General features: G+C 64.6%; 51 protein-coding genes and 2 pseudogenes (1 of these 53 cut by a window edge). 25 read left to right on the top strand and 28 right to left on the bottom strand.

Going from position 1 to position 56683, the window contains the following annotated elements; all coding sequences use genetic code 11:
• From HCZ97_RS01395 to HCZ97_RS20780, 8 genes are all read left to right on the top strand, one after another.
• Positions 1-298: alpha/beta fold hydrolase (locus HCZ97_RS01395; RefSeq protein ID WP_167686887.1), on the top strand; the 298-nt coding region annotated here is incomplete at its 5' end.
• A 28-nt stretch (positions 299-326) separates the two neighbouring features.
• The gene (locus HCZ97_RS01400; protein ID WP_167686888.1) at positions 327-1493 is read left to right on the top strand and encodes an ABC transporter substrate-binding protein; all 1167 of its coding nucleotides are present in this window, start codon (positions 327-329) and stop codon (positions 1491-1493) included.
• A gap of 68 nt (positions 1494-1561) precedes the next feature.
• Positions 1562-2425, top strand: coding sequence for a branched-chain amino acid ABC transporter permease (locus tag HCZ97_RS01405; RefSeq protein WP_167686889.1), 864 nt, complete (start codon positions 1562-1564; stop codon positions 2423-2425).
• Entirely contained in the window at positions 2422-3390 is a 969-nt protein-coding gene (locus HCZ97_RS01410) for a branched-chain amino acid ABC transporter permease (protein ID WP_254871291.1), read from the top strand. Before HCZ97_RS01405 ends, HCZ97_RS01410 begins: the two co-directional genes overlap by 4 nt.
• The gene (locus tag HCZ97_RS01415; protein ID WP_167686890.1) at positions 3387-4160 is read left to right on the top strand and encodes an ABC transporter ATP-binding protein; all 774 of its coding nucleotides are present in this window, start codon (positions 3387-3389) and stop codon (positions 4158-4160) included. Before HCZ97_RS01410 ends, HCZ97_RS01415 begins: the two co-directional genes overlap by 4 nt.
• A complete protein-coding gene (locus tag HCZ97_RS01420) occupies positions 4150-4863 on the top strand; it encodes an ABC transporter ATP-binding protein (RefSeq protein WP_167686891.1) in 714 nt (237 codons plus the stop codon). The genes HCZ97_RS01415 and HCZ97_RS01420 overlap by 11 nt, the downstream gene beginning before the upstream one ends.
• 13 nt (positions 4864-4876) lie before the next feature.
• Positions 4877-6352, top strand: coding sequence for an aldehyde dehydrogenase (locus HCZ97_RS01425; protein WP_167686892.1), 1476 nt, complete (start codon positions 4877-4879; stop codon positions 6350-6352).
• Positions 6353-6598: 246 nt separating this feature from the next.
• Positions 6599-7324, top strand: a complete 726-nt coding sequence (locus tag HCZ97_RS20780) for an IclR family transcriptional regulator (RefSeq protein ID WP_167686893.1) — start codon at positions 6599-6601, stop codon at positions 7322-7324.
• Between the two features lie 79 nt (positions 7325-7403).
• Here HCZ97_RS20780 and HCZ97_RS20520 read toward each other — a convergent pair.
• From HCZ97_RS20520 to HCZ97_RS01450, 5 genes and pseudogenes are all read right to left on the bottom strand, one after another.
• A pseudogene (locus HCZ97_RS20520) lies at positions 7404-7619 on the bottom strand (IS6 family transposase); the annotation flags it as partial.
• 333 nt (positions 7620-7952) lie between these two features.
• Positions 7953-8471 (bottom strand): annotated as a pseudogene (locus tag HCZ97_RS20785) (IS3 family transposase); the annotation flags it as partial.
• 1146 nt (positions 8472-9617) lie between these two features.
• Positions 9618-10712 carry a Xaa-Pro peptidase family protein gene (locus HCZ97_RS01440; protein WP_167686895.1) on the bottom strand — a complete coding sequence of 365 codons (1095 nt, stop codon included), beginning with the start codon at positions 10710-10712 and terminating at the stop codon, positions 9618-9620.
• Positions 10713-10782: 70 nt separating this feature from the next.
• Complete coding sequence (locus HCZ97_RS01445) at positions 10783-12372, bottom strand: ABC transporter substrate-binding protein (protein WP_167686896.1); 1590 nt, start codon at positions 12370-12372, stop codon at positions 10783-10785.
• Between the two features lie 43 nt (positions 12373-12415).
• A complete protein-coding gene (locus HCZ97_RS01450; protein ID WP_167686897.1) occupies positions 12416-13027 on the bottom strand; it encodes a helix-turn-helix domain-containing protein in 612 nt (203 codons plus the stop codon).
• A 136-nt stretch (positions 13028-13163) separates the two neighbouring features.
• On the opposite strand from HCZ97_RS01450, the gene HCZ97_RS01455 reads away from it, so the two are divergent.
• Genes HCZ97_RS01455 through HCZ97_RS01475 form a run of 5 tightly spaced genes read left to right on the top strand, consistent with a single transcriptional unit; the run spans position 13164 to position 17215 of the window.
• On the top strand, positions 13164-14189 hold the full coding sequence (locus HCZ97_RS01455) for an ABC transporter permease (protein ID WP_167686898.1): 1026 nt from the start codon (positions 13164-13166) through the stop codon (positions 14187-14189).
• Positions 14189-15091, top strand: coding sequence for a nickel transporter permease (nikC, locus tag HCZ97_RS01460; RefSeq protein ID WP_217701710.1), 903 nt, complete (start codon positions 14189-14191; stop codon positions 15089-15091). Before HCZ97_RS01455 ends, nikC begins: the two co-directional genes overlap by 1 nt.
• Positions 15088-15930 carry an ABC transporter ATP-binding protein gene (locus tag HCZ97_RS01465; RefSeq protein WP_167686900.1) on the top strand — a complete coding sequence of 281 codons (843 nt, stop codon included), beginning with the start codon at positions 15088-15090 and terminating at the stop codon, positions 15928-15930. The genes nikC and HCZ97_RS01465 overlap by 4 nt, the downstream gene beginning before the upstream one ends.
• The gene (locus tag HCZ97_RS01470; protein WP_167686901.1) at positions 15927-16718 is read left to right on the top strand and encodes an ABC transporter ATP-binding protein; all 792 of its coding nucleotides are present in this window, start codon (positions 15927-15929) and stop codon (positions 16716-16718) included. Before HCZ97_RS01465 ends, HCZ97_RS01470 begins: the two co-directional genes overlap by 4 nt.
• Entirely contained in the window at positions 16715-17215 is a 501-nt protein-coding gene (locus tag HCZ97_RS01475) for a GAF domain-containing protein (protein ID WP_167686902.1), read from the top strand. The genes HCZ97_RS01470 and HCZ97_RS01475 overlap by 4 nt, the downstream gene beginning before the upstream one ends.
• A 44-nt stretch (positions 17216-17259) precedes the next feature.
• On the opposite strand, the gene HCZ97_RS01480 is transcribed toward HCZ97_RS01475, so the two are convergent.
• The 4 genes from HCZ97_RS01480 to HCZ97_RS01495 all read right to left on the bottom strand — a co-directional run bounded on the left by HCZ97_RS01480 (position 17260) and on the right by HCZ97_RS01495 (position 21195).
• The gene (locus tag HCZ97_RS01480; protein ID WP_217701711.1) at positions 17260-18078 is read right to left on the bottom strand and encodes an aspartyl/asparaginyl beta-hydroxylase domain-containing protein; all 819 of its coding nucleotides are present in this window, start codon (positions 18076-18078) and stop codon (positions 17260-17262) included.
• A 95-nt stretch (positions 18079-18173) separates the two neighbouring features.
• Entirely contained in the window at positions 18174-18875 is a 702-nt protein-coding gene (locus HCZ97_RS01485) for an ABC transporter ATP-binding protein (protein ID WP_167686903.1), read from the bottom strand.
• Complete coding sequence (locus HCZ97_RS01490; RefSeq protein WP_167686904.1) at positions 18872-20005, bottom strand: ABC transporter permease; 1134 nt, start codon at positions 20003-20005, stop codon at positions 18872-18874. Before HCZ97_RS01490 ends, HCZ97_RS01485 begins: the two co-directional genes overlap by 4 nt.
• Positions 20002-21195, bottom strand: coding sequence for an efflux RND transporter periplasmic adaptor subunit (locus HCZ97_RS01495; protein ID WP_167686905.1), 1194 nt, complete (start codon positions 21193-21195; stop codon positions 20002-20004). The genes HCZ97_RS01490 and HCZ97_RS01495 overlap by 4 nt, the downstream gene beginning before the upstream one ends.
• A 400-nt stretch (positions 21196-21595) precedes the next feature.
• Between HCZ97_RS01495 and HCZ97_RS01500 the strand changes: the two genes are divergently transcribed.
• Positions 21596-22621, top strand: coding sequence for an AraC family transcriptional regulator (locus HCZ97_RS01500; RefSeq protein ID WP_167686906.1), 1026 nt, complete (start codon positions 21596-21598; stop codon positions 22619-22621).
• Positions 22622-22745: 124 nt separating this feature from the next.
• Here HCZ97_RS01500 and HCZ97_RS01505 read toward each other — a convergent pair whose 3' ends face one another.
• The 10 genes from HCZ97_RS01505 to HCZ97_RS01550 form a co-directional block, all read right to left on the bottom strand.
• Positions 22746-24737, bottom strand: a complete 1992-nt coding sequence (locus HCZ97_RS01505; protein WP_167686907.1) for an MAC/perforin domain-containing protein — start codon at positions 24735-24737, stop codon at positions 22746-22748.
• A 414-nt stretch (positions 24738-25151) separates the two neighbouring features.
• Positions 25152-25952 (bottom strand): pyrroline-5-carboxylate reductase, encoded by an 801-nt coding sequence (gene proC, locus HCZ97_RS01510; protein WP_167686908.1) that lies wholly within the window; start codon positions 25950-25952, stop codon positions 25152-25154.
• Between the two features lie 12 nt (positions 25953-25964).
• The gene (locus tag HCZ97_RS01515; protein ID WP_167686909.1) at positions 25965-27713 is read right to left on the bottom strand and encodes a chloride channel protein; all 1749 of its coding nucleotides are present in this window, start codon (positions 27711-27713) and stop codon (positions 25965-25967) included.
• A gap of 15 nt (positions 27714-27728) precedes the next feature.
• The gene (locus tag HCZ97_RS01520) at positions 27729-28643 is read right to left on the bottom strand and encodes an aminotransferase class IV (protein WP_167686910.1); all 915 of its coding nucleotides are present in this window, start codon (positions 28641-28643) and stop codon (positions 27729-27731) included.
• A gap of 25 nt (positions 28644-28668) precedes the next feature.
• Complete coding sequence (locus tag HCZ97_RS01525) at positions 28669-29442, bottom strand: amino acid ABC transporter ATP-binding protein (protein ID WP_167686911.1); 774 nt, start codon at positions 29440-29442, stop codon at positions 28669-28671.
• A gap of 17 nt (positions 29443-29459) precedes the next feature.
• The gene (locus HCZ97_RS01530; RefSeq protein ID WP_167686912.1) at positions 29460-30161 is read right to left on the bottom strand and encodes an amino acid ABC transporter permease; all 702 of its coding nucleotides are present in this window, start codon (positions 30159-30161) and stop codon (positions 29460-29462) included.
• Positions 30162-30171: 10 nt separating this feature from the next.
• Complete coding sequence (locus HCZ97_RS01535; protein ID WP_167686913.1) at positions 30172-30837, bottom strand: amino acid ABC transporter permease; 666 nt, start codon at positions 30835-30837, stop codon at positions 30172-30174.
• 66 nt (positions 30838-30903) lie between these two features.
• Positions 30904-31725 (bottom strand): transporter substrate-binding domain-containing protein, encoded by an 822-nt coding sequence (locus HCZ97_RS01540; protein WP_167686914.1) that lies wholly within the window; start codon positions 31723-31725, stop codon positions 30904-30906.
• Positions 31722-32414, bottom strand: a complete 693-nt coding sequence (locus HCZ97_RS01545; protein ID WP_167686915.1) for a GntR family transcriptional regulator — start codon at positions 32412-32414, stop codon at positions 31722-31724. The genes HCZ97_RS01540 and HCZ97_RS01545 overlap by 4 nt, the downstream gene beginning before the upstream one ends.
• A gap of 395 nt (positions 32415-32809) precedes the next feature.
• Positions 32810-33289 carry a MarR family winged helix-turn-helix transcriptional regulator gene (locus HCZ97_RS01550; protein ID WP_167686916.1) on the bottom strand — a complete coding sequence of 160 codons (480 nt, stop codon included), beginning with the start codon at positions 33287-33289 and terminating at the stop codon, positions 32810-32812.
• A 191-nt stretch (positions 33290-33480) separates the two neighbouring features.
• Between HCZ97_RS01550 and HCZ97_RS01555 the strand changes: the two genes are divergently transcribed.
• The 8 genes from HCZ97_RS01555 to HCZ97_RS01590 are packed head-to-tail and all read left to right on the top strand — an operon-like array spanning position 33481 to position 42262.
• Positions 33481-35085, top strand: coding sequence for an AMP-binding protein (locus tag HCZ97_RS01555; RefSeq protein ID WP_368484305.1), 1605 nt, complete (start codon positions 33481-33483; stop codon positions 35083-35085).
• Positions 35082-35897, top strand: coding sequence for an enoyl-CoA hydratase/isomerase family protein (locus tag HCZ97_RS01560; protein ID WP_167686918.1), 816 nt, complete (start codon positions 35082-35084; stop codon positions 35895-35897). Before HCZ97_RS01555 ends, HCZ97_RS01560 begins: the two co-directional genes overlap by 4 nt.
• A gap of 2 nt (positions 35898-35899) precedes the next feature.
• A complete protein-coding gene (locus HCZ97_RS01565; protein ID WP_167686919.1) occupies positions 35900-36793 on the top strand; it encodes an SDR family NAD(P)-dependent oxidoreductase in 894 nt (297 codons plus the stop codon).
• A 28-nt stretch (positions 36794-36821) separates the two neighbouring features.
• Positions 36822-37844, top strand: a complete 1023-nt coding sequence (locus HCZ97_RS01570; protein WP_167686920.1) for a TRAP transporter substrate-binding protein — start codon at positions 36822-36824, stop codon at positions 37842-37844.
• Positions 37845-37900: 56 nt separating this feature from the next.
• Complete coding sequence (locus HCZ97_RS01575; RefSeq protein ID WP_254871293.1) at positions 37901-38419, top strand: TRAP transporter small permease; 519 nt, start codon at positions 37901-37903, stop codon at positions 38417-38419.
• A complete protein-coding gene (locus HCZ97_RS01580) occupies positions 38412-39707 on the top strand; it encodes a TRAP transporter large permease (RefSeq protein ID WP_167686921.1) in 1296 nt (431 codons plus the stop codon). Before HCZ97_RS01575 ends, HCZ97_RS01580 begins: the two co-directional genes overlap by 8 nt.
• 50 nt (positions 39708-39757) lie before the next feature.
• The gene (locus HCZ97_RS01585; RefSeq protein WP_167686922.1) at positions 39758-41320 is read left to right on the top strand and encodes a tannase/feruloyl esterase family alpha/beta hydrolase; all 1563 of its coding nucleotides are present in this window, start codon (positions 39758-39760) and stop codon (positions 41318-41320) included.
• A 57-nt stretch (positions 41321-41377) separates the two neighbouring features.
• On the top strand, positions 41378-42262 hold the full coding sequence (locus HCZ97_RS01590; protein WP_167686923.1) for an amidohydrolase family protein: 885 nt from the start codon (positions 41378-41380) through the stop codon (positions 42260-42262).
• Positions 42263-42361: 99 nt separating this feature from the next.
• On the opposite strand, the gene HCZ97_RS01595 is transcribed toward HCZ97_RS01590, so the two are convergent.
• The 9 genes from HCZ97_RS01595 to HCZ97_RS01635 form a co-directional block, all read right to left on the bottom strand.
• A complete protein-coding gene (locus HCZ97_RS01595; RefSeq protein ID WP_167686924.1) occupies positions 42362-43405 on the bottom strand; it encodes an Ldh family oxidoreductase in 1044 nt (347 codons plus the stop codon).
• Positions 43406-43570: 165 nt separating this feature from the next.
• Positions 43571-45100: an aldehyde dehydrogenase (NADP(+)) gene (locus tag HCZ97_RS01600; RefSeq protein ID WP_167686925.1), complete on the bottom strand. Its 1530-nt coding sequence runs from the start codon at positions 45098-45100 to the stop codon at positions 43571-43573.
• A 92-nt stretch (positions 45101-45192) separates the two neighbouring features.
• Entirely contained in the window at positions 45193-46851 is a 1659-nt protein-coding gene (locus tag HCZ97_RS01605) for a hydantoinase B/oxoprolinase family protein (RefSeq protein WP_167686926.1), read from the bottom strand.
• A 3-nt stretch (positions 46852-46854) separates the two neighbouring features.
• Positions 46855-48936, bottom strand: a complete 2082-nt coding sequence (locus HCZ97_RS01610; protein WP_167686927.1) for a hydantoinase/oxoprolinase family protein — start codon at positions 48934-48936, stop codon at positions 46855-46857.
• Between the two features lie 30 nt (positions 48937-48966).
• Positions 48967-49932 (bottom strand): ABC transporter permease, encoded by a 966-nt coding sequence (locus HCZ97_RS01615; protein WP_167686928.1) that lies wholly within the window; start codon positions 49930-49932, stop codon positions 48967-48969.
• Positions 49929-51470, bottom strand: coding sequence for a sugar ABC transporter ATP-binding protein (locus HCZ97_RS01620; protein WP_167686929.1), 1542 nt, complete (start codon positions 51468-51470; stop codon positions 49929-49931). Before HCZ97_RS01620 ends, HCZ97_RS01615 begins: the two co-directional genes overlap by 4 nt.
• A 114-nt stretch (positions 51471-51584) precedes the next feature.
• Positions 51585-52574: a sugar ABC transporter substrate-binding protein gene (locus HCZ97_RS01625; protein ID WP_167686930.1), complete on the bottom strand. Its 990-nt coding sequence runs from the start codon at positions 52572-52574 to the stop codon at positions 51585-51587.
• Positions 52575-52700: 126 nt separating this feature from the next.
• The gene (locus HCZ97_RS01630; RefSeq protein ID WP_167686931.1) at positions 52701-53213 is read right to left on the bottom strand and encodes a GAF domain-containing protein; all 513 of its coding nucleotides are present in this window, start codon (positions 53211-53213) and stop codon (positions 52701-52703) included.
• Positions 53213-54445: an amidohydrolase family protein gene (locus tag HCZ97_RS01635; RefSeq protein ID WP_167686932.1), complete on the bottom strand. Its 1233-nt coding sequence runs from the start codon at positions 54443-54445 to the stop codon at positions 53213-53215. Before HCZ97_RS01635 ends, HCZ97_RS01630 begins: the two co-directional genes overlap by 1 nt.
• A 192-nt stretch (positions 54446-54637) precedes the next feature.
• Between HCZ97_RS01635 and HCZ97_RS01640 the strand changes: the two genes are divergently transcribed.
• The 3 genes from HCZ97_RS01640 to HCZ97_RS01650 all read left to right on the top strand — a co-directional run.
• Positions 54638-55351 carry a GntR family transcriptional regulator gene (locus HCZ97_RS01640; RefSeq protein ID WP_167686933.1) on the top strand — a complete coding sequence of 238 codons (714 nt, stop codon included), beginning with the start codon at positions 54638-54640 and terminating at the stop codon, positions 55349-55351.
• 178 nt (positions 55352-55529) lie between these two features.
• A complete protein-coding gene (locus HCZ97_RS01645; protein ID WP_167686934.1) occupies positions 55530-56462 on the top strand; it encodes a dihydrodipicolinate synthase family protein in 933 nt (310 codons plus the stop codon).
• Between the two features lie 45 nt (positions 56463-56507).
• Positions 56508-56683, top strand: partial view of a proline racemase family protein gene (locus HCZ97_RS01650; RefSeq protein WP_167686935.1) — the 5' end (the start) only. The gene runs 757 nt beyond the window's last position; the window shows 176 of its 933 coding nt (coding positions 1-176); the start codon lies at positions 56508-56510; its stop codon lies beyond the right edge, outside the window.

A 56683-nucleotide genomic window follows, 5' to 3' on the forward strand; every position in this document is an offset into this window, starting at 1 on the left:
CAAGGGCGACCTCTGGTTCTACCGGGTCGACGGCGATCTGCGTGACACCATCGCGCGGATCGACACCGAACGCTGTCCGCTCTGGCTAATGGCGGGCGAGTACGATTTCTCGTGCCGCCCAGAGGACATGCTGGCCACCGCAGAGGCCATTCCCGGCTGTCGCGCGGTGGTTATGGAAAGGCTTGGCCACTTTCCGATGAGTGAGAACTACGGGCAATTCGCCCGCAGCCTGACCCCGATTCTTGAGGAGATATCGGGGTCGGTCCCGCCGGCGCAGGGCGCCGACGCGGAAACCTGAAGACATTGAAATTGGGAGGAGAACCCGAATGAAACGGACAACTATTCTCGCGGCGGCTTCGGCCCTCGCCATGGTCGCGACCGGCGCGCTGGCGCAGGAGACCCTGAAGATCGGCGCGCTGACCACCATGTCGGGCGCTGGCGCAAGCTGGGGCAACGGCATGAAGCGCGCGGCCGAAATGGCTGCTGAGGACGTCAACGAGGCCGGCGGCCTCGAGGTCGGCGGCACCAAGTACCAGGTCGAGATCATCGCCTATGACGACAGCTACAAGGCCAACGAGGCCGTAACGGCTGCCAACCGCCTCGTCTTCGAGGACAAGGTGAAGTACATCATCGGCACCGTCGGCTCGGCCCCGATCCTGGCGATCCAGCCGATCACCGAGGAAAACGGCGTCATCACGATGACGCTTGGCTTCACCGCGCAGGCCCTGGGCGAAGACAAGCAGTACACCTTCCGCCCGAACCCGACCACGGCAGAGGTGGCGCAGCCGCAGATCGACTGGATCGTAGCCAACCAGGGCGTGAAGACCGTTGGCGCGCTTTTCCCCAAGGACGAGACCGGCGAGGCCATCGCGGGGGATTTGTCCGCTGCCTATGAAAAGGCGGGCGCGACCCTTGCGGCGAAAGAATTCTTCGAGCGTGACCGCGTCGACTTCATCCCGCTTCTGACCCGCATCATTGCCCAGGGCGTCGATGCGATCGAGCTTGACGGCAACTCTCCGGTCACCGCGGGGCAGATCGTGCAACAGGCCCGTGATCTGGGCTTTGAGGGCGTGATCATCCGCACCGGGGGTCCCGCGACCCAGGAGATCGTGAACGTCGCGGGCGAAGCGGCCACCGAAGGGATGTTCGTCCACTCGGCCTTCGATCCGGGTGTGGCCAGCGCCAAGGCCTACGAAGACCGCTACGTCGAGACCTACAACGAGCCGATGAACGGTTTCTCGCCCTTCTTCTACGACGGGACCAAGATGCTGTTCCAGGCCATGCAGGACGCCGGCACGGTCGAGGACACCGAAGCGGTGAAGACGGCCTACGAGAACATCACGGATTACGAGGGCATCCTTGGCACCATGAACTGGACGGGTGCGGACCGCTACGGGATCGCGCACCAGCTCGACAGCCCCTTCTACATCGCCCGGGTGACCGGCGGCCAGGAAGAGATCGTCGCCCGCTGCACTTCCGCAGGCTGCGAATAAGCGCTCCCCCCGCCGCGTGTCGCCCCCCGGGGCGGTGCGCGGCCCTTTTGTGAAAAGGACCAGCTTCCGTGAGCTTTCTCATTGCCCAGTCGCTGATCAACGGCGTGATCCTGGGAACACTCTACCTTTTAATGGCGATCGGCTTCACATTGGCCTTCGGTGTGATGCGCATCGTCAACTTCGCGCATGGCGAATTCTACATGCTTGGCGCCTTCGGCGCTCTGATCGGTGTGACCTGGCTGGGGCTGCCCTATCCGGTGACCCTGGCGCTGACCATCGTCTTCGCGATCCTGTTCGGCGCGGTGATCGAAAGGCTGGTCTTCCGGCCCTTCCGCAATGACGAGCTGTCCGGCATGATCGCTTCCCTCGGGTTGGCGATGATCCTGCAGCACGGGGCGCTGATCCTTTTCGGGCCCGATCCGCAGGCCTTCCCGGCCATGGTGTCGGGCGTGTTCAAGTGGGGCGCGCTGATCGTGCCCAAGTCGCGGGCCCTCGCGCTTGGCATCGGCATCGTCATCCTGCTGGTCTTCTATCTGTTCCTGATGCACACGCGGCACGGACGTGCGCTGCGCGCGCTGGTCCAGGACCAGGAAGTCGCAGCCGTCTTCGGCGTCCGGCTTGAAATCATGTATCCGCTCGGCCTTGGCCTTGGCATCGCGCTGGCTGCGGTGGCGGGCGGCCTGATGGCGCCGCTCTTCGGGGTTTCTCCCTTCATCGGTGCGACGCCGCTGCTGAAAGCCTTCATCGTGGTCATCCTGGGGGGCCTGGGGTCGATCCCTGGGGCGGCGCTTGCCGCGATCCTGCTGGGCCTGATCGAAAGCTTCACCTCGTCCTTCGTCAGCGCCTCTGCCGCCGACATCGTGATCTTCGCATTGGTCATCGGCGTGCTTCTGGTGCGTCCGGCCGGTCTGCTGGGGCGGGCCGAGGTATGAGCGTGGCAAAGTCTTACCCGACCTCTCGTTCGCTGCCGATGGGCCTGTTCTGGGCCGCGGCGCTGGTGCTGGTGGCAGTGATCCCCTGGATCACCGGCAGCACCTTCCACTTCCACATCGCGATCATGGTCTGCATCTCGGCCATGGCCACGGGCGGCCTTGCGGTCACGGCCTGGGTCGGCCAGCTGTCGCTGGCTCATGCCGCCTTTGCGGGGCTCGGGGCCTATACCTCGGTTCTGCTGGTCACGCGGTTCGACCTGCCCGTGCTGCTTGGTCTGCCGGCCGGCGCGCTTGTTGCCGGGGCCGTGGCCTTCGTCATCGGCGCTCCGCTACTGCGTCTGCGTGGTGTCTACTTCGTGCTGATCACCTTCGCGCTGAACGAGCTGTTCCGCCTGATCATGCTGGATGTGCCCGCGCTTTCGGGCGGTTCCAGCGGCATCGCGGGTATCCCCAAGCTCTCGATTTTCGGCATGACCCTGTCGAGCTACGAGGAGGTCTATCCCTTCGCGCTGCTGTGTCTTGCGCTTGTCATGGGCCTTTTGGTCCTGATCCGCAAAGGCCAGCTTGGCCGCCGTTTCGGCGCGGTAGAGGAAAACCTTGCCCTGGCCGAGGCCTCGGGCATCCCGACCGCCCGCACGCAGAACCTGGCCTTCACGCTCGGCAGCGCGATCGCCGGTTTCTCCGGCGCCTTCCTCGCGCACTACGTCGGCTTCATCTCGCCCGAGACCTTCGGCTTCCAGCTGTCGGTGTCTTACGTGATCATGTTGGTGACAGGCGGGCGACTGGCCCTCTGGGGGCCGCTGGTCGGCGCGCTCTTCCTGACCCCGCTGCCGGAGTTCCTGCGCGGCGCGGTCGAGTACCAGCACATCATCTACGGCGTTATCCTGATCGCGGTGCTGCGGTTCCTGCCGCAGGGCCTGGCAGGTCTGCCCGCACAACTTTCGCGGAAAGGAGACCGGTCGTGAGCACACTTCTCGAAATCGGCGGTCTGACCAAGCGGTTCGGCGGTCTCACCGCCCTGTCAGATGTCAGTTTCAACGTGGCCGAAGACGCGATCACCGGCCTGATCGGGCCGAACGGAGCGGGCAAGACGACCTGTTTCAACCTGATCACCGGGACCTTCTCGGCGACCTCCGGCACGATCCGCTTCCGGGGGCAGGATATCTCTGGATTGCCCCCGCATCGCATCGTCCAGCACGGGTTGGCACGGACCTTCCAGGCCGCCACGACCTTTCCCAAGGCGAGCGTGCGCGAGAACATCCTGCGCGGGGCACTGCTGCGCCATCCGCTTGGGTTGGGGTCGATGCTTTTCGGTGGCGGCGCGGCCCGGCGGGCCGAGCAAGGCGCACGTGACACGGTCGACAAGGTGATGGAAGCGCTGGAGCTGACCGAACACGCCGACCGCGCCGCCGGGACGCTGGCCTACGGGCATCAGAAGCGCCTGGGCGTGGCGATCGGACTGGCAACGCGACCCGGGTTGCTGCTGCTGGACGAACCGGCGGCGGGGCTCAATCCCGACGAGGTGGATCGCTTCGGCTCCATGTTGAAGGAGATCCGCGAAGGCTTCGGAGTCTCCGTGCTGATCGTCGAACACCACATGCGCCTGATCATGCGGGTCTGCGACCACCTCGTGGTTCTCGACCACGGCGAGAAGATCGCCGAGGGCGCGCCGGACAGGGTGCGCGACGATCCAAAAGTCATCGAAGCCTACCTGGGAGCCGACCATGCGAAGTGATCTTTCCGTCCGCAATCTGGTGGTGAACTACGGCCCCGTCCGCGCCCTGCATGGCGTCAGCTTCGACGTCCCCGAGGGGCAAGTGGCCGCGCTGGTCGGCTCGAACGGTGCGGGCAAGAGCACCGTGCTGAAGTCGATCTGTGGTCTGCTCAAGCCCGTCGAGGGAGAGATCCGCGTCGGCGAGCATGTGCTGCAACCCCGTCCGGGCGATCCGCTGCGCCACGGCGTCGCACTGTCCCCCGAGGGGCGGCGCCTGTTCGGCCAGCTCTCCGTCGAGGAAAACCTGATCATGGGGGCCTACACGGTCTCCGACAAGGCGGCGCGGCGGCAGATGCTGGAACGGGTTTACGGCTACTTCCCCCGTCTGAAGGAGCGCCGCCGCCAGATGGCCGGGTCGCTTTCGGGCGGGGAGCAGCAGATGTGCGCCATTGGTCGCGCCCTCATGGCGCAGCCGCGCATCCTGCTGCTGGACGAACCCTCGCTTGGGATCGCGCCGATCATTGTCGCAGAACTGGCCGTTCTCATCGAGGAAATCAGCCGCGACATGTCGATGACCGTGCTGCTTGTCGAGCAGAACGCCCAGATGGCGCTGTCGATCGCCGCGACCGGCGTCGTGCTGGAAACCGGCACCGTCGTGCTGACAGGCACCGGCCGGGAGCTGTTGGAAAGTCCGGAAGTCCGGGCTGCCTACCTAGGAACATAAGAAGGAAAAGAACATGTCGCTTCTCGCGAAGGAGGCCTCGATTCCTCCGGCCGACCAGATGCAGGACCTGCTGATCGCCGGGCGCCCGGTGGCCGGGGACGGGCCTCCGCTTGACGTGGTGAACCCGGCGACCGGTGCGCTTCTCGGGCGCGTGGGGACCTCTGGTCCGGCACAGGTGGCCGCGACGATCCAAGCCGGTCACGAGGCGCTGCGCCGCACCGGCTGGGCCCAGTTGCCCCCGCATGAGCGGGCGCGCATCCTGTCCCGCGCCGCCGACGAGATCGAGCGGCAGGCCGATCACCTTGCCGGTCTCCAGATGAGCGAGAACGGCAAGACGCGCAAGGAAAGCCATGCGCAGGCGATGTCCGCCGCCGGCATCTTCCGCTACTACGCCGCGGTCTGCGAATGCAGCGAAGAAGCGATGCCGCCCGCGCGTGGCGGCTACTTCACGATGCAGGTCTATGAGCCGGTCGGCGTGGTCGCCGCACTGACGCCCTGGAACTCGCCTCTGACGATGGGCGCGCAGAAGATCGCGCCGGCGCTCGCGGCGGGCAACGCGGTGGTGCTGAAGGCGGCCGAGACGACCTCCTTCGTGACGCTGGCCCTTGGACAATGCGTCGTCGAGGCAGGGCTGCCGGAGGGGCTGCTGTCGGTGATCGCCGGCGGCCGCGAGACCGCGGTCGCGCTGGTCGAGGATCCCGGCATCGGGCTAATCAGCTTCACCGGCGGCACCGCGACCGGGCAGAGCATCGCGCGCGGCGCGTCGGACCGGCTTGTGCCCCTGATCCTGGAGCTCGGTGGCAAGTCCCCGCATATCGTCTTTGCCGATGCCGACCTGGAAGCGGCGGCAAAATCGGTGGCCAGCGGGATCTTCGGCGGCACCGGGCAATCCTGCGTCGCCGGGTCCCGGCTGTTCGTCGAGGCCCCGGTCGCGGATCGGTTCCGCACACTGCTGATCGACGCCGCCCGCAAACTGACCTTGGGCCCCCCCAGCGATCCCTCCAGCGTGATCGGTCCGCTGTCCTCCTTCGCGCACCGCGAACGGGTCGAATCCTTCGTTAAGGCCGGAGTCGAGGCGGGCGGAGAGATCCTTTTCGGCGGGGAGCGACCCGAGGGCGAGGCCTTTGCCGAGGGGGCCTATTTCCAGCCGACGATCATCGGCGGGCTCGATAATTCTGCCAGGATCGCGCAGGAAGAGATCTTCGGCCCGGTGCTCTGCTTCATGACCTTCGAGGACGAAGCCGAGCTGGTCGGTGCGGCCAACGACAGCGATTTCGGCCTCGCGGCAGGCATATGGACCGAAAACTATCGCCGGGCCTGGCGGGTTGCGCGGGCGCTCGAGGCCGGCACGGTCTGGATCAACACCTACAAGCAGCTTTCCATCGCGGCCCCCTTCGGCGGCTTCAAGCTGTCCGGGCAGGGGCGCGAGAAGGGCCTTCAGGGGATGCGCGCCTACCAGCAGATGAAAAGCCTTTATTGGGCTGTCTGATAGGCGGAAAACGCGGAAGTGGCCGTTTCGGCGGCCGCTTCCCGCGCAGACTTGGGTGATTTGGCGACTACGGGAAGCGGTAAAAGAGAGGGGGAGGCCCCTCGGATCAGCAGGAGGTGAAGACGTGTTGGTCGCAGTGGACACTTCTGATAGGAATTTCTCGACGACGAGGCCCAATCCCCCGGTTCGATCGAGACAGGTTCAGGCGTAGCGCCAAATCCAACCAACGCATAGGTCGAGGTAAATGTGACGGCCCAGGACAACACAAGTCGCGACAAGGACGAATCATCGCGCGGCGTTGCGGCAGTGAACCGAGCGCTCTCGATTATCGCGGCTCTCGAAGCCAGCACGATCCCACGCAACCTCTCCGAGATCGCGCGCGCGACCGGGCTCTACAAGAGCACGATCCTGCGACTGATGGAGTCATTGCAATCGGCCGGCTACGTGATCCGGATCGAAGAGTCCAAGTATGCGCTCGGCCCGACTATCATGCAGCTTGGTCTGGCCTACGAGCGCAGCAACCCCCTGCGCCATCACTTCCTGCCGGTTATGGAACGTCTCGTCTCGATCGGAACAGAGAGCCCTTCGTTCCACGTGCGCCAGACCGAGACCGAGCGGCTGTGCCTGTTCAGGCTGGACTCGCACCACTCCACCCTAGACCGTGTGCAGGTCGGGGATCGCTTGCCGCTTTATAAAGGCGCGGCAGGAAAAATCCTGCGCGCTTTCGGAGACCCCCCCGAGCAGGGCAGCGATATGGATCTGATCCGGCAGGAGTGCTTCGCCATTTCGCTTGGAGAAAGGGACAAACTTTGTGCGGGCATCGCCGCCCCTGTATTCGCTGGATCGGAGCGCCTGCTGGGAGCGCTGTCTTTCTCCGGGCCGAGGGAACGCTTCCGCGAAGAGGATATTGCGCGTATGCGGCCACAGATAATTGATGCCGCAAGGGAGCTCTCTCTTGGGTTGGGGCGGTAGGTCTTCATTTTTCAGCATCTGGTGGAACGGCTTTGTCAGCTTGTCTGGCCCTGAGTGCTACGATCCGGCAACACAGCTTTCACGCGGCCAGTTCTGCCGCATAGTCGGCCCAAAGGCTCAACGCGTCAGACCTCGCATGACGGTATGACTGGGCGGAGAGGCGATGGCGTTGCGCTCGGAACCAGGTGGCCATCTGATCGTGAACTGAGACGAACCGTTGCGCCTGACCAGAGGACTTGAAGCGCCCCATGATCTTCTCTCGTCGCCGGGTGTGCCGAGGCGAAGCTTCGGCCCGTTGCTGACGATGGCGACCAGCAATCTGGTACGGCTGCCGAAACTGCTGGCGGCCTGACTGGGAAGTTGAGCTGCTCCCCGTCTCTTGGACAGGATCTGGCGTAAAATAAGCTACTCTTTGTACCTGCTGATCGGGTTGTTTGATGTCATTTCTCTGCCAATAGACCAGTGCTGGTGACTTACCGCCGAGGGCTGAACGAGGGCGCTGGTGATTGTAGAAGGTCAGCCATTTCCTGATGGCCGCCTTTGTCTCCGAACCGGTCTCCCAAGTCAGTAGGTAGGGATAGGTCTTGTGACCCTTCGCTGGCCTGCTCCTGTCGGGCTTCTGGTAGATCGGCATGAGCCCCATCAGGCGCATCAGTCGCCGGGTGCGTTTCTCGTTCACCAGATGGCCGTCGTTGCGCAGGTGCCAGGTCATCTGCCGAACTCCGAAGAACGGCGTCTCCAGGAACTGCTCGTCGATCGTCCTCATCAGGCCGAGGTTCTGCTCAGTCTCTCCCTTGGGCGTGTAGTAGAAAGACGAACGCGCGATCGACAGCAACTTGCACTGCTGGCCGATTGACAGATCCGGGTGGTCTGGCTCGATCATGCCGGTTCGGGGTTGGCCTCGGACCGATGGCGGCACGCCCCCCCGCCCACTTCCCGCCCCGGGGCTTCGGCTTTTGTTCCAAAAAAAAGTTGGCCACCGTCTCGCCATTGTCTCTCGGACCAATGGCGTTCCAATGGCTCGATCCCCGATCTTGGCCTGGAGCTCCTTTACCTGCTCCGCGTCAATCTCCGGCTTCTTGCGGCCCCCGCGTTCGAACACACCGGAAGCGCCTTCGAGCAGGGCCCGCTTCCATTGATGGATCATCGTCGCCCATCGGTGTTTGCGGGCAAACACCTGTCGGTTCAAGATGCACCTCGCACCGGCTTGCCAGCTCGGCAGCGTTGTTCGGGCTTACGCCGCGCCATTGGCGCGACGATCCCTCCAACCCTCGCCTTTCAGCGCTTTCAGCGCGACCTTCGCCTTGAACTCAGGCGCGTGCTGCTTCCGTTTCGACATCTCTGATCTCCTTCTCGTCGAAGATCAGCAGACTGCAAATCGTAGCTTATGTCAGTGGCCGAATTTCGGAGGATAGCTCAGCACGTTTTGATTCAGCGTAAGGTCAACCATCTGTCTCCAGAGGCATGTTCCAGGCAATTTCGGGTTTGTCTCGCAGACCAGTCCTTCTTGACGCGGCGCACAATACAAGTGCCTTTTTGGCAAAATTATTTTTCCTAAGGATTAGAAGGATGAGGGCGTGCGAGCACCCTGACCCCCATGAACTGCACGATTGGCCGATGTGCTGCCCGAAAGACCCAAGAATTGCGGAACTAGTTGAAGAGTTTGCTTTCTCGCTTAATCCACGGGTCCAGGAGACTGAAGCTGTGATTGTTGAAGGGCTAAAGGCATGTGTTGTGAGCGAAGAATCGAAGGCAAGACCTCGGCGTCGCCGCGTCTGAGTAGATCTTCCCTACAGATGATGTGGTTTAAAGTGCGGTACGTAATATCTTTTTGATTTTTTTTGATGTTTTTAATATATAACAATTGGTTGTGAGATATTTTACTCCCCCTTCGTCTCCGCCATAAATCCCTGACACATAGGTGATTTCCTGGCTGACACATCTGAGAGGATGGTCATTTGGGAACACGCGCGGTTGCCGGTCGGTCCTTCTCACGTGAGATGGTCGGCCTTTCGGCGCTGCGCACTGAATAGGCTCGCGTCTTTCAGATGCCCTTGGGCCTCAGTTTCATGTCTTCGTACATCCTGCGATTTTTCACTCTTCTGTCGACAGGGGCGTTGCGATTCGGGTTTTGACGATCAGCTGTCGGGCGGTCGAGATCCGCATTTGCCATAGGCCGCCGCGCAGGAGCGCGGCGGCCTTGGTGGAGGTTTATCGGCGTCAGACACGAGTGGGCGAGGGGGCACGCGCTGTTTCCTGCAATTGTGCAGGGTCGGTGGCGTGCCCAGGGGGCTCAGACCCGTGGCATTTCCGAGAAGATCTCGGGGCCGTCCTCGCGCAGGATGACGATCTCTTCCAGGCGCAGGCCGAACTTGCCCTCAAGGTAAATGCCTGGCTCGATAGAGAAGACATTGCCCTTGGCCAGGGGCGTCTCGGAGGTGCCGGTGATGTAGGGCGGTTCGTGGATGTCTATGCCCAGGCCGTGGCCGGTGCGGTGCAGGAAGCGGTCGCCGTAGCCGCCTTCGGTGATGACATCGCGCGCGGCGGCATCCACGGCGCTGGCGGGGGCGCCGGGTTTCGCGGCGGCAAGGGCGGCCTGCACGGCGGCTTCGACCAGGTCGCGGACCTTCAGGAACTCAGGGTCGGGATCGGGGCCGAACCAGCGGCAGCGGGTCATGTCCGAGGGATAGCCGTCCAGCACGCAGCCGGTGTCGATCAGCACGGCCATGTTGTCGCCCAGGGCGGTGATGCCGGGGTGGTGGTGCGGGAAGGCGCCGTTGGCGCCGAAGCAGACAGAGCAGAAGGCCGCGGTGGCGCCATTGGCTTTGTAATGCGCCTCGATCAGCTCGACCACCTGGGCCTCTGTCATGCCCGGCTTCAGGGCGGCGAAGGCGGCTTCGACGGCAGCATCGTTGAGCAGATGCGCGGCCTTGATGCGGGCGGCTTCGCCCTCGTCCTTCATGGTACGCAGCAGGCCGACGGTATCGTCCGTGAAGCGGCGGCGCGGGCTGTCCAGGCTGTCGAGCAGCAGCAGGGCGAAATCGGCGCGCATGGTCTCGTCGATGACAACCGAGAGGCCGGGACGGCGGGCGTTGCTGGCATCAAGCAGGGCGTCCAGCGCGGCGCGGGGACCCGTGTCATCGACCCAGGTGAAGAGCGGAAGGGAGGTGACCTCTTTCGCCATGGCAGCGTTGAGCGAGGGCATCAGGAAGCCGGCGTGATCGGCGCTGACCAGTAGCATCACGGGGCGTTCGTCGCCATGCGGGTTGAGCCCGGTCAGCCAGGCCATGTGGCTGGAGGGGCCCAGCACCACCAGGTCGGTTTCGGTTTCCGCCATCCGGGCGCGCAGCCGCGAGAGGCGCTCTTCGGCCTGCATCAGATAGGACATTCTTTACTCCTGAAACGAAACGGGCCGCCGGCGAACCAGCGACCCTGTGATCTTGCGGGCGGTCGAAGGATTACTCCTTCTCGACCAGCCGGTAGTAGACGAAGTCGGAGGTCGCGCCGTTGACGTAGCCCGAGACATCCGCGCCCATGGCGACCTCGTAGGAGGCCTGGAACATGATCACGATCGGAGAATCCTCCTGCACCTTGGCCTGCAGGTCACGGTACATGTCCAGACGCTTGTCGGGATCGGCTTCCGACAGGGCGGCCATGGTCTCTTCGTTGATCTCGTCCGGCACGGCCCAGGCGTTCCGCCAGGTGGTGGTGGCCTGGTAGTTTTCGTCCGAGTTGTCCGCGTTGTAGGCGAAGGCCTTCGCGTTGGAATGCGGGTCCATGAAGTCCGGGCCCCAGTACAGCAGCATCGCCTGGTGGGTCCGCTCACGGTACTTGGTGATCACCTGGGCACCGGTGCCGGGCAGGATTTCGAACTCGATGCCCGCGTCGGCGAAGCTGGCCTGCAGCGATTGCGCCATGTCGGTGAAGGGGGCGGAGTTGATCACGTCCAGCGTCACTTCGATGGGGGTCTCGATGCCGGCGTCGGCCAGGATCTGCTTGGCCTTCTCCGGATCATAGGTGAAGGGCGTCTCGTCGTAGGAGCCGGGGAAACCCTTCGGCCAGAAGGCCTGGTGGACCTCCATCTGGCCCTTGATGATCGTGTCGGTCATGCCGGTGTAGTCGACCAGGTAGCGCGCGGCTTCCCAGACGGCGGGATCGGTCAGGCTTTCGGTCTTCTGGTTGAAGGACAGGAAGTGGACGGCGGCCTGCGGGAAGGTCTCCACCTTGATGTCCTCGCTGGAGAGCGAGGCGATCTGGTCGGGGGTCAGGTTGCGGGCCATGTCGATGTCGCCCTGTTCCAGCAGCAGCTGCTGGGTGGCGGCTTCGGCCACGTGGCGGATGATCACCTGGGACATCTCGGGCGCGCCCTTGAAGTAGTCCTCGTTGGCGGCCATGCGCACCATCTGACCGGGGGTGTAGGCGGTCAGCTCGAAGGGACCGGAGCCTGCCGAGTTGGCGTTCAGCCAGGCATTGCCCATGTCGCCGTCTTCCTCGTGCTCCATCACCAGCGCCTTGTCGACGATGGAGGCGGGGCGCGCGGCCAGCACGTTCAGCACGAAGGCGGGGGAGAAGTCGCCCTCGTATTTCACCGTGACGACATTGCCGTCGGCGGTGACCATGTCGTCCACGTTCTCCGGGGTCCAGCCAAGCTGGGCGAGGATGAAGGCGGGCGTCAGGTTCAGCTTGATCACGCGGGTCAGCGAGAACAGCACGTCCTCGGCCGTCACCGGGTTGCCGGAGTTGAAGACCGCATCGTCACGCAGGGTGAAGGTGATGGTCTTGGCCTCGGCGTCGACCTCCCAGTCGGTCGCGATGCCGGGGGCCAGGACGGTGGGATCTTCCGCATCGTACTGGACCAGGCGGTCGTAGAGGTTGGTCACGAGCTCACCAGAGGTGAATTCATAGGCCTGCGCCGGGTCGATCGCGACGATGTCGTCGATATTCTGGGCGATGACCAAGACGCCGTCGGGCGTGTCGGCCAGGGCTGCGGTGCCCGCCAGGGGCAGCGCGAGCGCCGAGGCTAACAGCGCGGATTTCAGCTTGTTCATGTGGCTCTCCTTGTTGGGGTTGAGTGGAGCGGGACGGCGTTGATCAGCTCTCCAGCTGCGCCATCTCCGGTAGTTTCATCCCGCCCTTGCGGTTCAGCACGGCCAGGGTTCCCGTCCAGAGGATCCGGACGGGCTTGTCGGTGGGATTGGTCCAGGAATGGGCGCGCAACCCGCTGTAATGCAGGCTGTCACCGGCCTTCATCCGGATGACCTGGCCGTCGAGGGTCTGCTCTATCTCGCCGTCCAGGATAAAGATGATCTCTTCGCCCTCGTGGCTGACCACCTCTGACACATAGCCCGCAGGCACATGCAGGATGTAGCTGGACAGTTCGGCGCCTGGGAAATCGGTGGCCAGGTTCTCATACCCGATGGAGGAGCCGTTCAGCGAGAACTGGGGCCGCGTTTCGGCGCGCGTCAGGCTGTCGGTTGGGCGGGGGGCGGCGATGAAATATTCCAGCGTCACATCCAGCGCCGCGGCGATCTGCGCCAGCGTCCCCAGCGAGGGCGTGGCGTTGTCGCGTTCTACCTGGCTGAGATAGCCGACAGAGACACCCGCCTTGTCGCACAATGCCTGAAGAGTCAGCCCAAGCTGCTTTCGGCGCTTGCGAATAAGCGGTCCGAGCTGCGGCTCAGCTTTCTGCTTCTCCCGTGCCATGGCACGTTCCTCCGAGATCATTTCCGTTACGGTACAAAAAATTTTTTACTATGGCAAAAATTTTTTGTAACACTGGGGGCGAGAATTCACTCGACCGATGCCAAAGGAGGCGGACACCTTGGCGACAGAAGCATCAATGGCCGTCAGGGCGGGACGCGGTGCGCGGGGGATCGGCGGCTTCGTCGTCGTCACTGCGCTGACCTTCCTGGGCCTGCTGGCAATCACCTTCTTCATCGGGCGCGTGGTGCCCATCGACCCCGTGCTTTCGGTGGTCGGGGACCGCGCGACGCAAGCGCAATACGACGCGGCGCGCGTCGCCATGGGGCTGGACCGGCCGATGGTCGTGCAGTTCTTCGACTACGTCTGGTCGGTGATGCAGGGCGACCTGGGGCGCTCGATCTCGACCAACCGGCCTGTTGCGGACGACCTGCTGCGGGTCTTCCCGGCGACGCTGGAGATGGCCACCCTGGGTATCCTCATCGGCGTGGTGCTGGGCGTGCCCGCCGGGGTCTGGGCCGCCACGCGGCGCGGCGAATGGGTGGACCAGGTGATGCGCGTCTTCGCGCTGCTGGGCTATTCGGTGCCTGCCTTCTGGCTGGGCCTTGTAGGGCTGGCGATCTTCTATGCCGGTCTGGGCTGGGTCGCGGGGCCGGGGCGGCTGGACATCTTCTATGAGGGCCTGGTGCCCGCGCGCACCAATGTCATGCTGATCGATGCCGCGTTGGCGGGCGATTGGAGTGTCTTCTGGAACGCGCTGTCGCACCTGGTGCTGCCGGCCTCGATCCTGGGCTTCTTCTCCCTGGCCTTCATCGCCCGGATGACCCGCAGCTTCATGCTGGACCAGCTAGGGCAGGAGTTCATCACCACCGCCCGCGTCAAGGGCGTGCCCGAGTGGCGGGTGATCTGGGTGCATGGCTTCAAGCCGATCCGCGTGCCGCTGATCACCGTCATCGGCCTGTCCTACGCCGCGCTGCTGGAGGGGTCCGTGATGATCGAGACCGTCTTCAGCTGGCCCGGTATCGGCAATTACCTGACCACGGCGCTGCTGAATGCCGACATGAACGCCGTTCTGGGCGCCACGCTGGTCATTGGCTCTGTCTTCATCCTGATCAACAAGATCTCGGACGTGCTCTACCGCGTCCTCGACCCGAGGAGCAAATGATGAGCACCAGAGACTGGCTTCTTGACGACAGCCCCGCCACGCTGACCCAGGCCAACCTGGGCCGCGCCTGGCGGATGATGAGCGCGCTGATGCGCAATCCGCTGGCCGTGGCGGGTCTGCTGATCATCGTGGCTCTGCTGGCCACGGCGCTGTTCGCGCCCTGGATCGCGCCGGAAAGCCCGGTGGGGCAGAACCTGCAGGCGCGCCTGCTGCCGCCTTCGGCAGAGCATTGGATGGGCACCGACGAGCTGGGCCGCGATATCTTCAGCCGCGTGGTCTACGGCTCTCGCATCACGCTGATGATCGTGGCGCTGGTCGCCGTGATCTCGGCCCCGCTGGGTCTGATCATCGGCGCGGTTGCGGGCTATTTTGGCGGCTGGGTCGACCGCATCCTGATGGGTCTCACGGATGTCTTCCTGTCGCTGCCCAAGCTGATCCTGGCGCTGGCTTTCGTCGCCGCCCTGGGACCCGGGATCGAGAACGCGATCATCGCCATCGCCATCACCGCCTGGCCCGCCTATGCCCGTATCGCACGGGCCGAGACGCTGACCTTCCGCAATGCGGAGTACATCCAGGCGGTGCGGCTGGTGGGCGGTTCCCACACCCGGATCATCACCCGGCACGTGCTGCCGCTTTGTACCTCTTCGATGATCGTGCGGGTGACGCTGGACATGGCGGGCATCATCCTGACCGCCGCCGGCCTGGGCTTCCTTGGCCTTGGCGCGCAGCCGCCGCTGCCGGAATGGGGCGCCATGATCTCGCGCGGGCGGACCTTTATCCTGGACCAGTGGTGGGTCGCCACCATGCCGGGCTTCGCCATCATCCTGGTCTCGCTGGGCTTCTGCTTCCTGGGCGACGGGCTGCGCGACGTGCTGGACCCGAAACAGGGGGGCGAGAAATGACCGGCGCACCGCTTCTTGAAATCGAGGACCTGCGGGTCAGCTTCGCCACCCCCAAAGGGCCGGTGGAGGTCGTGAAGGGCCTGAACCTGACCCTGGGCCGTGAGGAACGGCTGGGTATCGTCGGCGAAAGTGGCTCGGGCAAGTCGATGACGGGTCGGTCGATCCTGCGGCTGATCCGTTCGCCGGGCAAGCAGACCGCGAAGACCCTGCGCTTCGATGGGCTGGACCTGATGGGCCAGAGCAACCGGCAGATGCGCCAGATCCGTGGCGCGCGGATCTCTATGATCATGCAGGATCCGAAGTTCTCTCTGAACCCCGTCATGACCATCGGCCACCAGATCGCCGAGGCGTTGCAGGTGCATGAAAAACTGCCCCGCCGCGACCTGCAGGCGCGGGTGATCGAGATGCTGAACTCCGTCCGCATCAACGAGCCCGAGCGGGTGGCGAAGATGTATCCGCACGAGGTTTCGGGCGGCATGGGGCAGAGGGTGATGATCGCCATGATGCTGATCCCGCGCCCGCAGCTGCTGATCGCGGATGAGCCGACCTCGGCGCTGGATGTCTCGGTTCAGGCGCAGGTGCTGGACCTGATCGAAGAGCTGGTGACCGGCAACGGCATGGGCCTGATCCTGATCAGCCACGACCTGAACCTGGTGGCGCGCTACTGCGACCGCATCCTGGTGATGAACGGCGGCGAGGTGGTCGAGGCCTGCGCGGCCAAGGATCTGCACAAGGCCAGTCATCCCTACACCAAGGGTCTGCTGGCGGCACAGCCGCGCATGCAGGAAACCCGAGACGAGCTGCCGGTCCTGGACCGCAGCGGAGGAGCAGGCACATGAGCAGCCCCGCGATTTCCCTCAAGGATCTGGATATCTCCTACGGCGACACGAAGGTCGTGCGCGATGTCACCTTCGACGTGGCGACGGGCGAAAGCTTTGCCCTGGTCGGCGAAAGCGGTTCGGGCAAGTCGACCGTGCTCAAGGCCATCGCCGGGCTGGCGCCGGACTGGACCGGAGAGATCTCCGTGCTGGGCAAGCCGCGCGGCCATGGTACCGACCGGGCGTTCTCCGAGACCTGCCAGATGGTCTTCCAGGATCCCTATGCCTCTTTGCATCCGCGCAAGACCATCGACACCGTCCTTTCGGAGCCTCTGGCGATCCACGGCATCGGCAAGCGCAGCGAGAAGGTGGTCGAGATGCTGGGCGCCGTCGGCCTTGACCAGCGCTTTCGCTTCCGCTTTCCGCACCAGCTGTCGGGCGGGCAGCGCCAGCGTGTCGCCATCGCCCGGGCCCTGATGCTGGAGCCCAAGGTGATGCTGCTGGACGAGCCGACATCGGCGCTGGATGTCTCGGTGCAGGCAGAGATCCTGAACCTGCTGAAGCGGCTGCGCCGTGAACAGGGGCTGACCTACCTGATGGTCACCCACAACCTGCCGGTGGTCAGCTTCATGTGCGACCGCATGGCCGTGATGAACAAGGGTCGCATCGTTGAGATCGCCCCCAAGACCGCGCTCTACGACGGCAGCTTTGCCGATCCCTATACGCGCGACCTCTATGCCGCTTCGGGCGGCAATCCTGATGCCGATCCCGTGGTTGCGGCGGCATCCGAAAGCAAGGACCCCGCATGACCGATACCACAAAGACGCTCGCCGATTTCACCACCGCCCTGGCCGCCGCGACAACCGAAGAGGCGGCCTTTGACGCGCTCTGCGCGCTGACCAAGGCGACAGTGGGCGCCAAGCTGTTCACCGTGATGACCTCGGACACCGATGCCATGGTGGCACGGCGCGCCTATACCGACGATGCGCAAAACTACCCGACCTCGGGCGAGAAGCCGATCGAGCTGAACCGCTGGTTCGACCAGGTGCTGACCCGGCAGGAGGCCTTCGTGTCGAACACGCTGGCCGATATCGACACGGTCTTCCCCGATGCCGAGCTGATCGGCAAGCTGGGCTGCGGCTCTGTGGTGAACCTGCCGCTGATCATCGGCGGCAAGGTCATCGCGACGATGAACATCCTGCATGAAGAGGGCTATTACACGCCCGAGCGCGTGGCCCAGATCCACGACATGCTGCGCCTGCCGGCCACGGCGGCCTGTGCCGTGGCGATGGTGCTGCGCGGCTGATCAAGGCCGCCATCTGCATGGTCCATAGGTGACGTGATGACGGCTCAGCCCCCCGCTGAGCCGTCGTCATGGAACCGGCTTTCCCATTCCTTGTGTTTCTCACTTGCTTCGCGAATGAACGGCGTGAAGATCGCGAGGTTGAGCAGTGCCCAGTTAATAAGGCGAGCGGGAAACCGTGTTGGCTTGGCAAAATCCACGAAAAGCACCACGCGCGTCTTGTCGGTGTGGTTCCAGGCCTCGTGATCATAGGCATCGTCGAAGATAAGCGCCTTGCCTTCTTTCCACTGGCAGACCTGGTCCCGGACCCGGATGGCAAGGTCCTCCGGCCCTGCTTCGGGCACGACCATGCCGACGTGCAGCCTGAGGACACCGTTGTAGGGCCCGCGATGGGGCGGCAGGTGCTTTCCCGGCTCGAAGATCGAGAAAATCACCGCCCGCACCCCCGGGATCTTGCGCGTGGCCTTCCATGTTTCGGGGCAGGTCGCGATGTTGCGCGCGGACTTGAGGCCGTAGGCGTAGATGAAGAACGTCTTCCAGTGGCTGTCGGTCGAGATCGCCTTCACCTCAGACGAGATGTCGTGGAAATTCGGAAGCTCCGATTGCCGTTGCAGAACCGGGAGCAGCTCGGCCCGGATCGCCGGTGCGGCGGCCTCGAGCTCTTTCACCCAGGGGAAATCGGCGGTGTCATAGACGGGCGGGTTGCCGTTAACGGCGTAGCGGTAGTTCAATGCCTCTGCCCATTTGATGAGCCTGGTCATCAGGCGCGAGGAGAGAGAGGGGCGCTCCATCGCGTTGATCCCGTCCGTCTTGAAGGCCTGGCTGGCCTTGGCTTCGGCGGGCGATCCGGCGTTCATGTCTTTCATGGTCGTTCTCTTTCATGCGTCGTCTGGCAGGGTGGCATCCTGGGTCAGCGCCTTGGCGGACCCGGGGAAAGGCCGTTCTTGAGAGGGCAGGGCGGTCACCAGTCCGACCCGCGCGGATTGTCCGACACGATCCGCCCGTCCTCGAAGGTGAAGACATTGTCCATCTGGCTGGCATTGCGGGGATCGTGGGTGACCACGACGACCGCTGCGCGCCGTTCCTCGGCAATCTGGCGAAACAGCCCCATGGCCTGCCGCCCGCGTTCCCCGTCAAGGGCCGCGGTGGGTTCGTCCGCGAGGATCAGGGCGGGCGCGTTGGCCACCGCTCGGGCGATGGCGACACGCTGCTGTTCGCCCCCGGACAGTTGCATGGGCTTGCTGCGCAGCCGGTGCCCAAGGCCAAGCGCGCGCAGAAGCTCAGCCGCATGCGCGCGGGCGTCGGTGGCGCGCACATCGTCTATCGACAGGGCAAGGGCCACGTTTTCCTGCGCGGTCAGGAAGGGGATCAGGTTGGGTTTCTGGGCGACGAACCCGATATGGCGGCGCCGGAGATCGCGCATCCGGTCGATATCGGCACTGGCCGAGTTCACCTCGATACCGTCGATCTCTACGGACCCGTCGTCCGGGCGGATGATCAGCCCCGCGATCAGCAGCATGGTGCTCTTGCCCGAGCCCGACGGGCCGACGATCCCTACCACCTCGCCCCGCCGCGCGGTCAGGGTGACGCCATCCAGGGCACGCACAAGGCTGTCGCCGCTGCGGTAGTGCTTGCGCGCGCCGCGCACCGCGAGGGCGCTCATGACAGCACCTCGCGCGCGTCGACCTTCATGGCCCGCGCGATGCCCACCCAGCTGGCGACAAGGCAGATGGCGAGCAGTGCAAGGCTGAGCCAGGCCAGCGTGGGCAGGTCGACGATCACCCGACGGGGGAAATAGGGCAACACGCTGAGCGATACCGCGACGCCCACGCCATAGCCGGCCAGGCCCATCAGCAGCGCCTGCTGCCCGATCAAACCTGCAATAACCGCGTTTCGCGCGCCCAGAAGCTTGAGCGTCGCGATCTCGTGCAGCTTTTCCACCGTCATGGAGTACATGATCAGCGACACCACGATGCAGGTCACGATCAGGATCAGCCCGGTAAAGGCCAGAAGCTGGGCCCGCAGCTTGCCGAGGCGGTAGCTGAGCGTCAGCACGCGCTGTTCTTCCTGGGACAGGACGCTGACATCGCCCCAGCCTTCGATCCGCGCGCGGACGGTGTCTGGATCGGCCCCCGGCGTCAGCCCGGCCAGGACCGCTGAGATTGCCGGGCGTCCCGTTGCGCCCGGCTCTGCCGCGCGGGTCAGCAGGATATCCTCGCTCGTGCGGGTCGAGAGGATGTCGAGCGCATCGCCCATGCCGACGAAGACGAGCCCGTCGCCGGCGGTGTCGACCATGCCGTCGGCCACCCCGACGATGCGGTAGCTGTCGCGCCCAAGCTGCACCGCCTCGCCAAGCGCCAGATGCAGGCTCTTGTCGGCGATGGCCTCGTATCGCGTCGTGGTCAGCAGCCGCCCCGCGGCGAGCGTGATCCAGCTGCCGTCATCGCGGGGCACATCAAGGCCCAGGATCGTGGCGCGGTCCTGCCGGCCTTTGTGCGTGATCTGGTAGTCGAACTGCGTGAACCCCCGGGCCCAGGCGACGCCCTGAACCGCATCCACCCGACCGGTGACGTTGCGCGGGACGGAGGAGACCTCGGCAATGGGGCCCTTGGTGCCGCCCTGCACGATCCAGAGGTCGGCATCCACGCGGTTGAGCACCATCAGCGCATCGGCCATCACGCCCTTGTAAAGACCCAGCATTCCGATCACGGCGAGCATCAGGAAAGCGACGCTGCAGGTCGTCAGAAGGAACCGCGCCGGGGCATGGGCGATATCGCGCAGGGCAAGGTTCACGGGGCTTCGCTCCGCACAGGCATCCGGGGGTAAAGCGGCCCCTCGGGAAGGATGACGCGGGCATCCTGGGGGAGCTGCGTGGCAAGGATAACGCGACCGGTGCCGGTTTCGCTGAAGTCGATGGGGCGGAACGAGGCCCGGCCGTTGCGGACAAGCCAGAGGCCCTGTTCGCCCCCCTTCCAGGCGATGGCCGTGTCGGGGACTGTCTGGACATCCGTTTGCCGGTCCACGGTGACTTCGACCCATGCGCGCTGCCCGATGGCCCAGTTGCGGGGCAGGGTCTTCGGGCGGATGTCGACGGTGAACTCGCGCGTTTCCGCGTCGACATGGCGCCCGACCCGGAGCACTTCGCCGGATATCCTCTGTCCGCCGATCCGGGCAGCGGCGGGCTGGCCGGGCTGCAGGCGAGAGATGGTCCCTTCGTCGAACCGCGTGCGGATCACAACGGCCTCTGGCTGCACAACCCGCAGGATCTCTTGCCCCACAGAGACCACCGCGCCGGCGCTTTCGGACCGGCTGACGACCAGACCGGCAATCGGGGCGGCAATTCGCAGCTGTTCGAGCGCCGACTGGATCGCCGCGTCTTCGGCCTGAGCCACCTTGAGCATGGCGCGCGCTGCCTCCAGCGCATGGAGGCTGCTGCTGTGATCGGCGCGTGCGGCCTCGAGGTCGGCCTTGGCGTCATCGACGGCAAGTTGCGACCCGGCGGTGCTTGCGAAAAGACGCGTCCTGCGGTCCAGGTTGCGCCTGGTGCTGTTCAGCACCGATGCGGCCCGCGTAATATCGGCCTGCGCCTTGCGGATCTCGGCCTGCCGCACCTCGATCGTGGCGCGTGCAACGTCGTGGTCGGCGGCAAGACTGGTCTCGTCCAGCCGCACCAGCGTGTCGCCCGCGCTGACGCGGTCGCCCTCTTCAACTGCAAGCTTAAGGATCACGCCGTTCACGCGGCTCGATATGCGGACATCGGTGAGGGAGGCGAGCGTGCCGGGGCCTGAAACCCGGATTGCCTGATCAGCCGTGGAGACCGCAATCGTGGCGACCGTTCGCGGACGGACATAGCGTTCGACCACGATGGCCAGGAGCAGCCCCGCGATGCACAGCGCCAGGATCGGCGCGCGCCGCCGCCGTGCAAGGCGCGCCGGGGGCGCCATGGCAAGCGCCGTGACATCGCTGTCGTAGCTATCCTTCATCTGGAACCGCGTCCTCGTGGTGCGCCTGACAGTCCGAAAGGGCAGAGGGACCCGCCCCCACTGGTAGGTGCCGGGGCCTGCGGGCGTCATCGGCGGGATCTGGGGCGTGCGGGGCAGGGACCTTCGCGGACCTTGCACGGGGCCGATCCCTTCAACGGCCAGCCAAGCGGCACGTATGAACCAGATCGCCTGTCCCGGTTATTTTCCGTTCAGTGTGGTGCTTCTTGAATGTGATCTGGCCTGAATTGAACCAGCGGAGGTACGGTTAGAGATTTCGGACCCCCGGGGCTTGCCATTTCACGACAAAGAGCACTCCTGGCGTCGAAATGTGGTTCAAATCCTGCTGGGCATGCAATTATCGAACGAACTAGATCCACGACTTTGGAGGAGTTCGACAGGAATGAAGGCAATCACCTCCGCCCGAGGCATTGGTCCCTTGCCGGACTTCGTCGATCGATGGGAAGGCTCCGCAGCCGCCGCGCGCATCTTCACGCGGGTCGGCCTGCCGGTCGAGCTGAGCCTTTCGCCCGACCAGATGATGCCGCTTCACAAGCTCGCGGAGCTTTACGAGGCCGCCGCCTGCGTGACCGGCAACAGCCTGTTCGGATTTCACGTCGGACTTGAGATGACCGAAAAGTTTGGCTGCTGGGTGGATTATGCGCGCTGCGCGCCTGACTTGCACACCTGCCTTCAGCGGGCCAGCCGCACTCTGGGCTATCACCAGACCGGCACGCGCCTGGTCCTGACTGTCGGCAAGACTATCGCACGGTACAGCTACATCCTGCCCGGCCTTCCCCGGGCGCACGCGCAGCATGTCGAACACGCCCTCCCTTCCTTGCTGCGGACGTTCCGGCAATTCACCGGCCCTGGCTGGAAGCCGTTGTTCATCGAAACGGATCAGACGCGCAGTCGCCGTATCGATGCGCTGGAACAGGCGCTGTCGATCCCGGTTCACTGCGATTGCCCGGCCACTGCGGTGGTGTTTCCCGCCCGGCTGCTGAACAGCCGGTCCCATCGTGACATGCCCAGGCCGCGGCAAATCTACCTGCAGGATCTCAGGACGATGGTCCGCAAGCGCGCACCGGAGGATTTCGAGAATGTGGTCAGGGAATTGATCCATACGAACCTTCTGAGCGGTCGCACGGATGCGGCAAGCATTGCGGACAGCCTGGGCATTGGACTGCGCACCTTTCAACGCCGGCTGGCGAAGGACGATCTGTGCTACCGATCGCTTCTGACCGACGTGCGTCTGGAAAAGGCCTGTGCCTTGTTGGTCGATAGCGACATGCAAGTTTCCGAGATCGCCTTCCTCTCAGGCTATAGTGAGCAGTCCCATCTGGCGCGCGCGTTTCGTCGGAAGCTTCAGATGCCACCGGGAACCTACAGGCAAAAGGCCCGTGCAAGGGGCGGTAGTGGCACCACGTAGGGGGCAGGCCGGTGAATCAAGGTTGCCGTCTTCGCTGATCCCTTGGTCCGGACGCGATGATGAACTGCAGGCGGTCAAGGGATGCCGCGGGGCAGGACAGCCCCGCAGCATCGGCACGCGCGGCCTAGTCTTGCGCCGGACGCAGCGCGCGCAGCAGCTTTTGGGTGCTGCCTTTCACTTTGAGACTGAAGAAGCGGACATCGGCGGTGCCATTGTATACCCGCACTACGTGCGAGGTGTTTCGCGGCACCGGAAGGCAGAACGTGCCGGCTGCAACCCTGACCGTTTCGCTGACTTGCCTGGCAGACGCCAAGGTACTTTGCTCAGGACCGCTCACGATACTCACTGTTGCCAAGGCGTCTTCGGTGGCTGTCACTGTTCCAAGGATGAACCCGTCATCATCGATACGAAACTGGGTATCGGGCCTAATCTGCGCGTGATTGCCGTCTTCGTCCAGGTCACGCTGCAGGGTCATATGGGGCATATTCAAGGGAACCAGCCAGGCTTCGACCTTTATGTCCCCCTCGCCGGTCATGCGTTCGCACGTGAGGTAATATTGCTCGTCAGCGCAGAGCGGCACCGTCATCGAACCATGGGTGGCATAGCCATCGCCCGCGGCGTCAAGGCAGATCCACTGTTCGGCCTCCACGTTGCCGTCTTCCGTGCCAGTCGTCAGGCGCAGCCGCGCCGTCGCCGCATTGTCGTCAGGGATTGAGAAATTTGCCACCAACATGGCATCAACCGGAGAAACCACACTGACGGGAATACCCCCGGCGTCCAGTTCGTCGATCGCGGTGTAATCACCAAGAAAGCTGGATACGGTAGAAACGCCCAGTTGGTACTGCCGTCCTTCGGTATGCGCTTGGTTGATGTCCCCCGTCCAATCGAGCACGTATCGATCTTTCTGTGGCACCGGCAAGAGTACCGATCCATATTCCAGACCCAGCGGGGAGTGTCCATCGATCCGCTGCGAGACCCGCACTTTTCCAGGGGTCATCTCTGGCCCCGATTTGCCCGAGAGCAGTCCCCGCGCGTCATGAGAAAATGCTGTCCCCAAGACAAATCCAGCCTCTTTGTTCATGTCATGGGAATGGCCAAGTGTACCGAGCTTGCGTCCACTGCCGATGAGGCCCGGGGCCGTCTCATCAAGAAGGGAGTACAACAACGTCGCATCCAGGAGGCTCTCCGCGATCCGCTCTGGCTGGTCCACGCCGGCCAGCTCCGCCAGATCACTGATCGGCCTGAACTCGGTCACCGGCTTGCCGCCGCTGGCAACAAGAAGCAGGATTGGCGCGTTATAAAGGCTGTCACTCCAGTCTTCCGCCTCCACGCTGGATGTGCCCCCGTAGGATTTGACCCTGATCGAGATTGCGTTGCGGTGCTCTTGCAGAAACTCGCTTTCGTCATAAGCGGCCTCTGCCTCAAGTTTTCCGCTGGCCAAGATGCCTTTATACCCGACGTCCAGCGCCGCCTCGATTTCGGTCGAAGAGGCCTCGTTGAACACGCTGTCCTGGATCTCAGTCTCCATGAAGGCGGTGCCCCCCATGCGTCCGCTTTCAACGAAGTGGGTGCCATAGGTCTGGAGTAGCTTGAAATAGGGGCTTAGCGACTCTTCGGTTTTTTCCTCCAGAGGGGTCAGTGCCCGGAGCTTCTTAAGGAATTCTCCTTCCAGAGACTGAGGCCCCTGAAGATTTGTTCGCTGAAACTTCAGGTGCGAGATTGCATGATACTGCAGGGCGTAGGAGTTGGCGCTGGATTGGAACAGGTTCCCGTTGTAGACCAGACTGGAACTTGCCGAAGCGCCGAAGCCCATGAAACTGGCCTTGGCAGAGACGGCCACGGCGTAGCCTTGTTCGTAATCGGTTTCCGTTTCAAGTATTGTCGTTGATTGGTGACGAAAAGAGTCGATGCCTGTGTAGGCCGCAACTTCATTGGGAATCAGCTTTTTCGTGCCGTTCCAATCGATCCATTTATGGTCAAAGCCACGACTATAAGACGCTTTGAAGATAGGGTTGGCGCGGAATTTTGCACGCGGGACGTCGAAGCCGCGGACGAGATAATCATGAAGGTTCGGAATCCGGTCGGTGCTTTCGCTGTAGGCTCTCTGTGCTGCCATTTCAGTCTCCATCTTGTTGAGGCAGGATGGGAAGCCGCAAGCAGCCGCTGTCAAAAGCAGTGACCTGGATATTGGGGCGGGCGTGGATTTCCTGCCCTTGCGATCATTGGGTAAACACCCCGATCGGTCTTGCCATTTTCGGACAAAGCTGGGGTTTGCGCAGCTTTGGCGACCGGCAAGAACCCGGTTGCCTGGCTTGCGCTGGGGCGGGGTTTTGGCGCGCGAAGGCTGAGTGGGATTGGGTATCGTCACCCTGCATGTGACAAGAGACCGGTCGCTTGAGTATCGACGGCTGCACCGACAAGGCATGAAACCCAAGTTCCAACGGGATGGTGGGGCCGGCTTCGAGGAGGTCGCCTGCGCAGGCCGCCTTGAGCGGCTGGGCGACCTGGACGAAGCCCAGGCCCGGCCCTGTCAGTCGTCGCTGGCCAGCTCTTTCGCCCGTAGGCGCGCGGCTGCGACGCCCTGCCGGCAGAGCGTGGGCAGCCCGGCTTCGGCTTCAAAGACGGCCAGCCCGGCCTCTGTCGTGCCGCGCTTGCTTGTGACCGTCTGCTTGAGTTCCAGAGCTGAGCGGGCATCGGACACCAGAAGCTCTGCCGCCCCGAGCAGCGTTTGGCGGACCAAGGTATCGGCCAGGGGATCGGGCAGGCCTTCGGCCTTGGCGGCTTCCATCATGTAATGCGCAAAGGCGAAGACGTAGCCGGGACCGCTGCCGGCAACCGCCGTGACGCTGTCGATCTGGTCCTCGCTCTCAAGCCATTCGAACCGGCCCGAGCCGTCGAAGAGATCCGACACCAGCCCCTTGTCCGCGTCGCTGATCGGGTCGCGGGCAATACCAACGGTCATGCCGCGCGCCACAAGAGCCGGAAGGTTCGGCATCGTACGCACGATCCGGTCGGTGCCAAGCCTGGCCTGCATCCCGTCCAGCGTCACGCCCGCCATGATCGAGATGAGCAGGCCGCAGTTTCCGGGCAAGGCGGATCCGGGCAGCGCATGGAACTGTTGCGGCTTGATCGCGAGCACGGTCGCGTCGAAGGTTTGGTCTGCCACGGAGGCAAGCTTTGAATGGAAGCGCACTCCCTCGGCGGGCAAGAGCCCGCGGGCACGCTCCACGTCGGGATCTATCACGGTGATGTCGACGTCCGGCAGTTGGCGTAGCGCACCCGCGGCAATTGCGGCGCCCATGTTACCGCAGCCAAGGAAGAGAAGTCGCAAGGGAAGGTCCTTTCAGTGTCGCGCCGGGTAGAGACGCTTGTTCGTTTCGTCGGCATAGCGCCGGAGGCAGTAGTGCTCGTTGAGCGTGCCGAGCACCTGCATATCGGCGCCCACCACGGCGAGCGTGTCGGCCTCGTGGCGGGCAAAGGCGTTGATCGCGTCGCGCACGGTTTGTTCGGGCCGCAGCCAGGCGGATGTGTACCTTGCGATGCTCTCCACATGTTCCTTGGGATCCTGCCCGTCCCAGTGCAGGTCGGTCATCTGGCACATGCCCACGTAGCGATCCGTCTGGTCCAGCAGCGGCACCGCCTTGGTCGATCCGAGCGGGAAGCGCCGCCGTACCTCTGCGATGGTCGCGGTCGCGGGCATCGTGTGCGGGGTGCGCCGCATCAGGCGACCGACCGAGAGATCGCGGATCCAGCCTACGTCGGTGGCCGAGCGGATGCTTTCCCCGCGCAGGTGGAAGCGCCATGTGGAGAAGCTGAAGCCGAAGACCTGCCGGACGATCGAGGTGGAGAGAAGTGCCGAGAAGAGCACCGCCAGCGCGAGCGGCAGGCTCTGGGTCATCTCAAGCGCGAGAAAGCTCATCGCCATCGGCGCGCCGATGATCGAGGTGGCAAGCGCGCACATGCCGACCACGGCAAAGACCACGATGGGGATCTGCAGGCCGAAGGCCAGCATCCATCCGATGGCGAAGGCCTTGCCCAGGATCGCTCCGAGCAGCAGCGAGGCGAAGAAGAGGCCGCCGCGGAAACCCGAGCCGAGCGAGATGATCGACGCCACGATCTTCAGGCCGAAAAGCGCCAGCAGCGCCCAGACCGTCATGTCGGAGCCCAGCACGAGGGTCATCGCGCCGTGCCCCGAGGACAGCACCTGCGGCGAGACCAGCGCGAGCGCCCCGACGGCGAGGCCTCCGATCATGGGTTGGGTCCAGCCGGGGATCGGGCTTTTACCGAAAAGCCGCTCCGTCATCGCGACCGATCGCATGATGACAATGCCGACGCCCGCGGCAAGCACCGCCAGAAGGGCGATGGGCAGATAGACCTCGGCCGGGATCTGACCAGCAAAGAAGAGGCTTGGGCCGTGGCTGTCGCTGATCAGTCTCGTCACGGCGGTCGCCGCGATAGACGCTGCCAGCACTGGCAGGAGGGCTGCCACGGTGTAGGTGGCCAGCACCAGTTCGAAGGCGTAGAACGCCCCGGCCAGCGGCGCGTCGAAGGCCGCTGCAATGGCACCGCCGGCGCCGGCGGCGACCAGCTGGCGCAGGTCCTCGCGCCGCAGGCGCAAGCGTTGCCCGAGCCAGGAGGCGCCGCCCGAGGCCACCTGCGTGTAGGCGGCCTCCATGCCGACAGAGCCGCCGGAGCCGCTGGAAAGGACAGTCTGCGCGGTGATGTAGAGGCTGCCGGGGATCCCGATCTTTCCGCCGCCGACCGCGTTGGCCTCGATCGGGTCGGCGACACGGCGAAACCAACGCCGGCCGATCAGGTAGGTCAGGCCCACCAGCACCCCGCCCGCGACCGGCCCGGCAAAGGCGCGCAGGGGATCGAGCCCGGCCGCGCCGCTTACGGGATCTTCGGCCCCGAAGACCCAGAGCCCCATCAGGTGGATCACCTCCTGCATCCCGACCACCGCGAGGCCCGAAAAGAGCCCGACGATGGCCGCGAGTGCCGTAAAGGCGATTTCATTGCGCCGGATCAGCGTCCGAAGCCGGAAGGGCGCGAAGAACCGGCGCAGGGCCGACCGCCTGCGAAGGGGACGCAAGCGGGCGGCCACCGATCAGCTCTGGATATAGGCTTGGTAGAGGTCGTTCAGCTTGGCCGTCATCGGGCCGGGTTTGCCCGTTCCGATGGGACGGCCATCAATGGTGGCCACCGGGGTGATGCCGCCGAGCGTACCGGTGCAGAAGGCCTCGTCCGCAGAGTAGACCTCTGCGAGGGTGTAGGGCGCTTCACGAACGGTGAAGCCCGCATCCTTCCAGACCTTGATGGCCTTCTTGCGGGTGATGCCGTTGAAACAGGTCAAACCATCGGAGGTCCAGAGTTCTTCGCCGCGAATGATGAAGAAGTTCGTCGAGTTGCAGGAAGCAACGAAACCGCGGTCGTCCAGCATCAGCGCCTCATCCGCGCCCATGTTGATCGCCTGGATCAGCGCCTGGATGAAATTGAGCCGGCTGTGCGAGTTCAGGCGCAGGTCGAAGACGTCCGGGGTCGAGCAGCGGATGGTGGAGGTCATCAGCTTGAGGCCCTTGGCCTTCAGCTCTGGGTTGGGCTGCTTCCATTCCGCGACGATGACGATGGTAGCGCCGCCGACGATGAAACGCGGGTCCTGGTTCGGGGTCGACTTGCGCCCGCGCGAGATCATCATGCGGATGTGGACGCCATCTTCCATCTTGTTGTGGCGCAGGCATTTCCAGATTTCCTCGACCAGGCCGGCCTTGTCGAAGCCGATGTCGAGCTGGATGGTGCGTGCGCCTTCGAAGATGCGGTCGATGTGCTCGTCGATGGCAAGAAGCTTGCCGTTGATCAGGCGAATGCCTTCCCAGACGCCGTCGCCAAGCACGAAGCCCGCGTCGAAGATCGAGACCTTGGCCTCGTCCCGGCTGAAGAATTCACCGTTCACGTAGATATCCACGCCATCGTTGCGCGGGTCTTTCACGTAGCTCTGGGAAGAGGAGCTGCTGAGGGGTGTCATGGTCTTACCTTGATGTCAGGGGTGTTCAGAATGCGAATTCGCCGAAGCGGCGCAGGAAGTCCTGGGTGCGCGCCTGCTTGGGGTGCTTGAGGACCTCGTCCGGGGTGCCGACCTCGTGGAAGACGCCGTCGGCGAGGAAGATCACCTTGGTGGCGAAGTGATAGGCGAAGCCGAGCTCATGGGTGACGAGGAGCATGGTGCGCCCCTCTTCGGCCAGCTGCTTGATGACGCGCAGCACCTCGCCCACCAGTTCGGGGTCGAGCGAGGAGGTCGGCTCGTCGAAGAGCAGGATTTCGGGCTGCATGGACAGGGCGCGGGCGATGGCGACGCGCTGCTGCTGACCGCCGGACAAGCGCCCGGGCCAGGCGTCGTGCTTTTCCGACAGGCCAACCTTGGCCAACTCGGCCTCGGCGATCCGGCGCGCCTCGGGCTTGGATTTGCCCTTCACGGTCACCAGCCCCTCCATGACGTTGTCGAGAACGCTCATGTGGGGGAAAAGGTTGAACTGCTGGAACACCATGCCAAGACGCTCGCGCACCTGGCACAGCTGCTTTTCGGGGTAGGTGACGGTGCCTTTCTTCTCGACGCCGATGCGGGTGCCGTCGAGCCAGATTTCGCCATCGCTCAGCGTTTCCATGAAGTTCATGCAGCGCAGGAAGGTGGATTTGCCGGAGCCAGAGCCGCCGATGATCGCGATGCGCTCGCCCGGCTCGACGGTGAAATCGATGCCCTTGAGCACGTGGTGATCGCCGAACCGCTTATGCAGGCCCTTTACTTCCAGAATGGGGTTGCCGGTCATGAGAGTTCCTTTCCGGGTCAGTTGGACCGCGCCAGATGCTTTTCGAGGCGCCCCGCCAGGAAGGTGCCGGGGTAGATCAGGACGAAGTAGATGAAGGCCACCGCCGTGAGGATCTCGAACGGTCGGTAGTATGTCGAGGACAGCAGGCGGCCCTGGTACATCAGTTCGTGCACCGAGATCACCGAGGCGAGAGAGGACATCTTGGCCACCTCGATCGTGCGGTTGGTGAAGGCGGGCAGCATGCGCTTGACCACCTGCGGGAGGATCACCCGGCGCATGGCCTGGCCGCGTGTCATGCCGATGGCAAGCGCGCCCTCAAGCTGGCCGCGGTGGATCGACTTGATGCCGCCACGGAAGATCTCAGAGGCATAGGCGGAGGTGTTCAGGGTCAGCCCCATCAGGGCGGCTGCGAAGGGGCTGAGCTGGACGCCGACCAGGATCGGGAAGGCGTAGTAGAACCAGATCAGCTGGATCAGCACCGGCGTGTCGCGAAACAGCTCGACATAGACAAGGCTGGTTCCGCGGATCCAGACGCTGCGCGCCAGCCGCGCCTGTGCCAGCAGGAAGCCACCTGCAAGGCCAATGACGATGGAGGGGATCCAGATCTGGATGGTGACCCAGAGGCCGCGCAGCAGGACGATCCAGTTGTCGGTGACGATGCTGAAGTCGGTGACGATGCTGAAGTCGGGGACGATGCTGAAGTCGGGGACGTAATTCATCGGGGCACCCTCACTGGTAGGCCGTCAGCCGAGCTTCGGCGAGACGGGCAAGCTGGCTGGCCGTGACCAGCAGCACGAGGTACATCAGCGCGATGGTCGTGTAGACCTCGAGCGGGCGGAAGGTCTCTGCGTTCACCATCATCGCCTGGTAGAGCAGGTCTGCGTAGGCGAGCGTTGAGGCCAGGGCGGTGGTCTTCAGCAGCTCGAAGCTGCGTTCGATGAAGGGCGGCACCATGCGGGCGATGGCCTGCGGCACGATCACCCGGCGCATCAGCGCGGAATGGGTCATGCCAAGCGCCCGCCCGCCTTCCCACTGGCCGCGTTCGATCGAGACGATGCCGCCCCGGAAGACCTCGGCGTAGAAGGCGCCGGATTGGGTCGACAGCGCCAGAACTGCCGCGACATAGGGATCGAGGCTGATCGCCAGCATCACCGGCAGGGCGTAGAAGAACCAGAAGAAGTGAACAATGGGCGGCGTGTTGCGGTAGAACTCGATGAACACCAGCGCCGGAATGTTGAGCCACCTGCGCGTGGAGAGGCGCATTATCGCGAGGACCAGCCCCACGAGAACGCCCAGGACGATCGAGACGGCAGCGATCTTGACGGTGTTGAGCAGCCCCAGTGCGAGCATGTCGAAACGCTCCAGCACAGGGCCGAAGTCCCAGGAATAGTCCATGTGACGGCTTTCGTTAGGTCGGAGGGGTCGCGGACCCGCCGGGGAGGAGCGGGTCCGCGCGGGGCCTTACCAGTCTTCCTTGACCAGGCCGGGGATGCCGCTGGGGTCAATGTCCTTGCTGGTAAGGTAGGCGCCGAAAAGCTCATCCGGCACGCCGGCGGCGTAGAGGTCGGCAAAGGTGGTGTTCACCCAGTCGAGGAACTCGGTCCCGTCTTCCTGGCGCATGCCCGCCGAGGTCGCCACCGGGTTGACCGGCTCTGGCAGAAGCACTTCGCCCATCTTGAGACGCGAGTACTGCACGACAAGCGCTGGGTGGAACTGAACCACCGCGTCGATGCGGCCGGCGGCGAAGGCGGCGATGGCCTCGTCATTGGAGGAGAAGCGGTTGATATGCGCTTCATTCATCATCTCGGTCACGTTGCGGTCGAGCGAGGTGCCGAGCGTGACGCCAATGCGGGTTTCGGGGGTGTCGAGGTCATCCCAGGTCTTCGCCTCTGAACCCTCTTTCACCAGTGCGCCCATGGCGTAGTAGAACAGGGGGTTTTCCGGGAAGGAGAGCGCCTTCTTGCGCTCTTCAGTGGGATCGAGCACGAACATGATGTCGAACTGGTTGGCCTGCAGGCCGGCCACGGCATTGGCCCAGGAGGTTTCGACCGGGACCATCTCAACGCCAAGTTCGTCGGCCATGCGCTGGCCCATGGCGACACCGACGCCGGTCCATTCTTCGGACATCGGGTCCTTGTAGAACCAAGGCTCTGCCGAGGCGACGCCGATGCGCAGCTCGCCGTTTTCCTTGACCTGGGCCATGGTGCCGCCGTCCTGGGCCTGGGCCATCGGCGCGAATGCCATCGCGGCCGTGGCGGCGAGAATGAGGGAACGTCTTTTCATTTCTTTCTCCTGTTGGAACCGGCCTTCTGCCCCTCGACCGAGGAGACGAAGGCCATGGTCTTGTCGAGCCCGCGGCTCATGTGGTCGCGGATCTCGTCCTTCATCCGCTCGCGGCTGTCTCCCAGTGCGAGGCGGACGTAGTCATCGTGGCTTTCCCGCTTTGGGCCGGTGATGCCGTGGGCGCGGTGGTGCGCCGCCCAATAGAGCTGAAGCCGGGCGCGTATGCCGCTCCAGCTCGACAGCAGAATGCTATTGCCGCAGGTCTCGTAGACGAGGCCATGCAGATCGAGCTCTGCGTCGATGGAGCGGATGTCGTCGCCGTCGTCGATCGCCTCGAGCAGGGCGGCGTGTCGCTGTGTGAGCGCCGTGCGGAAGGCTTCATCGCGGCGCTCCCAGATCTGCTCGAAGGCGAAGATCTCAAGGCAGATGCGCATGGAATAGATGTCGTCGATATCCGCCGAGGTCAGCTGCAGGACCCGCGTGCCGGTGTAGGGGACGGTGACCAGCAGGCCTTCGTCCATGAGGTGGCGCATCGCCTCGCGCATGGGTCCCCTGCTGACGCCGAAGCGGACGGCGAGGGCGGTTTCGGTCACCGCCTCGCCCGGCTGGAACTCGCCTGACAGGATCGCGGCGCGCAGCAGACTGCCAAGCTGGGCGCCCATGGTTTCTCGCTTGATCATGCCAGTCATCGGAAGCTCTTTCGGTGATTCATGATGTAGATTGTCTACAATCACCGAGGGCATAGCAAAAATGGTTTTATTGAAGATTGTCTACAAAGTTACGGAAATCTTATGGATGCATAGATTTTGGGCGGCTTTTGCGCTGTTTTGCGGCTTGTACGTGCTCGAGTGCGCGAAACCTCCACGTGGGAGGCGTGGTGGCGGGTGCGGAGTGGCTTCACTGGTGGGGGAAGGCGGCGCGGTTGGGGCATTGCAGCGGGTCGCTGTCAAAACCGCCCGCGTTCCCAAATGACGCTTCCGTCTTCGCCTTGTCTAGCCTCTGTTCTGTGAGCGGCACAGCTGATGGCCCACCGCCAGTCGCCTAAGGATGGGCGAGGCCTTTGCCCGGATCGGCACAAAGGAGATCAGCCGCGCAGGTTCTCGATGACCTGACCCAGCATGTCGAGCAGCCGTTCGCGATCTTCCGGGGAAATCCCCCGGGTCAGGCTGTCCTCATGGTCCAGCGCTTCGCGGCTGAGTTCGGCAACCACCTCTTCGCCATGGTCGGTCAGCCAGACCCCCTTCGCGCGGCGGTCTTCGGGCACGGGGCGACGTTCTAGAATGCCGTCCTTTTCCAGGCGGTCGAGAATCGTCACCAGGCTGGATTTTTGCAGGCCGACCGCCTCGGCCAGGCGGTTCTGCGGTTGGCCGGGGTTGGCGGCGACAATGCCTAGAAGGCCCAGGTATCTTGGCGTCGCGCCATGATCCGTGATCCGTTCCTCGAAGTTCCGATAGGCGAGGATCTGCGCCAGGCGCAGCCGATAGCCAAGGGACCTGTCGAAGTCGCCGCCGCGCAGGATGCCCGTCTCCGTCTCGTCAGCAATTGCGCGCGTGTCTTCGGTCATCCTGCAGATTCCTTTCGTTGACAGGTCCAGATTCGGGAATATAGTACGAAATCGAACGATATGATGGCGAACTATACGACAGCCACCTTATTGTGCCCCGAAGGAGGAAGCGGGGCAAGAACACAAGGGAGGAGGGCGCGATGAGGACTCGCGGCGTGGCCTGGTGGCCGGCGACAGGTGATGGGGATCTCGTGGATCAGACCCTTGGGGAGCTGCTGAAGGCCCAGGCCGAACGTTTCGGATCGCGCACTGCGGTGGTCTTCATCGACTCTGCCAGCGGGGCGCGGACCAGCTGGACCTATGCGGAGATGCTGGATGGAACGGCCCGGCTGGCGCGCGGGCTGATTGCCTGGGGCGTGAAGGCGGGCGATCACGTGGCCGTCATGGCGGCCAACCGGCCCGAGTGGATCGAACTTGAATTCGCGCTGGCGCGGATCGGCGCGGTGCTGGTGACGGTGAACCCGGCCCTGCATGCGCGCGAGGTCTCTTACCTTCTGTCGCAGGGCCGGATCACCCACCTGATCCACGCTGACCGCTTCCGCAAGCAGGATCTGGCGGCGATGGTCGCAGAGCTTCTGGCCGGTACGACCTTCCCGGATATGCGCGGCATCTGTGCGCTTGATGGGGATGCGGATATGACCTTCGCCGCCCTTGGTGAGATGGCGGCATCCGTCAGTGAGGCGGATCTTGCCGAACGGGAGGCCGCCGTGCGCCCGGGCGACACGATGCAGATCCAGTATACCTCTGGCACGACGGGCAGGCCCAAGGGGGCGATGCTTTCGCATCATTCCACCGTCAACAATGCGCGCCTGATGGGGCAACGCGGTGATTTTGGCCCCGACGACGTGCTGCTCAGCGCCATGCCGCTGTTCCATACCGCGGGCTGCGTCTGCAATGTCATCGGCATGATGGCCTGCGGCGGGTGCCTTGTCGTGCTGGACAGTTACGAACCCGGCGCGATGCTGGCCGCCTGGCAGTCCGAGGGCGCCACGATCATCAATGGCGTGCCGACCATGTACGCGCGCATGCTGGACCATCCCGATTTCGCCAGCTTCCGGACGGACAGCCTGCGCATCGCCTTCATGGGCGGCACCTCCATCCCGCCCAGCCTGATGCGCCGGGTCTGCCAGCAGGTCGACGCCCAGCCGATGATCATCATGGGCATGACCGAATGCAGCCCGATCATCACCCAGACCGACCCGCAGGACAGTTTCGAGACGCGCATCGCCTCGGCCGGCATCCCAATGCCCCATACCGAGGTGCGCATCATCGACCCCGAGACCGGCGCGCCCGTTGGCTGGGGCGAAAAGGGCGAGCTTTGCATCCGCGGCTACCTTCTGACCAAGGGCTACTTCGACATGCCCGACAAGACGGCCGAGACCATCGATGCCGAGGGCTGGCTGCACAGTGGCGACCTGGCGGTGCTGGAGGAAACCGGGCACCTGTCCATCGTCGGGCGGCTCAAGGACATGATCATCCGCGGCGGAGAGAACGTCTTTCCCGTCGAGATCGAGGATTTCCTGCTGGAGCATCCCGACATCGCCCAGGCGCAGGTCGTCGGCGTGCCGGATGCGGACCTTGGAGAAGAGATCTTTGCCTTCGTCCTGCCTGTCCGCGACGCCACGATCACCGCGGCCGAGGTGCAGGCTTACTGCCGCGACGGAATGGCCCGTCACAAGATGCCGAAATACGTCCAGACGCTGGATGCCTTCCCGATGACGCCCAATGGCAAGGTGCAGAAGTACACCCTGCGGACCATGGCGCTGGACCTGACGAAAGAGGACGTCCCAACATGACAGCCGACTTGCCGCTGCTCTTCGACAAAACCGACGGGATCGCGGTCCTGACCTTCAACCGGCCCGGCGCGCGCAATGCGATCAGTCCAGAGGTCGCCTGCCGACTGGCCGACGCCTTTGCCGAGATCGCCGCGGATCCCGATCTGCGTGCCGTGATCCTGACCGGGGCGGGTGACCGCGCCTTCTGCTCGGGCGGGGATCTTGCGCTGACGCTGCCGCTGATGACCGGCGCGCGCCAGCCCGAGACGGAATGGGACCAGCGCCTGCTGGACGAGCCGGAGGTGATGGAGCGCTCTGCCCTGCGCGGGTTCGAGCTGAACAAGCCGATCATCGCCGCAATCAACGGCCCGTGCATGGCCGGCGGGATGGAGACGGTGCTGGCGACCGACATCCGCATCGCGGCGGAGAACGCCACCTTCGCCCTGCCAGAGGTGCGGCGCGGGCTGATCCCCTTCGCCGGCTCGCTGGTGCGCCTGCCGCGCCAGATCCCGCAGTGCCTTGCCATGGAAATGCTACTTACGGGTGATCCGATCAGCGCCGAACGCGCGCTTTCGGCCGGAATGATCAACCGCATCGTCCCGCAGGCCGAGCTGATGGAGACCGCCTGGACCCTGGCGCGGCGCATCGCCGACAACGGCCCCGTCGCCGTGCAGGAGGTCAAGCGCACCGTGCTGGCCGCCAGCGGCGTGACGCTGGAGGAAGGCTACCGGATGGAAGACGCCGCCAAAGCTCGCGTCATGGCCTCGGAAGATGCCCGCGAGGGGCCGCGCGCCTTCATGGAAAAACGCCCCGCCGTTTTCAAGGGAGTGTGAAGATGCTGGACGGACAGGTTCATGTCGTTACCGGGGCCGGGCGTGGCATCGGGCTGGCCATGGCCCGCGCGCTTGTCGAGGCCGGGGCCTCGGTCGTGGTCAACGACGTCGATGCGCAGGTGGCCGAAGAGGCCGTCGCGGCGATCCGGGCTTCCGGGGGCCAGGCGGTCGCGGCGGTCGCGGCGATCGGTGAGGCCGAGGCCGCCGACCTCTGCATCGCCACGGCGCTGGAGAGCTTCGGGCGGATGGACGGCTTCATCGCCAACGCGGGCGTGTTGCGCGACGCGATCCTGTGGAAGGCGACGGACGAGGATTTCGACCTTGTCCTGCGCACCCACCTGCGCGGTGCCTTCACCTGCGGGCGGGCCTGCGCGCGCCATTTCCGCGAAACCGGCGAAGGCGGCGTGCTGACGCTTGTGTCCTCCGTCGCGGGGCAACGCGGCAATGTCGGTCAGACCGCCTATTCCGCCGCCAAGGCCGGCGTCGCCGCCCTGGCACGCACCTGGTCGATGGAGCTGGCCCGCGCTGGCGTCAGCGTCAACGCCATCGTGCCCACGGCACTGACCCGTATGGTCGCCACGATCCCGGGCCTCGGCGAGGCGGTCGAGGCCGCCGAACGCGGCGAGCCCATCCCCCACCGCCTGCGCAACGAGCTTGGAATCGGCACGCCCGACGATGTCGCGCCGCTGGCCGTCTTCCTTGCCTCGGAAGAGGGGCGGAGGATCACCGGCCAATGCATCGGGATCGGCGGCGACCGCCTGTCGCTCTGGTCCCACCCGCAGGAGGTGGCGCTGGCCCGCAAGGACGGGGGCTGGACACCGCAAGAGATTGCCCGTGCCTGGACAGATGACCTGTCCCTGCACCTGCAGACGGTCGGAATTGACCAGAAGACCTGAACCATCGTTTCATCGGGAGGAGAGACCAATGAACAGCAAGACCACAGCGAAGATCCTGACGACCTCGGCGCTCATCGCGCTCGGGGCGGCCGCACAGGCCGATACGGCCCTGCGCCTGGCGCACTGGCTGCCGCCTAGCCACGCCCTGCAGACAACGGGCTTCGAGCCCTGGATCGAGTCGATCAACGAGGCATCGGACGGCAAGATCAGCTTCACCACCTTCCCCGCACAGCAGCTTGGCTCCGCGACGGATCACTACGACATCGCGCGCGACGGGATTGCCGACATTGCCTTCGTCGCGCCCAGCTACCAGCCCGGGCGCTTCCCGATCATCTCGCTTGGCGAGCACCCGTTCATGGTGACCAACGCCATCGAAGGCTCTGCGGCCTTCAACGACTGGTACCAGCAATACGCCGCGACCGAGATGCCCGACGTCCATGTCTGCATGGCCTTCATCCAGGACCCGGGCACGCTGCATTCGGTCGAGGCTGTCACCCTGCCGTCCGATCTGAAAGGCGCCAGCATCCGCCCCGCCAATGCGGTCATGGGCTCGATGGTGTCGCTTCTGGGCGGGGCTAGCATCCAGGTCCCGGCACCGGAGGCACGCGAGGTCATCGCCCGCGGTGCGGCCGAGGGGATCACCTTCCCCTGGGACAGCGTCTACCTGTTCGGAATCGACAAGGAGACCAAGTACCACATCGATTTCCCGCTCTATTCGACCGTCTTCGTCATGGCCATGAACAAGGGCACCTACGAAGGCATGCCCGAGGATGAGCGCGCCGTATTGGACGAACACTGCACCTCGGAATGGGCGCAGAAGGTGGCCGCCGGCTGGGCAGAGCAGGAACAATCCGGGCGCACCCGCGCGATTGAGGATCCGACCCATACCGTGCACGAACCCACCCCCGAGGAACTGGCCGCCTGGCAGGAAGCCACCGCGCCCCTGATGACCGCTTGGGCCGGGCAGGTCACCGCCAAGGGCCAGGATCCCGAAGCCGTGGAAGCCAGCTTCCGCGAGATCATGGGCAAGGCCGACGCCCTTTTCGAATGATCGCCTTCCGCGCCGCGTTTCCCGCGCGGCGCGGCCTTCCCCCCTGGAGGATAGAAATGCCAGCAGTCAGTGACCTGATGCGCCGCGCCGCGACGGCCGTGGAAACCGTGGCGGCCCTGTGCCTTGCCGCGGTGACGGTGATCGTCTTCGCCTCGGCGCTTGGACGATACCTGTTTTCCGCGCCCATCCCCGATGCCTTCGACATCTCGCGCCTTCTGCTGGGTTTGGCTCTGGCCTGGGGCTATGCCGTGCTTGGCTTCCGCGGCGGTCACATCTGCGTCGACCTGCTGGCCGAGGCCCTGCCGGCCCGCGCCCGCCAATGGGTCGAGATCTTTGCACAGGCCGTCCTGCTGGTCTTCACCGCGGCCCTTGCCTGGAAGGTATATGGCCGCGTCGCCAGTGCCTTCGCCTCGCAGGAGGCGACCTTCGATCTGCGCCTGCCCACTTGGCCGCTGATCGGCGGTGTCTGGTTGGGGCTGGCAGTGGCGGTGCTGACGACCGCCGTCGGACTGATCGTTCTTCTGACGAACCGGCGCATGAATGACAACGACCCCGAAAAGGTGACTTATGAGTGAAGCGGATCTGATCGCGATCGGCGGCTTTGTCGTGCTGTTCGGGCTGATGGCCCTGCGCGTGCCGGTTGGCATCGCCATGGGGATCGTCGGCGTCGGCGGCTTTGCCCAGATCGCCGGCTGGGGTCCGGCGCTGAACCAGCTGGCCATCTCGCCGCTGCGCACGCTGACCGATTACAACACCTCGCTGATCCCGATGTTCATCCTGATGGGCGTCTTCGCGACCCGCTCCGGCATCTCGTCCGAGCTGTTCGGGGCTGCGCGCGCCTGGGTCGGGCATCTGCGCGGCGGGCTGGGGCTTGCCACGATCTCTGCATGCGCGGGCTTTGCCGCGATCTCTGGCTCTTCGGTCGCGACGGCGGCCACGATGTCGAAGGTCGCGCTGCCCGAGATGCGCAGCGCGGGCTACCGCGACGAGCTTGCGACCGGGGTCATCGCCAGCGGCGGCACCCTCGGCATCCTGATCCCGCCATCGGTGGTGCTGGCGATCTACGGTTACATCACCCAGCAGGACATCGGCACGCTGTTCATCGCGGGCGTCGTTCCGGGGATCCTAGCCGTCTTCATGTACCTAGCCGTGGTCTGGCTGATCGCCCGTCGACAGGCGCAATCGGCGCCGCGCATCAGCTATCGCGAACGCTTCGTGGCGCTTCGGGGGATCTGGGCCGTGATCCTGCTGTTCATCGCGGTGGTCGGCGGCATCTATGCCGGGGTCGTCACGCCGACCGAAGCCGCTGCGGCGGGAGCCTTTCTGACCGGCCTCATTGGCGTGCTGCGTGGCCGCCTTGGCCTGAAGGAGCTGCGCATCAGCCTGGTGGAGGCCCTGCGCACGGCTGTTTCGATCTACACCATCCTGATCGGCGCGATGCTGTTCAGCTACTTCCTGGCCATCACGCAGACGCCGCAGAAGATCACCGCCTGGCTGACCGGGCTGGACCTTGGCGCCTATCCGACGCTGGCGCTGATCCTGCTGTTCTTCCTGTTCATGGGCTGCATCCTGGATGCCATGGCGATGATCGTCCTGCTGGTGCCAATCGTCTTCCCGGTGGTCATGGCGCTTGGCTTCGATCCGATCTGGTTCGGCATCATCATCGTCATGACGGTCGAGCTGGGCATGATCACGCCCCCCATCGGCATGAACGTCTACGTCATCAACGCCGTGATCCGCGACGCCAAGCTGACCACGATCTTCCGCGGTGTCATGCCCTTCGTCGGCGTCGACATCCTGCGTCTGATCCTGCTGGCGGCGATCCCGGCCATCACGCTCTGGCTGCCCAACACCATGAACTGACGGGCGGCCGAGCCCCTTTCCCAAGCGCTATTCAACGTAAGGAGGAGACAATGAATATCCTGAAATCCCACAGCCGGTGGGCGGCCTTGCCGATCCTGCTGGCCAGTACCGCGGCCCCTGCCTGGGCAGAGGGCACCGCCTGCGCCCAGCTTGCCGGCGTCGCGGATTTCGACACCATCGTCAGCCGGGCCGAGGAGATGCCCGCTGCTGACGGTTTGCCCGCCTACTGCATGGTACAGGGCGTGATCGAACCCCGCGTCGGCGCCGAGGGGCGCACCTTCGGCACCGGGTTCGAACTGCGCCTGCCGGTGAACTGGTCCGGTCGCTTCCTGTTCCAGGGCGGCGGCGGCTGGGACGGCAGCGTCGATCCCTCCATCGGGGTGATCGACCGGACGAAGCCAGAGGACACGGCGCTTGGCCGCGGCTTCGCGGTGGTGAACACCGACGCCGGCCACACCGGCGACAGTGCCACCGACGGATGGTTCGGCATCGACATGAAGGCGCGCGAGGACAACGGCTACAACTCCGTGCGGCTGGTCACCGAACGCTCCAAGGCGCTGATCGAACGGCACTACGGGCAGGACCCGGATCATTCCTACTTCTTCGGCTGCTCGAACGGGGGGCGCCAGGGCATGGTTGCCGCCGTGCGCGAGCCCGGGGATTTCGACGGCATCGTCTCGGGCGCGCCGGCCTTCGACCTGACGCCCTCGATCATCGCCTGGAACTGGAACACCCGCGCACTGATGCAGGCCGCACCCGAGGGGCCCGACGGCGCGCCCGTCGTGGCAAAGGCCTTCTCGGACAGCGATCTCGACCTGGTGTCGAAAGCGGCCATCGAGGCCTGCGACGGGGACGACGGGGCCGAGGACGGCAATGTCTTCCGTCCGGCGCAGTGCAGCTTTGATCCCGCCGTTCTGCAATGCGACGGTGAGAAGAGCGACCAATGCCTGCGCCCTGAACAGGTCACCGCACTTCAAATGATCCAGCAGGGCCCCAAGGACAGCAGCGGAGAGGTCATCTACACCGGCTGGCCGCTGGCGGACATGGAAGGCAAATCGGGCATGCGTGCCTGGATGCTTGGCAGCTCCGCCACGGGCGAGCCCAACGCGCGCGGCTTCAGCTTCTCGCAAGGATGGATGCGCACCGTGGGCTCGACCCCGCCGCGTCCCGATTTCGATGCGATGGACTTCGACATCGACGACCGGGACTTCCTGATGGAGAACGCGCCGATCTTCGCCGCGACCTCTACCGACTACCAGGCGTTCCGGGACCAGGGCGGCAAGATCCTCTGGTGGCACGGCAATGCCGACCCGGCGTTCTCGGTGCGCCACTTCCTGAACTGGTACGAAGACTTCCGCACCGACAATGACGGGGCCGAGGATTTCTCGCGCCTGTTCCTGGTGCCGGGCATGCACCATTGCGGCGGGGGGGCGGGCCTTGTCAGTTTCGACGCCCTGACGCCCATCGTGGACTGGGTCGAGAACGGCAAGGCGCCCGACCAGATCTTGGCCAGCGTGCCGGGCGAAGACGCCGCGTCGGACCGGCCGCTGTGCAACTACCCGGCTTATGCGCAACCCGACGCCTCCGGGCAGGGCTTTACCTGCCAGCCCTGAGCCATGACAACCGCGCGGGCCCCAAAGGCCCGCGCAACCCATTGAAAGGATGAACGAATGGTCGACTTCACCGCTGTGCGCGCAATCGATTTCCACACCCACGCCGAGGAACCCTGCGGCTGTCACAGCGATGATGGCTACGACGATCTGCAGGCCTCGATGGCGCAGTACTTCGGGGCGCCCTGGGATCATCCGCCGACCATCGACCAGACCGCCAGCCATTACCGCAAGATGAACATCGCGGCGGTGATCTTTCCCGTCGATGCCGAGCGCGAGACGGGCTACCGCCGCTACGACAACTACGAGGTCGCCGACCTCTGCGCAAAGAACGACGACATCCTGATCCCCTTCGCCTCCATCGACCCGGCCAAGGGCCGGATGGGCGCGCGCGAGGCCCGCGACCTGGTCGAGAACCACGGCGTGCAGGGCTTCAAGCTGCACCCGACGATGCAGGGGTTCTACCCCAACGACCGCATGGCCTACACGCTGTACGAGGCCATCGCCGAGACCGGAAAGCCCGCGCTGTTCCATACCGGCCAGACCGGCGTCGGGTCGGGGATGCGCGGTGGCAACGGCATGCGGCTGAAATACTCCAACCCGATGTACATCGACGATGTCGCGGTGGACTTCCCCGAGATGCCGATCATCCTGGCGCATCCTTCCTTCCCCTGGCAGGAAGAGGCCCTGTCGGTCGCCCAGCACAAGCCCAACGTCTATATCGACCTCAGCGGCTGGAGCCCGAAGTACTTTCCGAAGATCCTCGTGGATTACGCCAACAAGCTGCTGAAGAAGAAGATGCTGTTCGGGTCCGACTGGCCGATGATCGCGCCCGAGAAATGGCTGAACGCCTTTGACAAGGCGGACTTCCGCGACGAGGTGCGCCCGCTCATCCTGAAGGAAAACGCGATGCGTCTTCTTGGCGTTGGCGACGGCTCTGCCTGACGGTGTGGGCTTTCAAGCGTTTAACTGAATGAAGAGCAGCGTCCGGTTTTCCCTGCCCCCAGGGCGCAGCACGGGCGCGATGGGGGCAGGCGGGGCGGTTCAGGCGTTAAGCGCCTCCAGCCCAAGGGTTTCGAAACGATCAAGTTCGGCCACCTCGGCGGCGCTCAGGGCGATGCCGTCGCGCAAGGCGACCTCGCGCGCGGCAAAGCGGCGTTCGGAGGGCAGACGCGCGCCCTGCAGGCCGAAGGCGGTCAGCAGTTTCTCACCCTCGGCCAGGGGATCACGGCCGCTGCGGGCGGCGAAACGCGCCGGGTCCATGGCCAGGATCAGTGCGCCGTGGCGCGGCAGCAGGGCACGGCCCTGGGTAAAATCAAGCGCTTCGCGGCTCATGGGTTCGCCCAGCATGGCGCCCGAAAGCAGTTCGATCATGGTCGAGATGGCAGAGCCCTTGTGACCGCCGAAAGGCAGCATGGCGCCGGCCAGGGCGACTTCGGGATCGGTGGTGGGCTGGCCGGTTTCATCGACGGCCCAGCCTTCGGGGATCGGGGTGCCGGCGCGGCGGTGCAGCTCGATCTCGCCCCGGGCGGCGACGCTGGTGGCGAAGTCGAAGACATGCGGATGCGCGCCCGGGCGCGGCCAGCCGAAGGCCATCGGGTTGGTGCCCAAAAGCGGTGTCGATCCCCCGGCGGGCGCCACGAAGGCATAGCTGGGGCACATCGACAGCGCTGCGAGGCCTTCTTGCGCCAGGGCTTCCACATCGTGCCACAGCGCGGAGAAATGCAGGCAGTCGCGGATCACCAGCGCCGCCAGCCCCAGCTCTTTCGTGCGCTCGACAAGCGCGCTGCGCGCGACCTCGAAAGCGGTATTGGAGAAGCCTCCGCGCGCATCAACTTCGACGATTGCGCCCTCGGCAGACTGCAGAAGCGGCGTGGCTTCGACCTTGGCATGGCCGGCGGCGATGGCCTGAAGGCAGCCTGCGATCCGGTAGATGCCGTGGGACTTGCAGTTGTCACGCTCGGCATCGGTGATGACATTGGCCACCGCCTCGGCCTCGGCGCGGGGCAGGCCGCTCTTGAGGAAGATCGCCGTGACCTGGGCGCGCAGCGTTTCGACGGGGATGGCGTGGGGGGCGGGCTGGGTCATGGGGCTCTCCGGTGCGGGGTAGGGGTCTTGGTAGGCCGGGTGTGGGGCGTGGTTCCCTGGCCTGAGCGTTCTGTTGGACAGGCAGGCCGGAAGTGTCCATCCGGCGCTCCCGGCCGGGAGCGCCGGCCGGGAGCAGGTGCATAAGGGCTGTAGGCAGCCCGGGGGTCAACCCCCGGAAATCTCTTGCAGGTCTGCGGGCAGCAGGCTGGCCGGCAGGTTCTGGTAGCAGACCGGACGCAGGAAGCGGCGGATCGCCATGGTGCCCACGGAGGTCGCGCCGAAGTTGGTCGAGGCGGGATAGGGGCCGCCATGCACCATGGTGTCGCAGACCTCGACCCCGGTGGGGAAGCCGTTGGCCAGCACGCGACCGGCCTTGCGTTCCAGCACCGGCAGGAGACGGCGGGCGGCCTCTGTGTCTGCCTCGTCCATCTGGAGGGTCGCGGTCAGCTGGCCTTCGAAGCTTTTGGCGACCTTCAGCATCTCATCGGCGTCCTTGACGGTGATGACCAGGCCAAGTGGGCCGAAGACCTCTTCCGTTAGCACGTGGTTGCCCAGCCAGTCATCGGCAGAGACCTGGAACAGGAAGGGGCGTGCCTCTCGCGGGGCGGGATCGGAGGTCAGCAGCGCCGTCACCCCCGGCTGGTCGGCCATCTGCGCGGCGCCCTTGGCATAGGCCTCCGCGATGCCTTCGGTCAGCATGACTTGGCCGCCGGTTTCCGCCAGCGCGGCGCGGGCGGCTTCGATCATCGTATCGGCCTCGGGGCCCTCGATCACCACGGCGATGCCGGGGTTCGTGCAGAACTGGCCCGCGCCCATGGCAAGCGAGCCAGCCCAGCCCTTGCCCAGCTCTGCGCCACGGGCCTTCACGGCCTCGGGCAGCACGAACATCGGGTTGACGGAGCCGAGCTCACCGAAGAAGGGGATCGGCTCTTCGCGTTGTGCGCACAGGTCGAAGAGCGCGCGGCCACCGCCCAGGGAGCCGGTGAAGCCGACGGCCTTGATCAGAGGGTGTTTCACCAGAGACTGGCCGACGTCACGCTTGCCGCCCTGCACCAGGGAGAAGACGCCCTTCGGCATGCCGGTGGCTTCGATGGCGGCGTGAATGGCCTCTGCAATGATTTCGGCCGTGCCGGGGTGGGCGCCGTGGCCCTTGACCACGACGGGGCAGCCGGCGGCCAGGGCGCTGGCGGTGTCACCCCCGGCGGTGGAAAAGGCGAGCGGGAAGTTCGATGCGCCGAAGACGGCCACGGGACCGATCGGGCGCTGCATCATCCGCAGGTCCGGGCGCGGCGCGGGCGCGCGATCGGGCAGGGCGGCATCATGGCGGCGGTCCAGGTAGGTGCCGTCCAGCAGGTGCTGGGCGAACATGCGCAGCTGGCCCGTGGTGCGGCCGCGCTCGCCCTGCAGACGGGCTTCGGGCAGGCCGGTTTCCTGGGTGCCGATGTCGGTGATCGCCTCGGCGCGGGCTTCGATCTGGTCCGCGATGGCATTGAGGAAGGCGGCGCGTTCGGCGCGCGTGGTGTAGCCGTAGGTCCAGAAGGCTTCTTCCGCGGCCTCGACAGCCTGGTTCACCAGCGCGGGCGTGCCGACGGAGAAGTCATGCGCCGGTCCATGCGCGGGGGCGGAGCGGAAGGTGGTTTCGCCGGCAGTCCAGGTGCCTGCGATCAGGTGCTTGCCATGGGGTTCAAAGGTCATGTTCGCCTCCTTTTAGGCGGGCCTGGGGCCCGGAGTGAAGGAAGCCGCCCCCGGGGTGGGGGCGGCTTGCGGTATTTCGTGTTTAATCGGGATCAGGCCTCGTAGCCGTAGACCTCTTTTGCCCGTTCCGGGGTCAGGTAGCCGTTGCGCAGATCGCTTTCGATCGCGTCACGGCTGCGCTTGGCAGGCTCGCCGTAGCCGCCGCCGTTGCCGGTGACCACGCGGATCACGTCGCCCTTGTTGACCTGCAGATTGGTCGCGAAGGAGAAGCGTTCCGTGCCGCCGTCGCGGCGCAGCACCTCGACGTAGTTGACCGAGCCGTCCAGCCCGCCCGAGGCGCCCCAGGGCGCGATCCGGTTGCGGGTGTAGCCGACCGACAGGAAGTTGTTGTCGGCACGCACGCGGTAGTGGGTTTCGATCCCCTTGCCGCCGCGCCACTGGCCTTCGCCGCCCGGTTCGCTGTTCAGCGCGACCTGGTCGACGCCCAGGCCATATCGGGCCTCGGCGACCTCGGCGGGGCAGTTGAAGGTTTCGCCGTGGAAGCCCGAGAACTGGCCCGACACGCCGTCGGAGCCTTCCCAGGCGCCCCAGCCGCCAACCTGCGGTTCCACGATGGTGTAGTGGCGCCCGGTTTCAGGGTGCGGGCCGCCCACGTTGGTGCCACAGATCGAGGCGAAGTTGCCGGCGGGCACGACGCCGGGGAAGTGATGGGCCAGCGCGCGCAGGATCATGTCGAACAGACGGATCTCGACCTCGGAGTAATAGCCAAGCGCGCCTGGAGCCTCGACGTGGTAGATGGTGCCGGGCTTGGTCACCACCTTCAGTGGCTTGAAGAAACCGCCGTTGCCGGGGGCGTCGGGATCGGTGAAGTCCTTGAAGGCCAGCTGAACGGCGATCTCCGTGCCCTCACGCGAACAGTTGAGCGAGCCCGACTGCGCCGGGTTGTCCGTCAGATCGACGATGAATTCGTCTTCGGTGATCGTGAGCTTTAGTGTGTGGATCGCGCCCGAGTCCTGCTCTTCGGAGAAAGCATAGGTGCCGTGCGGGATCTCCTTGATCGCGGCACGGGCCCGGCGTTCGCCCAGGTCCATGTAGTCCTGAACCGCGGCCTCATAGGTGTCGGCACCGTATTTCTTCACCAGTTCAAGCACCCGGCGCTCGCCGATCCGCAGGCCGGCGATACCGGCCCAGAGATCGCCGTGCAGGTAGTCGGGCAGGCGCGAGTTGATCTTGAGGATGTCGAAGACCGCGTCGTTCTGCATCCCTTCCATGAAGAGTTTCACGGCCGGAATACGCACACCTTCCTGGAAGATCTCCGTCGCCTCGGAGGACATGGAGCCGGGCACGTTGCCGCCCACGTCGTTCCAGTGGGCGATGTTGGCCACCCAGGCGATCAGCTTGCCCTCATGGAACACCGGCTGCGCCAGCACCATGTCGTTCAAGTGGGTCACGCCGCCGTAATAGGGATCGTTGGAGGCAAAGACATCGCCTTCGCGGATCTCTTCCAGCGGGAATTTCTTCAGGATACCCATGATCGCCTTGTCGAGCACCCCGATGAAGGCTGGGATGCCCGCGCCCGAAGCGGCGATTTCGCCCTGCGGGTTCAGGATCGAGGTCGACAGGTCGAGCACCTCGTAGATGATCGCGCTCATCGAGGTCTTCACCTGGGCATAGAACATCTCGTCCGCGATGGCTTCCAGCGCGTTCTGGATGATGTCGAAGGTGACGGGATCGTAGGTCTTGTCCGTCATGGCTCAGCCCTCTTCCTTGGTACGCGTCTCGATATGCGTGTTGCCGAAGTCGTCGATATGGACGCGGTTGGCGGGGTGGACGACGATTGTCGTGCCCGGATCCTCGATCACGGCGGGGCCGTGGAAGGACATGCCGGGTTCGAACTTCGTACTGTCGTAGATGGTCGCCTCGTGCTCGCCCTCGGTGGCGTAGTCGACCATGCGCTTGCCCTTCACGGCGTCTTCCAGCTTCGCGCCCGTCTTCGGCAGCGGCACCAGTTCCAGCTTGCCGACCTCGGAGGAGGCGATCAGGTGGATGCCGATGATCTCGACGCCCGCGGTCAGCCGGTACGTGTATTCGCGTTCGTAGATTTCGTGGAACTCTGCCAGCATCTTTTCCATCACCTCTTCGGTGATGGGGCCGGCGGGCACCGGGACCTCTACCGCGAATTCCTGGTTCTGGTAACGGCAGCGCACCAGCGGTTCGCATGTGACCTTGTCGGCGGCCACGCCTTCGCGGGCGTATTCCTCACACGCCTGGTCCATGGTTGCGCTGAGCAGCTCATCCAGTCCTTCGCGGTCCTTGCCGTCCATCAGGCGGGTGACGAAGTAGTCGCGCCGCAGGTCGGACATCATCATGCCCCAGGCCGAGAAGACCGGCGCGCCGCGCGGCACGACGACCTTCTTGACGCCCAGCTCCTGGCCAAGGGCGACGCCATGCATCGGGCCGCCGCCGCCGAAGACCACCAGGGTGAAGTCGCGCGGGTCGTAGCCCCGGTTGACCGAGACAAGCTTCAGCGCGTTGACCATGTTGGAGTTGGCGATCCGCACGATGCCGCGCGCGACGTCCTGGGGCGTGTTGCCCATGCGCTCGGCCAGCTTGCCAAGGGCATTGTCCAGCGCGGGCAGGTCGGCTTCGACCGTGCCGCCGCAGAAGTAGTCCTTGTTGATCCGGCCAAGGGCCAGGTTGGCATCCGTGGTGGTCGCGTTTACGCCGCCACGACCATAGGCCGCCGGGCCGGGGGTGGAGCCGGAGGAATGCGGACCCACGTGCAGCTTGTCGAAATCGTCGACCCAGGCGATGGAGCCGCCGCCGTTGCCGATTTCGACCAGATCCACGACGGGCACCATGATCGGGTAGCCGGCGGATTTGCGGTCACGCTCGATCCAGTAATCGGTCTTGATGGTGCCCTGGTTGTTTTCGATCAGGGAGCACTTGGCCGTGGTCCCGCCGATGTCGAGCGCCAGGATGTTGGGCTCGCCTATGATGCGGCCCAGCTCGGCCGCGCCCCAGAAGCCCGACGCGGGGCCGCTTTCGACCATGGTGATCGGCACGGCCTTGATCGCCTCGACGGAGCCGACGCCACAGTTGGACTGCATGATGAACATCTGGCCCTTGTAGCCCTTGTCCGTCAGGCCGCTTTCCAGCTTTTCCAGGTAGCGCTGCGCCTTGGGCTGCACATAGGCGGAAAGGATCGCGGTGTTGGTGCGCTCGTATTCGCGCCATTCGCGGGTGATCTGGTGGCTGGCGACCACGGTGACCTCGGGCCAGCGGGATTCGATCTCTGCCTTCAGGGCTGCCTCGTGCGCGGGGTTGGCGTAGGCGTGCAGCAGGCTGATTGCGATGGCCTCGATGCCTTCCGCGCGGAAGAGATCCAGCGTTTCATCGAGAGTGGAGAGGTCGAGCGGCGTGACCTCCTGGCCCTGGTAGTCCATTCGGCCCGTGATCTCGTGGCGCAGGTAGCGTTCCACGAAGGGGGCGGGCTTGGGGTACTTCAGGTTGAAGAAATCAGGGCGGTTGCCGCGCCCGATCTCGATCGCGTCGCGGAAGCCCTTGGTGGTGATCAGGCCGACCTTGGCGCCCTTGCGCTCTGTCAGGGCGTTGATGACCACGGTGGTGCCATGGGCGAAGAAATCGACCGTTTCGATATCGACGCCGGCCTTGTCCAGCACGTTGAGCACGCCCTTTTCGAAATCGGGCGGCGTGGTGTCGGACTTGTCGGTGCGGACGGTCTGGACGCCGGTCTTCAGGTCGGTCTCAAAATAGACGAGGTCGGTGAATGTGCCGCCGACATCGGTTGAAACGCGGGTAATCTTGTCAGTCATTTTAGGTTCTCTGTTCCAGTTCAGCGGCCGTCAGCGGCGACGGCTGCCCGATGCGGCCAGCGCCACGGCAATCACGATGATCACGCCGGTGGTCAGGTCCTTGAAGAAGGGGTTCACGTTCAGGATGTTGAAGCCGTTGTTGATCAGCGCCATCAGCAGGACACCCGCGACGGACCGCCAGACAGCGCCGGCGCCGCCCATGATCGAGGTGCCGCCCAGGATCACGGCCGCGATGGCCTCGAACTCCATGCCGGTGCCAGCCTGGGGTTCGGCCATGGAGATCCGGGACACGGCGATCACACCGGCCAGGCCCGCGGCCATGCCGCAGAGCGAGAAGGTCATGATCTTGACCAGGTTGGTGCGGATGCCGGACAGGATCGCCGCCTCTTCGTTGCCGCCCACGGCATAGACGCGCCGCCCGAAGGTGGTGCGGTTGAGCAGGATCATGAAGATCACCATGAAGGCCAGCAGGACGATGACGGCGATGTTGACCACGCCGATGCGGCCCCGGCCCAGCCAGGAGAACTCCGCGATTCGCACGGGGATCAGGGAGCCATCGGTCACCAGGATGGCGATGCCGCGATAGACAAGGCTGGTGGCCAGGGTGACCAGGAAGGAATGGACCCCGAAGCCGGTGATGATGATCCCGTTCACCGCGCCCAGCAGCAGGCCGATCAGCGGCCCGGCGAAGATCGCCATGTAGGGATCCACGTTGATCGCGATCCAGCCCGCCGAAACGGAGGCAACGCCGAAGATGGCGCCGGTGGACAGGTCGAAGCCGCCGCCGATGATCACCAGCGTCAGCGCGCAGGCGATGATTGCGAGTGGCGCGGACTGGTTGAGGATGTTCAGCAGGTTGCGGGCGGTCAGGAAGTTGTCCGAGATCAGGCTGAGCCCTATCAGAAGGACTGCGATGATCACCAGGACCCCGTATTCACGGGCGAAATCGCCCACGGACATACGGTTGGCGCGGGAGTTGGTCTGAGCGGTGCTCATGCTTGGGGGACCTCCTTGATGCGGGGGGCTGAGCCCTGTTCTTGGAAGATACGGTTCAGGGCGTCTTCCACCGTGAGGGTGCGGCAGTCGGCTTCGGCGAAGATACGACCGTCGTTCATGAGGTAGCCGCGATGGGACAGGTTGATGACTTCCTCCAGTTCGGAGGAGATAAGCAGAACGGCGACGCCGGCTGCGGCCATTTCGACGATGAACTCATGGATGCGCTGGCGCGCGCCGATGTCGACGCCGCGGCTGGGTTCATCCAGGATCAGCAGGCGGGGCTTTTCCACCGCCCACTTGGAAAGCAGCACCTTCTGCTGGTTGCCGCCCGAATAGAAGGCGACCTCTCCGTCGACCTTGCCGGGGACGATGCCGAAGTGGTCGATCATCCGCTGGGTGCGTTCGCGTTCGCGGGCCTTGTTGATGAAACCGAAGCTGGCGATGCTGCCCAGCGAGGCAAGCGAGATGTTGGGCCGGGTCACCTGGGTCAGCACGAGGCCCTGCTTGCGCCGGTCCTCCGGCACCAGGGCGATGCCCTGGGCAATGGCCGAGCGTACGCTGAGGCGCCCGTTCTGCTGGGACTGGCCGTTGACGGCATAGCTGCCTTCGGTGATCGGATCGGCACCGAACAGCGCCCGGCCCACTTCGGAGCGGCCGGCCCCGACAAGGCCGATCAGGCCCACGATCTCACCCGGGCGCACCTTGAGCGAAATGTCCGAAAGCCCGGTCGCGGTGGAGACGTTCTGCATTTCCACCACGGGGGGCATGTTTTGCGCGGGGGCGGCCGGCAGGGCGGGCCAGATGATCTCTGACGCCTGGCCGAGCATGGAATCCACCAGGCTCTGCTTGGTCTCGCCGGCGATCTCGTCCGTGCGGATGACCTTGCCGTCCCGCATGACCGTCACGCGGTCGCAATTGGCGATGATGTGATCAAGGAAGTGGCTGACGTAGATCACCGTCACGTCGCGGGCTTTCAGCCGGGCGATCAGCTGGTGAAGGCGGTCGGCCTCGTCCTCGGTCAGGGAGGAAGTCGGCTCATCCATGATGATGACCTGCGCGTCGCGGGCGATGGCGCGCATGATCTCGACCTTCTGGCGTTCGGCGATGCGCATGTCGGCGATGCGCCTGTTGGGGTCCAGGCCGAAGTCGCAGGTTTCCTCCAGCGCGTGAAAGCGGTCCAGGTCCCCCTTGCGCAGGAAGCCGCCGGTACTGCTTTCAAGGCCGAGGAAGACGTTTTCCAGCACCGTCAGCTCCGGGACAAGCTGCAGTTCTTGGTGGATCATGGCGATGCCGCGCCCCAAGGCATCCCTGGGTGAAAAGCGGGTCACGGGCTGTCCGAAGAGCTCTACAGTGCCTTCATCGGCGGAATAATAGCCGCCGACGATCTTGCCGACGCTCGATTTGCCCGCGCCGTTTTCGCCGACCAGGGCGTGAACGGAGCCCTTTTTGAAGTCGATCGTGATGTCATCCAGAATGCGCGTTCCGCCGAAGCTTTTTGCAACACCCCGGACGCGCACGGCGATGTCCGTACCGGTCATGGCATTCCTTTCCAGTTGTGCGATCTTACGGCCGCTACGCCTGCCCGGGGCGGATGCGCCACGCCGGATCTGCGAAGGGGGCGCGACAGTGCCGCGCCCCATCGTTTGCCGGGCTCAGCCCTGCCATTCGCCCTGGAAATCGGGGTTGGCATCAAGCCATTCCTTGTCGACGATCGTGGGGACGTCGCGCAGGGAGTATTCGTTGATCCAGGTGGGGACCTCTTCGCCCTTGAGCGAGGCAACCAACGCGTCCAGGGCGGCGGCGCCCATGGAGTGCGGGAACTGCGCCAGCGTGGCGTCGTAGATGCCGTCACGAATGCCATCGACAGAGATCTGGTTCAGGCCGCCACCGATGGTGTAGATCGAGCTGGTGTCGATGCCCGCGTCGGTCAGCGCGATTTCTGCGCCCATCAAGTGCTGGTCGGCGCTGCCCAGGACGGCGTCGATCTCCGGGTTGGCCTGCAGGATGTCCTGCATGGCAACCATGGAGGTCGCGGGGCTGTAGTTGCCCTCACCCGTGGCGACGACCGTGATGTTGGGATGTTCTGCGAAGACTTCCTTGTAGGTGTCGTTGCGCAGGTTGTCGAAGGGGTAGATCAGCTGCCCGACAATCACGGCAACCTTGCAGGGATCGATATCGGCGCAGTAGTCAGCGACGGCTTCAGCCTGTGCGCGGGCGCCGATGCTGGGGTCCGCGGCAACGGTGGTGGTCAGGCCCTTGACCTGCGGGTCCATGTTGCTGAGTTCCGGCCCGATGGGGAAGAGCGTCGCGGCGACGGAAACGCCCTGTGCGACGGCGTCTTCCAGCGCGGTGGCGATGCCGACGGTGTCGTTGGGCGTGACGATCATGCCGTCGAAGCGGCCGCCTGCCACCAGGTCTTCGACCTGGCTGAACTGCGTGGTGGCAGAGAAAGCACCATCGAAGATCTCGACATTCACGTCGTCGTAATTCGCGGCCGCTTCCTCGATCCCGGCGTAGATCGCCTGGTTGAAGCCGTTCTGGCTGGAGGCGGCGAGGAAGGCGATGTTGATGTCATCGGCCTGGGCGGCCAACGGCGCGGCGATGGCCGTGCACAGGAAGGCTGCTTTGCAGGGAAGTTTCATGGTCTGTAGTCTCCGTGTTGAAAGGGGGAGGGGGCTGGCCGGTGTGCGGCTCTTGTCCGAAGCTCTCCGGCTTCTTGATCGTGCCTCGCTCAGGATAGACGGCGGCCGAGGGCGCCGCCCGTGGGCTCAGCGGGTCTGGAAGGTTGCGTTCTCCGTCTTGCCGAGGTTGAGCAGCAGGAAGGCCGTGGTCACGGCGGGCTGCCAGGCCAGCGCCCTAGCCACCACCTCAGGGGTGAAATGACCGTGCGGGCCCAGCATGTTGATGGTGCCGATGACACGGCCATCCGCCACCGCGGGCAGGTTCATGTTGGATTCAAAGCCAAGGTCGCGGATCTTTTCCCAGTCGAAGAAGACCTCTGCGATCTCTTCGATGCTGGTGCTGCTGAAATGCTTGTTTCCGGCCAGCACGACATCGAAATAGCGGTTCTTTTCCAGCGGCTTGAAACCGCCAAGCTCATAGGCGTCCGGGTTTTCCGAGAACACGCGGCGCGAGCGCATGTTGGGCAGGTCGTAGACGGAGGCCGTGGTCAACCCTTTGCCCACATCGGTGTTGAGGCCGTTCAGCAGGTAGGCAAAAACCTGACGGGCGGCATCGGGGCCGGCGGCCAGCTTGAAGAGATGCGCGGCATCCATCGGCATCACGCGGCCTCCATGAAGTCACGGGCGACGCGGCCGGATTTCACGACCATGCGCAGGGTTTCCTCCGGCCGGCCCAGAAGGGTGACATCGGCGAAGGGATCGCCGTCCACCACGATGAAGTCGGCCCGGGCGCCATCGGCGATCAAGCCGATTTCGCCGTCACGCATGCAAGCCATGGCGCCGATCTGGGTGACCGAGCGCAGGATCTCTGCGGGGGAAAGGACCTTGGCCAGGATGTCGAATTCCATGCCGCCGTACTTGCGCAGCTCACCCAGAAGGTCGGTGCCAAAGGCCATCGGCAGCCCGGCGTCGCGCATGATGGCCAGCGATTCCAGCCCCTTGTCGCGCACGATGTCGATCTTTGCCTGCTCCGACGCGCCCAGACCCAGGGCCGCGCCTTCAAGCTTCAGCCCTTCGTAGGCAACCAGCGTGGGTACGGCAAAACAGCCTGCCTCGGCGGCCATCTTGGCCGTTTCGGCGGTGATCAGGTTGCAGTGCTCAAGGGACTTCACGCCCAGTTCGACACAGCGGCGGATCGCCTTGTCGTGGTAGACATGGGCAGAGACATAGGTGTTGGCGTTCTCGGCTTCCTCGACCATCGCCAGTATCTCGTCCCGGGAATACTGGATGGAGTCGATGGGGTCGTTAGGCGACGAGACGCCGCCATTGGCCATGACCTTAATGAACTTGGCGCCTTCCTTGAGCATCTTGCGGCAGGTGAAACGGATGTTGTCAACGCCATCCACCAGCACGCCCATGTTGGCCAGGCGCCACCCCATGGCGTCGGGGCGGATGTCGGTTCGGGCGCGCAGGTCGGTGTGGCCGCCGGTCATCGACAGGCCCTTGCCGCAGATCACCAGGTCCGGACCGTCGATCAGCCCGTCCTCAACCGCCTGCACAAGGCCCAGGTCTGCCCCGCCCAGGTCGCGCACGGTGGTGAAGCCGCGATCCAGCAGCCCTTCCATAATCTTGGCAGCGCGCAGGGCGGCAAGGGAATCGGGGGCAGTGACATTGCTCCAGAGATCCAGGGAATGGGCGACGACATGGAAATGGCTGTCGATCAGCCCGGGCATCAGGGTGCGCCCGCCAAGATCGACCACCTTCGCGCCGTCGGGTGCCGGCTGGCCGATACTTTCAATCCGCTCGCCCTTCACCACTACCGTGGTGGGCTGACCCAGCCGTTCCGCATCCAGGTCGAGCAGGCGGGCGTTCGTATAGGCGGTCAGGGTCATGGCGATGCGTCCAGCGTGTTTGGGCGGGCCGATGCTGCCGGTCTTGAGGACATCGGGCGCGCGGAAGAGCGTCTTGATCGGAGGCTGTGTATCGAACGACCTGCATCTTGTCGACAAAAAAAATATAACAATGGTGTTTGCTTGTATGCGGGGGGTGCCTATAGTCCGGGAGAATTCAACCGGGAGTGTGGGATGGGCAAGGAACCGTCAGAGCGTGAAGTGTCGCAGGTCAAGCGGGGCGGCGGGGTTGCCCGGGTCTATGAAACGCTGAGGAATGAGATCATCGATCTGAAGCTGGCACCGGGCAGCCCGATCGATGAAACGGAGCTTTCGGCGCGCTTTGCCATGTCGCGCACGCCGATCCGTGAAGCGCTCGTGCGCCTTGCGGCAGAGGGCATGATCACCACGCTGACCAATCGCACGACGATCGTATCCAATATCGATTTCGTGCAGCTGGGCGCCTTCTTCGACGCGCTGACATTGATGTACCGCGTGACGGCGCGCCTTGCTGCGCAGCATTATGACGAGTCCGATCTGGCAGCGATCCGGTCGCATCAGGCGAGTTTTACCAAGGCCGTTGAAAGCGGCGATGTGCTTGGCATGATCGCCACCAACCGGGATTTCCATGTCGCCATCGCCGTGGCAGGGCGCAACAAGTACTACACGGACCTGTTCCGCCGGGTTCTGGATGACGGGCGGCGTATCCTGCGGCTGTATTACCACTCTTATGACGACAACCTGCCGCGCCAGTACGTGATCGAGCATGAGCACATGATTTCGGCCATGATCGCCCGCGATGTCCAAGAATCCGATCGCCTGGCGATTGAGCATGCCGATCAGATCGTGCGGCAGATCCGGTCCTATATCTCCGCGGATTCGCGCAGCGCCTCATCAATCGCGCTTTGACGTAGCGTGTTTTGATTGTCAGAGTGTCCGTGTTGCTGTGTTTTGTATTTTATTTGTCGACAGGTGGGCGGCGCGATGCTAGGAGGCTCTCCGAGAAGGGCACTGCTCCGGTCTGCGGGCTGCCAACGCTCCGGCATGACCTGTCAGTGATTGCCTTGTGAATTCGAAAGGACACCCCATGAATGACTCCATCTTCACCGGCTGCATCCCGGCCCTGATGACCCCCTGCAAGGAAGACCGCACGCCCGACTACGAAGCCCTGGCGCGCAAGGGCAAGGAACTGATCGCGGCCGGCATGTCCGCGGTTGTCTACTGCGGGTCGATGGGTGACTGGCCGCTGCTGACCGATGAGCAGCGCATGAAGGGGGTCGATGCCCTGGTCGCGGCGGGCGTGCCCGTCATCGTCGGCACCGGCGCCATCAACACCAAGTCCGCTGTCGCCATCGCGGCCCATGCCGCCCGTATCGGCGCCGCCGGCCTGATGGTCATCCCCCGCGTTCTGTCGCGCGGCACCTCGGTCTCTGCCCAGAAGGCCCACTTCTCTGCCATCCTGGAGGTTGCCAAGGACCTGCCCGCGGTGATTTACAACAGCCCCCACTACGGTTTCGCCACCCGCGCCGACCTGTTCTTCGAACTGCACGGAGCCTACCCAAACCTGATCGGCTTCAAGGAATTCGGCGGCGCTGCCGACATGTCTTACGCGGCCGAGCACATCACCTCGGGCAATGACGCGCTGACGCTGATGGTCGGTGTCGACACGCAGGTCTTCCATGGCTTCGTGAAATGCGGCGCAACCGGCGCTATCACCGGCATCGGCAACGCCATCCCCAAGGAAGCGCTGCACCTGGTTGAGCTGTGCAAGGCCGCCGCAAAAGGCGACGTCGAGGCCCGCGTCAAGGCACAGGAGCTGGAAGAGGCCCTGGCTGTGCTGTCCAAGTTCGACGAAGGCGTCGATCTGGTGCTGTTCTACAAGTACCTCATGGTGCTGAACGGGGACGCCGAATACACCCTGCACTTCAACGAGACCGATGCCCTGACTCCGGCGCAGAAGGCCTTCGTGGAAGAGCAGTTCACCCAGTTCAAGACCTGGTACGCCAACTGGGCTGCCTGAGGCAGACCAGGCCGTAACGGCGGGTCCGGACCAAAGGAGGATGCGATGCATGTGATTGACAGCCACACCGGCGGAGAACCCACGCGGGTGATCCTGGATGGCTTCCCCGATCTTGGCTCCGGCCCGCTGAGCGCACGCGCTGCGCTCCTGGCGACGGAATACCGGGAGGATTACCGGGCCGTTGTGCTGGAGCCGCGCGGGCAGGTCGCCATGGTGGGGGC

The sequence above is a fragment of the Pseudooceanicola sp. HF7 genome (assembly GCF_011806405.1).
Classification (GTDB): Bacteria; Pseudomonadota; Alphaproteobacteria; order Rhodobacterales; family Rhodobacteraceae; genus Pseudooceanicola.

What these genes read in the sequence shown, in the direction of transcription:
- HCZ97_RS01400 (WP_167686888.1), top strand. Translation starts at nt 327, where the DNA reads ATGAAACGGACAACTATTCTCGCGGCGGCTTCGGCCCTCGCCATGGTC.
- HCZ97_RS01410 (WP_254871291.1), top strand. Translation starts at nt 2,422, where the DNA reads ATGAGCGTGGCAAAGTCTTACCCGACCTCTCGTTCGCTGCCGATGGGC.
- HCZ97_RS01420 (WP_167686891.1), top strand. Translation starts at nt 4,150, where the DNA reads ATGCGAAGTGATCTTTCCGTCCGCAATCTGGTGGTGAACTACGGCCCC.
- HCZ97_RS01425 (WP_167686892.1), top strand. Translation starts at nt 4,877, where the DNA reads ATGTCGCTTCTCGCGAAGGAGGCCTCGATTCCTCCGGCCGACCAGATG.
- HCZ97_RS01440 (WP_167686895.1), bottom strand. Translation starts at nt 10,712, where the DNA reads ATGTCCTATCTGATGCAGGCCGAAGAGCGCCTCTCGCGGCTGCGCGCC.
- HCZ97_RS01445 (WP_167686896.1), bottom strand. Translation starts at nt 12,372, where the DNA reads ATGAACAAGCTGAAATCCGCGCTGTTAGCCTCGGCGCTCGCGCTGCCC.
- HCZ97_RS01450 (WP_167686897.1), bottom strand. Translation starts at nt 13,027, where the DNA reads ATGGCACGGGAGAAGCAGAAAGCTGAGCCGCAGCTCGGACCGCTTATT.
- HCZ97_RS01455 (WP_167686898.1), top strand. Translation starts at nt 13,164, where the DNA reads ATGGCCGTCAGGGCGGGACGCGGTGCGCGGGGGATCGGCGGCTTCGTC.
- nikC (WP_217701710.1), top strand. Translation starts at nt 14,189, where the DNA reads ATGAGCACCAGAGACTGGCTTCTTGACGACAGCCCCGCCACGCTGACC.
- HCZ97_RS01465 (WP_167686900.1), top strand. Translation starts at nt 15,088, where the DNA reads ATGACCGGCGCACCGCTTCTTGAAATCGAGGACCTGCGGGTCAGCTTC.
- HCZ97_RS01470 (WP_167686901.1), top strand. Translation starts at nt 15,927, where the DNA reads ATGAGCAGCCCCGCGATTTCCCTCAAGGATCTGGATATCTCCTACGGC.
- HCZ97_RS01475 (WP_167686902.1), top strand. Translation starts at nt 16,715, where the DNA reads ATGACCGATACCACAAAGACGCTCGCCGATTTCACCACCGCCCTGGCC.
- HCZ97_RS01480 (WP_217701711.1), bottom strand. Translation starts at nt 18,078, where the DNA reads ATGAAAGACATGAACGCCGGATCGCCCGCCGAAGCCAAGGCCAGCCAG.
- HCZ97_RS01485 (WP_167686903.1), bottom strand. Translation starts at nt 18,875, where the DNA reads ATGAGCGCCCTCGCGGTGCGCGGCGCGCGCAAGCACTACCGCAGCGGC.
- HCZ97_RS01495 (WP_167686905.1), bottom strand. Translation starts at nt 21,195, where the DNA reads ATGAAGGATAGCTACGACAGCGATGTCACGGCGCTTGCCATGGCGCCC.
- HCZ97_RS01500 (WP_167686906.1), top strand. Translation starts at nt 21,596, where the DNA reads ATGAAGGCAATCACCTCCGCCCGAGGCATTGGTCCCTTGCCGGACTTC.
- HCZ97_RS01505 (WP_167686907.1), bottom strand. Translation starts at nt 24,737, where the DNA reads ATGGCAGCACAGAGAGCCTACAGCGAAAGCACCGACCGGATTCCGAAC.
- HCZ97_RS01520 (WP_167686910.1), bottom strand. Translation starts at nt 28,643, where the DNA reads ATGACACCCCTCAGCAGCTCCTCTTCCCAGAGCTACGTGAAAGACCCG.
- HCZ97_RS01525 (WP_167686911.1), bottom strand. Translation starts at nt 29,442, where the DNA reads ATGACCGGCAACCCCATTCTGGAAGTAAAGGGCCTGCATAAGCGGTTC.
- HCZ97_RS01530 (WP_167686912.1), bottom strand. Translation starts at nt 30,161, where the DNA reads ATGAATTACGTCCCCGACTTCAGCATCGTCCCCGACTTCAGCATCGTC.
- HCZ97_RS01535 (WP_167686913.1), bottom strand. Translation starts at nt 30,837, where the DNA reads ATGGACTATTCCTGGGACTTCGGCCCTGTGCTGGAGCGTTTCGACATG.
- HCZ97_RS01540 (WP_167686914.1), bottom strand. Translation starts at nt 31,725, where the DNA reads ATGAAAAGACGTTCCCTCATTCTCGCCGCCACGGCCGCGATGGCATTC.
- HCZ97_RS01545 (WP_167686915.1), bottom strand. Translation starts at nt 32,414, where the DNA reads ATGACTGGCATGATCAAGCGAGAAACCATGGGCGCCCAGCTTGGCAGT.
- HCZ97_RS01550 (WP_167686916.1), bottom strand. Translation starts at nt 33,289, where the DNA reads ATGACCGAAGACACGCGCGCAATTGCTGACGAGACGGAGACGGGCATC.
- HCZ97_RS01560 (WP_167686918.1), top strand. Translation starts at nt 35,082, where the DNA reads ATGACAGCCGACTTGCCGCTGCTCTTCGACAAAACCGACGGGATCGCG.
- HCZ97_RS01565 (WP_167686919.1), top strand. Translation starts at nt 35,900, where the DNA reads ATGCTGGACGGACAGGTTCATGTCGTTACCGGGGCCGGGCGTGGCATC.
- HCZ97_RS01570 (WP_167686920.1), top strand. Translation starts at nt 36,822, where the DNA reads ATGAACAGCAAGACCACAGCGAAGATCCTGACGACCTCGGCGCTCATC.
- HCZ97_RS01575 (WP_254871293.1), top strand. Translation starts at nt 37,901, where the DNA reads ATGCCAGCAGTCAGTGACCTGATGCGCCGCGCCGCGACGGCCGTGGAA.
- HCZ97_RS01580 (WP_167686921.1), top strand. Translation starts at nt 38,412, where the DNA reads ATGAGTGAAGCGGATCTGATCGCGATCGGCGGCTTTGTCGTGCTGTTC.
- HCZ97_RS01585 (WP_167686922.1), top strand. Translation starts at nt 39,758, where the DNA reads ATGAATATCCTGAAATCCCACAGCCGGTGGGCGGCCTTGCCGATCCTG.
- HCZ97_RS01590 (WP_167686923.1), top strand. Translation starts at nt 41,378, where the DNA reads ATGGTCGACTTCACCGCTGTGCGCGCAATCGATTTCCACACCCACGCC.
- HCZ97_RS01595 (WP_167686924.1), bottom strand. Translation starts at nt 43,405, where the DNA reads ATGACCCAGCCCGCCCCCCACGCCATCCCCGTCGAAACGCTGCGCGCC.
- HCZ97_RS01600 (WP_167686925.1), bottom strand. Translation starts at nt 45,100, where the DNA reads ATGACCTTTGAACCCCATGGCAAGCACCTGATCGCAGGCACCTGGACT.
- HCZ97_RS01605 (WP_167686926.1), bottom strand. Translation starts at nt 46,851, where the DNA reads ATGACGGACAAGACCTACGATCCCGTCACCTTCGACATCATCCAGAAC.
- HCZ97_RS01610 (WP_167686927.1), bottom strand. Translation starts at nt 48,936, where the DNA reads ATGACTGACAAGATTACCCGCGTTTCAACCGATGTCGGCGGCACATTC.
- HCZ97_RS01615 (WP_167686928.1), bottom strand. Translation starts at nt 49,932, where the DNA reads ATGAGCACCGCTCAGACCAACTCCCGCGCCAACCGTATGTCCGTGGGC.
- HCZ97_RS01620 (WP_167686929.1), bottom strand. Translation starts at nt 51,470, where the DNA reads ATGACCGGTACGGACATCGCCGTGCGCGTCCGGGGTGTTGCAAAAAGC.
- HCZ97_RS01625 (WP_167686930.1), bottom strand. Translation starts at nt 52,574, where the DNA reads ATGAAACTTCCCTGCAAAGCAGCCTTCCTGTGCACGGCCATCGCCGCG.
- HCZ97_RS01630 (WP_167686931.1), bottom strand. Translation starts at nt 53,213, where the DNA reads ATGCCGATGGATGCCGCGCATCTCTTCAAGCTGGCCGCCGGCCCCGAT.
- HCZ97_RS01635 (WP_167686932.1), bottom strand. Translation starts at nt 54,445, where the DNA reads ATGACCCTGACCGCCTATACGAACGCCCGCCTGCTCGACCTGGATGCG.
- HCZ97_RS01640 (WP_167686933.1), top strand. Translation starts at nt 54,638, where the DNA reads ATGGGCAAGGAACCGTCAGAGCGTGAAGTGTCGCAGGTCAAGCGGGGC.
- HCZ97_RS01645 (WP_167686934.1), top strand. Translation starts at nt 55,530, where the DNA reads ATGAATGACTCCATCTTCACCGGCTGCATCCCGGCCCTGATGACCCCC.